We start from the raw sequence: 57,671 nt of genomic DNA, 5'->3' as shown, positions 1-57,671 counted from the left end.
CGATGTAGTCACCGGCCTTCGGGTCCATAAGAATCTTCATGGTAGCTTCCGGTGTCAGGTTAAGGCGGAAATTGATGCGCATGTCCGATTCCGGTTCCGGGAGAGAGGGAAAACCAGGGGAATGGGAATGTCCTTCTATACTGTCCTCATGCGTCTTGTAGGTGATAAACTGGTTGTCTGTCAAAGTCGTTGGAGAGGACAGGTTGTAGACGAACATGGTGTTTTCTTCGGGGCGGGCATCGATGTTGATGTTCAGGTTGCCCGGCTGTCCGTTGAACCCGATTTTTCCGGTGGCGTATGCTGTCCCGCAGAACACTTCGTCCCCGAAATCCTTGACGTCATAACCCAGAATGTTATAAGCATCGATGTCGAAATCGAAACGCATGTGGGAGAGGTTGGAATGTTGGAGCACACCGTTGACTACGGCATAGTGTTCGTCTTTGCCGGGAGAGCCTTGCCGGTCGTAAACCATGGCATTACGGAAATAAATGTTGTCCGGGCGCAGGATGACGGAATCGTTGACGAGGCGGTAGTCCACTTCGGTTGCGTTGACTTTCATTCCTCCTTCGCTGACTAGCATGTCGCCTTCCAGATTGATACCTTTGAACGGGCCGAATACGCGGGTCCATCCCGAAGCTCGTCCGTGCAAGCCGGTGAATATGCCGTCTGTGTAGTGGTTCAGAAAAGCCAGGTCTATGTTTTCGGTACGAATCATCAGGTCGAGGCCTCCCTTGGGGGCAGCGCCTATTCGGATGTCTCCGTCTACACTGGTCATGCTTCTGTGGGCCGGGTCTGCCATGCGTGCGTGCAGGAAAATTGCATTTTTCTCCTTCTCCCAACCGCCGTGCAGGTTCATTTCGCCCAAATAAGCTTGGTTGAAAGTGAAGTTCCGGACATGGAGATGGGCATCCACTTCGGGGCTTTTCATCAAGTTGGTTGCGTAGATCCGTCCGGTGGCTTGTCCGGCAAAATCTACGGCGTGGAAATTGATGATGTTGAAAATGTATTCCAGATTGATGTCTTTCAGGTCAACCGTCAATGAATCGCCCGGGTTGCCCGATACGTTACCGTTGAGAATCAGGTGGCGGTCACTTTGTTCGATGGTGAATCCATTGATGTTGACTAAGCCCGGCGCGGCATGTACGCTGGATGCGTGTACGTTCCAAGCCGAGTCGTTGACGATGATTTGTGAGGGATGGAATTTGATGTCAGTCAGCATCTTTTTTTCTTCGTTTCGGGTAAACCGGGTGTCTGCCGATATGGAACCTTGATAGATTTTTTCGGCATGGTTGGTCCAATTCAGTCCTGTGTAGACATTGTCATGGGCGGCGCGGGCCAACAACCTGAAATCTACGGGAGCTTTGCCGATTTGCTTTTTGAAATCGAGAGTGCAGGTGAGGGAATCGTTGACACGGCCGGCCAGAATCCGTATGTCGTCCAATTGCTGCCCGTTGTAGTTGAACGCCGGGATGGAGGCATTGAAGTCCAGTTCCTCGGTACGGCTGTTGAAATAACCGTTGATGTGTCCGGCTTTCGGGATTTGCAAAGGGATGTCGAAAATCTTTTCAATAGGTTCCGTGTGGTCGATGTGCACGTACAAGGCTACTTCGTCCGGAGTGTCTTTTTTAAGTTGGGGTGTTTTGACGAAAGACGGGATATAGGCATGGAGCAGTTTCCGGCTGTGGGCGATTAACGTGCCGAGCCTGAAATCTCCCTCCATTTCTGCATGTAGGAAGTCGCTGTGCAGCGAGAGGTTGCGTTTGCCGGGTTCATTGGTGGCTTTAAAACATATCGGTCCGAGGGTATAGTTTTCTTCCGATGTAGACATGCAAAAATCGTTCAGGCTGATAAGTCCTTCCATGTTTTCAATGTTGTGCCCTTGGAAATCAGCTTGCAGGTTACCTTGGAACACTGTTCCGGCATACTTGGATGTTAGGGCGAGGGCATGTGGTGCGAAATGTCGGACAGAAGCTTCCGCCTTAATGTAAGGCGTGGATGAATGTAAGTTGAACTCTCCTTTCGTAGTAAGAGCGAGGTGAGGGTCATTGATGCTTACGTTGCCGGCGAATCCTCCTTTTCGGTAATCTACGTCGACTGTGATGTCGTGGTAGTCGTAATGGTTATAAGAAAAACGGCCGATGGTTCCTTGCAATAAAAGGGCAGGATAGGCACCGGAGCGCAGAAGTCCTTTGCCCGATAAGTCGAAGGCCGTCTCGCCGAATTGCTCTTCCCGTCCTGCTAGCTTGCCGAGCTGGAATCCGGGAGTATGCACTTCCGCCTCGATTTCGTTTCCTTTGGCGAAAGAGCCGGACAAGGCCAGGGTACCTAAATCGGTATGTAAATTAAGATGGCTTTTGAGATATTGGGGACGATAGGACAGGGAGCCTGTGACTTCTAATCTACCGATAGCCTGTAAATAAGGTGAAATGGAAATCTTGTCGTTTGAAGTCCATTCAGACAGTTGCTTGAGACCGGATGGGGTGATTTGCAGGTTCCGGATGTCGGCTTTTATCGTTCGTTGGGCCGGATTTTCGAGGTGTCGGATGATCAATGGGGCTTCGAGCACCATGCTCCGGTCGGGAGTGTAAAGTGCGAATTGGTCTATCAGGACTTGTTTGAGGTTTCCGCTGAACCGCGCTTCGGCAGCTAACGGTGGAAGCTCTTCAAGTACATGGTTTTGAGTTGATTTGGGGTAAAAGGGAATGAAGTCGGCGAAAGAGAATGTTCCCTGCTCGATGCTGCCTTGAAACGTGAAATCCTGATACCGTCCTTTTCCGTTCCCTTCTTGTATATGGCGGTAGCCCATAGTGAGCGGACGGAGGGCTAACCGGGAATGGGGCAGCTCGATGGTAAAATGGTCGAGCTGTGCTTTTTCCCGGTTGGCCGTAATCTTGAAAGACAGTTGTTTAAGCTGTAGGCCGGAGTGTTCTTCAAAGGAAAATTTCTTGACGTTCAGGTTCAAGGAATCTGCCGTATAACTTTTCAATGAAAGCGTGGCACTGATTTTGTCCAACACGATGTGGTTCGGATTAAAACGGCCGGGAGTAGGAGGCTTGTCATAACGGTGCCACGACAGTTTGCCCCGCCGGACAAGCACGGAATTGATGCGGAGGTTCGGGTTGGAAGGCAGACTGTCTTTTTTCGCGAAAGTGTCTATGAGAAACTGGAAGTTCGGCTTTTCCTTCTGTGTACGTTGGTAGAGGTGGATGTCGAATCCGTAGAACTGGACATTTGAAATGGATATTTTGCCGTGTAGCAATGAAGCCCATTCTATTTTGGCCGACAGGCGGGCTGCCTTTAGCAAATCCTTGTTCTTTTGGTCTTTAATGACCACGTCATCGAGAATGATACGGTTGAAATATCCCAAATCCACCCGGCTGATGGAAAGCTCTGTGTGTAAAATATCTTTCAAGGCTCCAGAGATGAGCAACGTGACACCTCTTTGCACGGCCGGAACGTGGAGTAGCGCAACCGACAACAGGTAGAAGCCCACGGCTATACCTGCGAGTACTCTGAATATTTTTCTTAATCTTTTAATATGACCCTTATTTATACGACAAAATTACTATTTTCTTTTTAGAATCCTTCACTTTGTCATATTTTTAATGTAATTTTGCGACGTTTTAATTAAAACCAGTTTATTTAATCCTATAATAATGGCAAATGTAATTAAATTACGTAAGGGCCTTGACGTGAATCTCAAGGGCAAAGCTGCCAAGGAGGATTTTCAGGTGAAGAAACCGGCTGTCTATGCATTGATGCCGGATGACTTTACGGGAATGAAGCCCAAGGTAGTAGTCAAAGAGAACGACGTGGTGAAGGTCGGGGATGCTTTGTTTGTGGACAAGAACCATCCTGAAATCAAGTTTGTCTCTCCCGTGAGCGGACGGGTAACCATGGTGGAGCGCGGCGATCGTCGCAAAGTATTGAGCGTTCGCGTGGAAGCCGATGCAGAGTTGCAGTATGTGGATTTCGGCAAGAAGAGTGCGGGGCAGATGACGGCTCAGGAAGTGAAAGCTCTCCTTTTGGAATCGGGTCTGTTCGCTTTCTTTAAGCAACGTCCCTACGACGTGACGGCAAATCCGACGGATACTCCGAAGGCTATCTTTGTTTCCGCCTTCAATTCCATGCCGCTTGCAGCCGATTTTGAATATGTGTTGCGGGGGCGTGAGGCTGATTTCCAGGCAGGACTCGATGCTTTGGCCAAAATGGCGAAAACTTACTTGGGCGTAAGCTCGAAGCAGACGGCTACGGCGTTGACTGCAGCCAAGAACGTGGAAATAAACTTTTTCGACGGGCCGGCACCGGCGGGAAACGTAGGCGTGCAAATCAATCACATTTCTCCTATAAACAAAGGTGAAGTCGTTTGGACGCTCGGTGCGGAAGAGGTGATTTTCATCGGGCACTTGCTGAATACGGGACGTTTGGACTTTACCCGCGTAATTGCATTTGCCGGTTCGGAAGTGAAGAAGCCGGCCTATTGCAAAATGACGGTAGGACAGCAACTGGGCACTTTAATCGAAGGCAATGTGGCGACGGGCAAGAGCTTGCGTGTGATAAACGGCAATGTGATGACCGGTGTGAAAACTTCGGCAGACGGCTTCTTGGGTGCTCACGTGACGGAGGTGAACGTGATTCCGGAAGGAGACGACGTACACGAAATTTTCGGTTGGATTATGCCTCGACTGAACGACTATTCTTCCAGTCGCGCTTACATGAGTTGGTTGATGGGCAAGAAAGAGTATGCGCTTGATGCTCGTGTAAAAGGCGGCGAACGCCACATGATCATGTCGGGCGAATACGACCGCGTGTTCCCGATGGACATCTTCCCCGAACAGTTGGTAAAAGCCATTATCACCGGCGACATAGACCGCATGGAAGCTTTGGGCATCTATGAGGTGGCCCCGGAGGACTTTGCCTTGTGTGAGTTCGTGGATTCTTCCAAACTGGAGGTGCAACGCATCGTCCGTGAAGGGTTGGATATGCTTCGCAAGGAGATGGCTTAATTAATTTCATCACAGGTTTAAATGATTTAGATAATGAACGCGTTAAGAAAATATCTTGATAAGATAAAGCCGAACTTTGAAGAGGGCGGCAAGCTTCACGCATTTCGTTCTGTGTTTGACGGTTTCGAGACTTTTCTCTTCGTGCCGAATACCACGTCGAAGTCGGGAGTGAACGTACATGATGCGATAGACAGCAAGCGTATCATGATTTTTGTGGTTATAGCGTTGTTACCGGCTTTGTTGTTCGGTATGTACAACATTGGGTATCAGAACTATGCGGCCGCCGGAGTGGACGGGACATTCTGGGAAATGTTCGGTTTCGGCCTGTTGGCCGTGTTGCCTAAGATCATCGTGTCCTACGTGGTGGGTTTGGGTATCGAGTTCATCGTGGCCCAATGGAAGCATGAGGAGATTCAGGAAGGTTATTTGGTAACGGGTATCTTGGTTCCGATGATCGTACCGGTTGATTGTCCGTTGTGGATTATTGCGATAGCTTGTGCTTTTGCCGTCATTTTCGCCAAGGAAATTTTCGGAGGTACGGGTATGAACATTTTCAATGTGGCTTTGATTACCCGTGCATTCTTGTTCTTTGCCTATCCTACGGCAATGAGTGGCGATGCTTGTTGGGTGGCCAAGGAAAGCATTTGCGGTTTGGGAAACGACCTGCCTGATACGTTTACGATGGCCACTCCTTTAGGAGAAGCGGCAGTAGGGACTGTGCCCGCTTTTTCATGGGACCAGGTTTTCGGTTTCATTCCCGGTTCTATCGGTGAGACTAGCGTGATAGCTATTGCTATCGGTGCTGTGATTCTTCTGTGGACAGGTATTGCCAGTTGGAAGACGATGTTCAGCGTGTTTGCCGGAGGTGCGCTTCTGGCATGGGTCTTCAATGTATGGGGACCGGAAGGAAATGCCGGTGCAGCCATGCCTTGGTACCAGCATCTGGTATTGGGCGGCTTCTGTTTCGGTGCCGTGTTCATGGCTACCGACCCCGTGACTTCGGCACGCACTGAGACCGGTAAATACATTTACGGTTTCCTCATCGGTGCCATGGCTGTTATTATTCGTGTGTTGAATCCGGGTTATCCCGAAGGTATGATGCTTGCCATCTTGTTGATGAACTTGTTTGCTCCGCTGATCGACTATTATGTCATCCAGAGTAATATCGACAAGCGGGCTAAACGTGCAATTAAAAAATAATAAAGGAACTATGGCAACAAAGAAATTCAAATGTAAAGTGTGCGGTTACGTCCATGAGGGTGACGCTGCGCCTGAAAAATGCCCGGTGTGTCAGGCTCCCGCTTCTGAGTTCGAAGAAATCGTGGAGGCCGGAGAAACGGATAAACCAGCGAAGAAAGGGCTGAACACCGACGGTAATACTTATACCATTATATACTCATGTGTTGTGGTCGTTATCGTGGCTTTCTTGTTGGCTTTCGTTTCCAAGGCTTTGGAACCGCAGTCAATGGCTAACGTACGTATCGACAAGAAAAGTCAGATTCTGGCCGCTTTGAATCTTCGTGATGTGGAGAAAACCGAAGTGGAAAAAACATACGATGAAGTCGTAGTGGCCGATGAAATCATCGACAAGGACGGCAACGTGGTGAAAGACGGTACCTCCAAAGATGCAGACGGTTTTGCCGTAGAAGACAAAAACATCTCGGACAGCAACCTCCCGTTGTATGTATGTAAGGTGAACGGAGAAACCAAATATGTCATTCCCGTGACGGGTAAAGGTTTGTGGGATGCGATTTGGGGATATGTGGCTTTAAATGCCGACAAGAACACCATTTACGGCGTATATTTTACCCATAAGGGCGAAACGGCCGGTTTGGGTGCCATTATTACGGAATACGATAAGTTCCAGAAGCAGTTCGAGGGCAAGAAGCTGATGAATGACGACAAGTCCGCCGTAGCTATCAGCGTGGTGAAGAAAGGTAAAGTCGTGAACGGACTTTCTGATGACAGCCGTTGCGATGCCATCACCGGTGCTACCTTGACTTCGGACGGTGTGAACAACATGCTTCATGACTGTATTTCACGTTATATGACTTTTTTAAATACTAATGAATAAAGGAGGTAAGATATGAGTAAGTTATTTTCTAAAGAGAATGGAGAAGTATTCTCGTCTCCCCTTAACCTCAACAACCCGATTGCGGTTCAGGTGCTCGGTATCTGTTCCGCCTTGGCTGTCACTTCGCAAATGGAGCCGGCCATTGTCATGGGGCTTTCGGTAACAGTGATTACGGCTTTTTCCAATCTGATTATATCTTTGATACGTAAGACGATTCCCAACCGTATCCGCATTATCGTCCAGTTGGTCGTCGTGGCTGCATTGGTAACCATCGTAAGTATGGTGCTGAAGGCTTTTGCTTATGATGTGAGCGTACAGTTGTCCGTGTATGTCGGCCTGATTATCACTAACTGTATCCTGATGGGACGTTTGGAGGCTTTTGCCATGATGAACGGTCCGTGGGAAAGTTTCCTCGACGGTATCGGTAACGGTTTGGGCTATGCATACGTGTTGGTTTTGGTCGGTGCCGTCCGTGAGTTCTTCGGAAACGGTTCCCTGATGGGCTTTCAGATTATTCCACAGAGCTTCTACGACATGGGCTATATGAACAATGGTATGATGACCATGCCGGCCATGGCATTGATTCTTTTGGGATGTTTCATTTGGGCTCACCGGGCTTACAATGAAAGGAAAGAGAAAAAGTAATCGGAATCATAACCAGAAACAGAAAGAAAAAAGAATATGGAACATATGTTAAGTTTGTTTGTCCGTTCTATTTTTGTGGACAACATGATTTTCGCTTTCTTCTTGGGTATGTGTTCTTACTTGGCCGTATCTAAGAATGTAAAGACTGCATTGGGGTTGGGCGTTGCCGTGACCTTCGTGCTTTGTGTGACGGTGCCGGTGGACTATCTGTTGCAGACCAAAGTATTGGCTGAAGACGGCGTCCTCGGCATGGATTTGACTTATTTGGCGTTTATCCTTTTCATAGCCGTGATTGCCGGTATCGTGCAGTTGGTAGAGATGGTGGTGGAACGTTTTTCTCCTTCGCTTTATGCCGCGTTGGGTATATTCCTCCCTTTGATTGCCGTGAACTGCGCCATCATGGGTGCCTCACTGTTCATGCAGCAGAGAATCTCCATGGATCCGGCCACGAGCACGCAGGCTATCTCTAGCGTATGGGATTCTTTGGCATACGCTTTGGGTTCAGGTATCGGTTGGCTGTTGGCCATTGTGTCCTTGGCCGCCATCCGCGAGAAGATGGCTTATACTGACGTGCCCAAGCCCTTGCAGGGATTGGGTATCACCTTCATCACGGTGGGGCTGATGGCCATGGCCTTTATGTGTTTCTCAGGTTTAAGTATTTAAAAGGAAAGGAATAGAACAATGGATATGAATTTTATTTTAGCGAGCATTGGCGTATTCCTCGTTACAATACTCCTGTTGGTGATTATTTTGTTGGTGGCTAAGAAATATCTGTCTCCGAGCGGAAACGTGAACCTTACTATCAATGGCGACAAGACTATCTCCGTAGCGCAGGGAGGAAGCTTGCTTTCTACCTTAGCTTCCGAAGGGATTTACCTGTCTTCGGCTTGCGGTGGTAAAGGTTCTTGCGGGCAGTGCAAATGCCAGGTGGTAGAAGGGGGCGGTGAAATACTGGACTCTGAAAAGGGACAGTTTACCCGCAAGCAAATCAAAGACCATTGGCGCTTGGGTTGCCAGTGCAAGGTGAAAGGCGATTTGAAGATTAAGGTGCCCGAGTCTGTAATGGGTGTGAAGGAGTACGAATGTACGGTGATCAGCAACAAGAATGTGGCTACCTTCATTAAAGAGTTCAAGGTGCAGCTTCCGGCAGGAGCGCACATGGACTTTATCCCCGGTTCATACGCCCAAATCAAGATACCTGCATTTACGATGGATTACGATAAGGATATCGACAAGAGCCTCATCGGTGATGAGTACCTGCCGGCATGGCAGAAGTTCGGTCTCTTCCCGTTGAAGTGCGTCAATCCGGAACCGACCGTGCGTGCCTACTCTATGGCCAACTATCCGGCAGAAGGCGACGTGTTCATGTTGACTGTACGTATCGCCACACCTCCTTTCAAGGCTGACCGCAGCGGTTTCATGGATGTGAACCCGGGTATCGCTTCATCTTACATCTTCACGCTGAAACCGGGTGACAAGGTGATTATGAGTGGTCCTTACGGTGACTTCCATCCGCATTTCGACAGCAAGAAAGAAATGATTTGGGTCGGTGGTGGTGCCGGCATGGCTCCGTTGCGTGCGCAAATCATGCACATGACAAAGACGTTGCATACGACCGACCGCGAGATGCACTATTTCTATGGTGCGCGCGCATTGAACGAAGTGTTCTATCTGGAGGATTTCTTAGGATTGGAAAAGGATTTCCCGAATTTCCATTTCCATTTGGCTTTGGACCGTCCGGATCCTGCCGCAGACGCAGCAGGCGTGAAGTACACTCCGGGCTTTGTGCATAACGTGATGTATGAGACTTATCTGAAAGACCACGATGCGCCTGAGGATATCGAATATTACATGTGCGGTCCCGGCCCGATGTCGAAGGCTGTGGTCGGCATGCTCGACGGTCTCGGTGTAGATCCGGAATCTATCATGTACGATAACTTCGGCGGATAGTAAGGTAAAGGATATATTCTTTTTCATAGTGGTTTGCGGCAGATTCCATTGGCATACGATGGGTTTGCCGCAAATTTTTGTATCCAACCGGAAGGGGTTCCGATTGGATTTCTACGTAGATATTTTGTTTGCGAAATCCGGTATTCCGCTTTCAAAATGACAGGAAAACAGGATTTGATGAGGCAAGCAAATCTTCTTTTCCCCTCCGTTTAGGCGGCTCAAAGGGAAGTTTTGAATACATTTTTTTACAAATCAGGCTTGATTTTCATGTTTGTTCAGTAAAATGGGGCATCAATCTCAGTCAAACGAAAAATCGTTCGACTGAAAAAACACTTTTTTTGTCCGCATGTTATGTGAAAGGATTCCTCATGTCGGCCGAAAACAGACCTGAAAGCGTGGAAAAGAGATGCTGATATGGCCTCTTTTTTCTCTATTTTCTTACCTTTGCCTTACGGGATTCTACTGTCAACTCGTTATATAAATAGGGGAGTGGCTTGCTCCGCGTTGAAGCGCAAGCGCAAGCCGTGGCTTCCCGTTTGGCTTTTTGAAAGAACAGGCCCTAAATGGGTGACAAACCGTTTTTTCCCCATGTGGCGAGAATCGTATATTTCCGAATGGTTCCGTTTCGGGGTGCAAATGGAAGATTCTTGCCGGGATTAGATTGTCATTTTGACAGTATCGCATAGTGGTACGGCCACAACTGTGTACGGCATCGGACGGATGGGAGAAGCTGATGTCGCTCTTCTTAAAATTGGAAATAGATGAACGGTTGCATTTCTGCTGTGACGAATTGGTAGACGATGAAAACGGCCAACACGACGGCAACAGCCATCAACGGCAACGGCATGCGTGCAAACCAAATGCGATAACGGCGTTTCCAGTTGTCGGGCAACCAATGTATGACCATGCCTAAGGCGAAGAGGGCAAACACCTTGTCGTAGGCCAGGATGATGTCGCCCACATTGGCGTTCCATGCCGTCCCCATTTGGTTTACCATTTCCGTGGCGATGCGCCATGCCGTCTCGTTGGCAATGGCCGGGTCGAGATTGGAACCCGAACGGAAGAACAGGCGCGTGAAGGTGATGAATACGAAGGTGACACCCACGGCCCATGCGTGCCCCAACCATGCAAAGCGCCATCGCAAGCCGCTCAGTGAATACAACCATTTGATAATCGCACTGGCTGTGATGAACAGCATGAAGACGAGCAGCAGGTTCCATATAGGCGCAGGGGCAAAGACATATAAGGCTCCCGTTACGGACAAGATGAGCAACGACCAGAGCGTGCGGACTACCGGCCGGAAGTCCCTCCAGAACTTGTAGACAATCATGCCTACTCCGTTTAGTCCGCCCCAAATCATGAAGTTGCAGCTCGCGCCATGCCATAATCCGCCGAGCAGCATGGTGATCATCGAGTTCAGGTTGGCCCATATCTTTTTGCGGCGGTCCGGACAGCGCAGGCCCACAGTCACCACGATGGCTGCCAATACCAGTACGGCGGCAGCTACGTAAAGATTCCCCGAGAGGACAAGGGCTACGAACGTGATGGTCAGAATCCAGAAATACGTGCCGAAGGTGGCGTTGCGGTTTCCGCCTAAGGGAATGTACAGGTAGTTCTGCAACCAACGCGACAACGAGATGTGCCAACGTTTCCAGAAATTGCTGCAATTCGGTGCCTTATACGGTGAGTTGAAATTACGTGGCAGATAGAATCCCATGAGCAGCGAGAGGCCGATGGCAATGTCCGTATAGCCCGAAAAATCGGCATACACTTGCAGGCTGTAGGCAAAGAGGGCCATGAGATTCTCGAAACCGGAGAAAAGCATGGGGTTGTCGAACACACGGTCGATGAAGTTCACCGCGAGGTAGTCGCTCAGGATGATTTTCTTGAGCAGGCCGTTGAGTATCCAGAACACGGCCATGCCGAATTGCAGGCGGCTCAGGCAGTACTTGCGGTAGAGCTGCGGGATGAAGTCGCTGGCTTTCACGATAGGGCCGGCCACTAATTGGGGGAAGAACGCGACGTAAAAACCGAAATCGAACAGGTTGCGTACCGGTTTTACCAACCCACGGTACACGTCGGCCGTATAGCTGATGATTTGGAAAGTGTAGAAGGAGATTCCCACAGGCAGGATGATGCGGTCTACGCTGAAGAACGGTTGGCCAAGCAACCGGTTGCCCTCGGCAGCCAACAGGTTGGTCACTTGGAAGGAGGTGCCGCATACGGTGTTCACCAAGTCCGCGAAGAAGTAAGCATACTTGAAGTAGCACAAGATGGACAGGTCGATGGCGACACTCAGGATGAGAAAGGCCCGCTTTTGCCAACGCCTCTGCACGCGGTATATGAGTTGGGCGATGATGAAGTCGCTGCACGTCACGAACAGGAGCAGGCCGAAAAACAGCCCGCTCGTTTTGTAGTAGAACAAAACGCTGACGAAGAACAGGTAAGTGTTACGCAGCAGCCGCTTGTTGCGGAAAAGCGCAAAAACGGCGAAGACAATGGCAAAAAAGGCCCAAAATTGGAATTGCGTGAACAACAGCGGACTGTTCGGGTCGAACGAGAACACACTTTCTATGTAATGCCACAGCACGAGCAGGTTTTCTTTAATTTCCATCAGCTTGTAAATAGTCGGTTATGATTGCATTGTAGAGCATATCGCCTATGAGGTGGTATCCTTCGGCGGTGAAGTGTATACGGTCGGGGCGCATCAACCTCTTGCCGCGCCACAAGGCGGAAGAGCGCGAACCGCCCATGATATGGTATTGGTCCCATACGGCACCGCCAGTCTCGGCTGCCAGTTCTTTGAATGCCTTGGCCACGCGTGCCGTGTTGGGATTGGTGCGCTTGCCGTGCCTTCTTCCGAGGTTGAGCAGGCAGTCGTTGTTGGTCACGAAAAGCAAGGCGCAATGCGGATTTGCAGATTTGAACAGGGCGATAAGTTCGCGATAACGCGCTTTGAACTGTTCCGGATCGAATTTTTGTGGAGGGACATTGGCGTCGTTGATACCGATGCCGAAAACAGCAAGGTCCGGCCGGATAAGTTTCAGGTCTCCGGGCAGGTGGTGGCAACGCAGCCAGGCCGGTACGTCTGCACCGTTAATGCCCACGGCATGATAAGTCATTCCGTCCCGGTCGTTTTCCGGCAAGATGCCCGTCAGCGTGAAACGTCCTCCCTCTCCGGTGTGGATGCGTATGTGTGCCGTGTCACAGGCTTCGGGGTAGTGTATCAGGTAGCTGTGCGTGGCAGCGTCATGCTGTGGGAGCAAGGTGTCTCCGCGATGTATGGCGTAGGGATATGCCGTTGTGTCGTTGGCATAGCCCAGTATGCGCAGTCGTGTGAAATGCCAGACGGACGTACCGCTCGGATTGAGCCGGAGCGTCAGGCTGGCGGAAGGGGCACCAGTGCTGACTGCGGCTCCGGTCAGTCCGAGGGTATCTGTACCGTTGGGTTTGGTGCACCGGCAACTTTCCCATGTTCCGGTGAAACCGATACGGTAGTTTTGGGGGGCGTTCGTTCGCAGGATACGGAAAGGGAATATCACGCCTCGGGCGGTCATTACCGAATCGCCTAAGGTGGAAAAATTCATCCGCAACCGGTGGCTCAGGTATCCGGCCTGCACGTGGCTGCCCCCGATGTGGAGGATGTTTATTTTGCCTTTTCCGGTGGACAGCAAGCTATCCATTTTGTGATAGAGTGTGTCGAAGTCGGCTCGTCCGGATGGGAATTGCAACGTGTTGTCTTCGTATCGGATGAACGGGTAATCGGGAAGAGGGCGTAATGCGGCTTCCCGGCGTACGGAGTCCTTCCTCTCATGGGCGCGGCAGCCTGCCAACAGGGCAAAGACTGCTAAAAGTCCGGATAATATCCTGTATTTCTTCATGTCTTTCGGAGGAATATTGAAGATAAAATTAAGGGTTCAGTGAATCGTGGGGAACCGTGTCGGTGCCGGTTGCCTGCGGGGACGGGGCCAGTGTGGTATCTACCACCAGTTCCGTACTGTCTGCACTGAGTTTCAGTTTGTCTTTTCCTGTGCGGAAACGATAAAACTTATGGTAAAATTCGAGCGTTTCATAGAGGATGTTGCCTACATGGCGTGCACCTTTGGGAGTGAAATGCACGTAGTCCGGTCCGGCCAGATAGGCATCCACCCACTTCATCATGGAGCCGCGTCCGCCCATGGCGGCATAAAGGTCCCAATATGCTATGCCGCAGCTGTCTGCCATGGCTTTCATGGCTTCCACCAAACGGGGCAGCACGGGGTAAGTCTGCATTTCGCCGTCAATCGAAGTGGACATGTCCGACGGGCCGATGAAGAGGAAACAAGCGTCGGGTGCCAGTTTCCGGAGGTATTCGATTTGTCGTTTCAGCCCGGACATGTAGCCTGCGATGCCCTCTTTTCCTTTCAGGTAAGGGACGGAGTTTCCACCATATTGCAGGATGATGAGCCGGACGTTTTCGCGTCCGAAGAACGGGGAGAGCGTAGATGAATGGATGCCAGTGAATATCGTACCGGAACAGCCGCGCATGGGGATGTTGTCGAGCGAAACGCCAGTTTGCCCGTCGAGCATCACTCCGTACACGTCCGCTTGTCCGTCGACCGTGAGGCTGACCGTAGTGCGGGGAGTGTTGAAATTACGTGAGTAGCAGTAAAATTGGTCGTTGAGCCGTGTCTCGTTCAGGGTGAGGGTATCGGTTCCGGCCACTACCGCCGCTTCTACCGGCGCACTGGTCAGGAGTGTGATTTGGCTGAAACGGGAAGCGTGCGGAAAATGCTGGCGGTCGCGCGTGGAAAACCGGAATGTGGCCGGCCTGTCAAGTGTGGCCGTTTGTCCCATGACACCGTATGCCTTGCTTTCGAGCCGCATATCCTTGGGCCCATAGACGATGTGTCGGGATAGCCCTTCCGGCGATACGGATTGTGACAACGTGTAGGTCGGGACGGTTTGTACGGCCGGTGCCAATCCCACGCCGCTTCCACCAAACCGTTCTTGGAACGCTTCGCGCAAGACGGATGAGATGCGGTCGCCTTCCAACTGCGAATCACCGTAGTGCATGATGCGGACGGGGCGTTCGCGTGCAGCTTCGAGTGCGTCGAAAAACGGGTCCAAATAATCGATATTGTCTCCCGGCATATAAATACGTGCGGCATTCGTCTCGCAATAGGTCATGAACTCGCTTTCTTTTTCCGCTTTGAGTGCGTCCATGCGCATTTGCAGCAGTTCTTCTGTGCTGAGTGTATCGGTTGCTACAGTGTCGGTCGGGAGTGTTTCCTTTTCCTCTTCCGTTTGAAGGACTTCTGCCAGGGAGGGAAACTGCATCCGCACACTGCCTACGGCAATGCCATCCTCCGGGAAAAAGTACGCAACGAGTGCCAACAATCCTAAGATAGAAAAGATAAAACAAATAATAATCCTGATTTTCATCCTGTTTGCGGTGTTTGTGAAAAACCTTGCAAAGTTACGGAATATCGTTGGAATAACCGAATAAAATCGTCAGATTGAGACAGGGGCATGGTTGTTTTCTATATTTTGGGCTTAGCTGATTTTAAAAGCATGATGTAGGGTGCCTTTTCTGAATATTTTAGCATAACATGTTAATGTAGGTTAATAAATGGGGGGGGTAAATAATTTGTCAACGATTTGTTATATTTGTATGTAAGTTTAAATCGTCAAATAAATTAAGAGTATGGATAAACATATTATTGGAGAAAACGCCCTCAAGGTATTGCATTTGCTAAACAGTAACGAGCAACGCAGGTGGGAATATTCCGAGATAAAGCAAATGATGGGATTCGATGATGCGGAATTGGGCAGTGTCATTGGTTGGTTGGCGTGCGAAGATAAAATACAGTTTGAATTGGAACACCATGATAGTAAAGATGAGATAGCTTATTTGTATCTCACACCGAATGTATATTTTTGACTATTTGGAAAACTTTCCGGATGTTTTTAACCGTTTTCGGATTAAGTATGGTGTGAACTATACTTAAAAAGTATAAGGCCATGCTTCGTCAAAAACATGGCCTTATATGGGTAGGAGGAAAGAAGGATAAGTTTATGGTTGGGTTTCTTCGGCTAAAATGGCTTGTGCGGATTCGTCGCCCAATTCGATTGCTTTTTTCAAATTGGACAGGCCTTTTTCACGTTGGTTTAATCTGAGTTGGCAAATTCCCGCTAAACGATAGGCGTCTCCGAACTTGGGATTTAGTTCTGCACTCTTTTGAGCCGACTTGAGTGCTTCCTCGAATTCCCCGAGCCTGTAGTAGACAACTGCGCGTTCTGCATGGTAGAGCGGTTCCTTGGGTTCCATGCGGATGGCCCGGTCGATGTCATCTACTGCTTGTTGGAACATGCGGCACTGCATTTCCGCCTGTTCGCGTCTATAATAGAAATAAGCTGTCAGCTCATTACTCATTAAGTGCTCATATTCATTCAGGTCGGCAATGGCTTCACGGTAACGTCCCAATTCAAGCAAGGTATTAGAGCGTTCCAATAGGGACGGAGCGGCATCTTTGGGATAAGGCTTCTTGAAGCAAGCCACAGCACTGTCTTGAAGGGCCAGTATTTGCAGCGTGTCTGTTTTTGCCATTCTTTTGCACTGTGCGGCATAGAGAAAGATTTGGGCCGAACGCATGTTTGTTTCCCGTAAGGAAAGGTATTTTTCGCAGGCTTTCTCATATTCTTTCAAAGCGTAGAGTGTGTTACCTTCCTGAAGGATATAAAGGGGTAAAGGATTGGCCTTATAAGCTTCTTCTGCAAGAGTGAGCGAATGGTTTAAATTCCAGTCCTTATAAACCTGATAGCCTGGTTTCAGGTTCAATTCGTAAAGCAGTTTGCTGAACGCATAGTAGGTTTCATCCTTTTTTTCCGTTACTTCAAGGGCACTTTTCATGTCTTCTTCGGCGGCTGCATAGTTGCCGTGTGCCATGTAGAAATCAGCCCGTTGCGTGTAAGCCTCGCTGCTTTTAGGAAATTGCAGTATATAATCGTTCAGGTATTGGCTATAGGTGGCAGAGTCCGAACGGGAGGCCGTCATGAACAGGAACGTGCGTATGTCCGCCTCATCGGCCGGTAATGCCTTACGGATGCGGATGGCATTTAAGTCGTTGTCGGCCGAAGACATGCCATCGGTGCAAAGAGTGTTACCGTATGCGACACTGACAGCGTAGGAAGTTGTGGCAGAGGCGTCGGCTTTCCTTTGTATCATTCCCAAAACTTCGCCTTCTTCATCCATGACCGGACTGTTCAAGTACTTTTCGTCCAATGGCCGGCCTAAGGTGTAATAACCGTATTTCTCGTTGAATTTCTGAATGTCGTGCAAAGTGTCGTTCACACACATTTTGTTTTCTTTTGTCGGGTAGGGAAGGACGTAGACGTGTTCATGTTTCACGCCCATACGGTCTGAAATGGTCAGTGCCGGAGTATCCTTGTCGGTTTTTACCCGGAATTTCACCAAATCGTATAATGAGCTAGCCCCGATGATGGCTTCCACCTCGTATTCCTTTCCTTCTCCACTGACGACTTTGGCCTTACTGGCTTGTTTGAACAGTTGGTAATCGGCTAAGGCAGTTCCATCCTTGCCGATGAAAAAGCCGCTGCCGGATTGCAGCATGTCTCCTTTTTCATTCATGGTCACGATGCTGATTTGTGCTTTTGCCGCCTTTTTGAACCATTTGGGATTTTGGGCAACCAGATGGCTACCCAAGGTAGACAGGCAGGTCAATATAAATATGATCTTTTTCATTTTCTATAGGATTGGTTAAGCAATTCTTTAGCGTTATTGATGGCCGCATCGGTCAGTGTGGTACCGCTCAACATGTGGGCGATTTCTTCCACGCGTCCTTTTTCGTCCAGTTGGACGATATGGCTGCTGGTACCTTCCGCGTGGTCTTCCTTGTAAACTTTGTAATGCGTGCTGCCGAGAGCCGCGATTTGGGGCAGATGGGTGATGCTGATGACTTGCCGGTTGAGTGCCCCCATTTCCTGCATGATATGTGCCATCTTCTCGGCGATGCTGCCGGAGACGCCGGTATCTATTTCGTCGAAAATGATGGTAGGCAGTTTGACCGCCCCGGAAATCATGGCTTTCAGCGAAAGCATGACGCGTGCGATTTCACCCCCCGATGCCACTTGGGAGATAGGTTGCAACTGGCCGTTTTTGTTGGCACTGAAAAGGAAGTTTATTTTGTCGGTTCCTGTCTCGTCCGGTACTTCTTTGGAAGTGAGTTCCACTTTGAATTGGACGTTCGGGATGCCCAACGGGATGAGTTTTTCTTTCATCTGCCTTTCCACGACCAAAGCTGCCTTTTGCCGTAGCGAGGTCAGTCTGCCTGCTTGTTTCTTCATCGCCTCAAGGGCTTGGTCGCATTGTTGTTGCAAGGCCTGTATATGTTCGTCGCTATGTGTAATGGCGTTGAGCTTTTCGCGGTATTCCTCCTCTATTCGCAGAAGGTCGTCCAACGTGTCCACACGATGTTTCTGTTGCAAGTCATAGATGGTGTTGAGCCGTTCGTTGACGTATTCCAGACGTTCCGGATTGAACTCGACCTGTTCCGTGCGTCCGGCAATCTCGCCGGCAAGGTCTTTCAGTTCGATGTAACAGGACTCCATGCGTGATGCCAATTCATTGCCATCGGGATAAACTTTTCCTATATTATCCAAAAGATGGGTCGTTTCCTTCAAAACGTTGACGATACCGTTTTGTTCATTGTCCAAAAGGTTTTCCGCTTGATATAAGGCTTGTTTGATTTCTTCAGCATGTGCCAACGTTTCGGCCTCTTGTTCCAGTTCCTCTTGTTCTCCGGTTTTCAATGCGGCGTTCTCTAATTGTTCCAGTTGGAATGTGATATAGTCTTTTTCCGTACGGGCTTGTTCTGCGGCTTGCCGAGCCTGCTGCAACGACTTTTCCGTCTGCTTGTAAGCCGTGTACAGTCTTTTGTATTGTTGCAGTTCATCTTTGTCTCCGGCCAGGATGTCGATGACATTCAGTTGGAAGTTCTCTTTGTTCAGCAACAAGTTTTGATGTTGGGAATGCACGTCGATGAGCATTTCTCCCAATTCCTTGAGTTGGCTCACGGGAGCGGGTGTATCGTTGATGAACGCCCGGCTCTTGCCGGATGCCGTGATTTCACGGCGGACGATACATTCTTTTCCGTCGAACTCCAAATCATTGCGTTCGAAGAACCCCTGCATGCCGTAGGCACTCAGGTCGAAAACGGCTTCGATGATACATTTCGACATGCCGTTTTTAATGGATTTACTGTCTGCGCGCTGACCGAGCAGCAGGCCGATGGCACCGAGGATAATGGACTTTCCGGCACCGGTTTCCCCGGTAATGACGGAAAATCCCGGCTCGAACCGGATGTCTAATGTGTCTATTAATGCGTAATTCTGAATGAATAAAGATTTCAGCATATCCTTATTTTCTGAGTTTTTCCCAATAATTGCTTTGTGAAGCGTTGATGGCGAACACGATATTATATACTTTCTCACGTTCTTCCGCAGTGCCCTTTCCGCTGTAGATGCTGACCAACTCATCCCGTTTGATGTCGGTGAATATGACGGGGAGCGCGCTCATGCTTTTTTGGTCGCGGGCTTGTTTGAGCATTTCCATGGATTCCGTGATGGCCATGCGTGCCGTATCGGTATTTTCCGTCATGCGGTCCAACCCCAGGCGGTGGTATTTGTATTCCAGTTGCCGGAGCGGTTCCATGGCTCCGTCCAGATAGTCATTGATAATGGCAAAGCGGTTGCGGTCGTTTTCAAAAGCTTTCCATCCGGCATAGCCCAAGTTTTGCGAATTGTTGGCTACGTCCATGGCCATTTGCAGGATGTCGGAACCGCCGAGCGGAGCCATCGTATCCATGTCCAATCCGATGATGAGGTAGGCGTAGTAGGCGATGACAGCCGTAAGGTTGTTGTCCACTTGTTCCGGCCGGAATTCCAATTGGTCGAACTGTTGAAAAGTAAAGTTGAAATTCTCATCCTGAAAATTAAACACCGTCGTCGAATAGTTGGAGTCGTACACCGGACGTGTACTCTGCACCTGTATCGAACCCGTGAATGAATTGTCTGTTTCACTGTAAGTTTTCAGCGTGATGCTGAAAGTGCAGTTGATACGTTCTTTTTCTTCGTATGTCATCCCGGTCCATTGCCTTTCGTTGATGAAAGCCGTCAGGGAGTTCTGCAACGCCTCGAATACGGCTTCCGTCGTGTTGGAGATTTGGGAACGGTTGATGGTCACTTTGGCATTGAGTTCCTGTGCCGCAGTAGGGGCTGCAATGTGGAAACATGCCGTCAGGGCCATGATTTTAAGACTGGAGGCTATGTGTCTGCGTACGTCATGCATATTCATCCGAAGTTAGAAAGAGGACACGAGCCGGTCGACAATGTCGGCCGCCACTTCTTTTTTGCTTTTCAGAGGATAGACCACGGAATCAGTCCGGCTGATGATGGTTATTTTATTCGTGTCATGACGGAAGCCCGCTCCTGGGTCATTCAACGAATTGAGCACGATGAAGTCAAGGTTCTTCCGTTCCAGTTTTTCGTGCGCGTGTGCCGTCTCGTCATGGGTTTCGAGGGCAAAGCCTATGAGTCTCTGCTCTTTACGTTTCATCTGGCCGAGCGCTTGGGCTATGTCGCGTGTCGGCTTCAGATGCAGGACGAGGTCTTCTGACTCACGTTTGATTTTGCGGTCGGAAGTTTGTGCAGGCGTGAAGTCGGCCACGGCTGCACATAAGATAGCTGCATCCGATTCCGGGAAGTGCGCCGTGGCTTCGCGGAACATGTCTTCGGCCGACTCTACGTCGATTCGCCGGATGCCCGCCTGCGTGGTGCCGAGGGGTGTCGGGCCGCAAACCAACGTGACTTCTGCGCCGCGTCGGGCACAAGCCTCGGCTAAGGCGATTCCCATCTTGCCCGATGAATAGTTGCCGATAAACCTTACGGGGTCTATTTTTTCATACGTGGGGCCTGCTGTAATCAGGATTCTTTTCCCCTGCAAGTCTTGTCTGTCAGAAAAGTAGCCTTCCAGGACCTTGATAATATTTTCAGGTTCCTCCATGCGTCCTTTGCCTTCCAAGTGGCTGGCCAATTCCCCGCAGGCAGGCTCAATGATGTGGTTGCCGTAACTACGGAGGCGTTCGAGGCTCTGCTGCGTGGAAGGATGGGCGAACATGTCCAAATCCATTGCCGGAGCCACGAAAACGGGAGCTTTCATGGACAAGTAGGTCGTGATGAGCATATTGTCGGCTATGCCGTGAGCCATCTTGCCGATAGACGAGGCCGTAGCCGGTGCAATCACCATGGCATCGGCCCAAAGCCCGAGTGCTACATGGCTGTGCCAACTCCCGTCGCGTCCGGAAAAGAATTCGCTGACCACGGGTTTGCTAGTCAGTGCGGAGAGGGTGACGGGCGTGATGAATTCCTTGCCTGCCGGAGTGATAACCACTTGTACTTCGGCTCCTCTTTTAATCAATCCCCGGATGAGGTAGCAGGCTTTGTAGGCCGCGATGCTTCCCGTGATTCCCAATACGATTTTCTTACCTCTTAATGTTTCCATGCCGGTTTATGCCTTGTTCATGTCCAGACGAATCTGGGTTAAGATCTGCTTGGTGTTACGTGCGAAGTCACCTTGCAGAATCCAACTGTAATATCCGGGATCCGTACGTAATACGTCGGCGACTTTTTTTCCTTTGTATTTGCCGAAGTTGAACACGATATCATGATTCTCGTCATAAACCATTCGTCCGGCAAAATCCACATTATCCGTCATCTTGGAAAAGTCGGACAGGAATGCCACGTCATTTTTCAAGTCTTCAGGATAATGGTCCAGTTGTGCCATCAGGACTTCGTATGTTGCTCGTGTGTCGGCCAACGCAGAATGGGCGTTTTCCAAATCCTTTCCGCAATAGAATTTGTATGCGGCGCTCAACGTCCGGCGTTCGAGCTTATGGTAAATGTTTTGTACGTCGATGAACTTACGCTTGCGGATGTCTATGTCTATGCCCGCCCGAAGAAATTCTTCGACCAACATCGGTACGTCGAAACGGTTGGAATTGAACCCGGCGAAATCGCAACCTTTGATGGTGTTGGCCAAGTCTTTGGCTACCTGTTTGAAGGTGGGGCAATCTGCCACGTCTTCATCATAGATACCGTGTATGGCCGAAGAACTTTCCGGAATGTGCATCTCCGGATTAATTCGCATGCTTTTGGATTCTTCATTGCCATTAGGGTATACTTTGATGTAGCACAATTCTACGATACGGTCGTTTGTGATATTGATGCCCGTCGTTTCCAAGTCGAAGAAAACGACGGGGTTGTTCAGATTTAATTTCATTTTTATTCTTTTAGTCGTTCAGCATCATAGGCATCAGCAGCATCAACAGATCTTCATTTTCTTCCTGTTCAGCCGGCACGATGACTCCCGCCCGGCTCGGGTCGGCCAGTTCGATGATGACGTTTTCTCCCCCCATATTGTTCAGTATGTCGATGAGGAACGTGCCCTTGAAACCGATATTCATCGGAGAATCTCCGTATTCGCAGGGCACGCGTTCCTCGGCTGAGGTGGAGTAGTCGATGTCTTGTCCGGAAACTACCAACTGGTTACTTTCCAAATGCAACTTGATCAAAGCACTGCTCTGGTTGGAGAATATCAATACGCGTTTCAGTGCGCTCAACAGAGTAAGGCGGTCCACTGTGACCCGATAGGGGTTGTTTTGCGGAATGACGGAGTTATAGTTCGGATAACGTCCTTCGATAAGGCGGCAGATGATCCGGGAAGATTCCATGGTAATGTAAGCATTACGCTCATTGAACCTTAACGTGACATCGTCCGACTCTTTCGGGAGGAGGTTCTTCAGAATCGTAGCCGGTTTCTTGGGAAGGATGAAGGCGGCGGGTTGGTCGCCTTTGATGGTGTAGTTTCTGTTGCGCACCAATTTGTGACCGTCGGTAGAGACAAATGTCAGGTTGTCTGCCTGGATGTCGAAATATACCCCGTTCATCACCGGGCGCAATTCGTCATCGGCTGTGGCAAACAGGCAACGGTTTATGCCGTTGAGCATCGTTTCGGCCGGTATGACGAGGCCCTTCATATCTTCCTGCGGGAGATTCATTTCCGGATATTCGTCGGCACTTTGTCCCACGATATTGAAACGTCCGTTCTGGTAGTTGGCCGTGATTTCCATGTTGTCTGGGTTGATGTCGAAAGAAAGGGGTTGTTCCGCAATTTCTTTCATGGAGTCCTGGATGGTTTTGGCGTTGATGCAGAAACGGGTATTGGCATCGCTTTCCACGAGTTCCAAACTGGTAATCAGCGTCGTTTCGCTGTCTGATGCCGTAATGGTGAGTATATTATCTTGGATTTCAAATAAGAAGCAATCCAAGATGGGGAGCGTATTCTTTGAATTTATGACACGTCCAATAGTCTGCAAACGGTTGAAAAGGGCAGAACTTGATACGATAAATTTCATGATGTGGTATTTTTAGAATTATATTCAGCAAATTTACGGATTTAAGTAGAACGGAACAAAAAAAATAAATTAAAATTCGAGAAAGTAGAAAATAAGTTGTAATTTCGCATCACTAAACAGTTAATGTAGAAATATGGAAATTACAGGAAAAATTATTGCCGTGTTGCCTGAGCGGGGCGGTGTTTCCCAACGTACCGGTTCGGAGTGGAAAGTGCAGGAGTATGTGTTGGAAACCCAAGAACAATATCCCAGAAAGATGTGTTTTGACGTTTTCGGAGCAGACAAGATAGCGCAGTTTGCCATTAAGATTGGCGACCAGCTTACCGTATCGTTTGATATTGATGCGCGAGAGTATCAAGGGCGTTGGTACAACAGTATCCGTGCATGGAAGGTAGAGCGTGCGGCAACTGCGGCAGACGCTCCCGTTGGACAGGTTCCTTTTCCGCCGGTTCCGGATGCGGCACCTGTCGATTTCTCGGCAGGAGATTCCAAGGATGACCTGCCTTTCTGATAGGAGCGTCGGAATGCATATGGTGAATCCCGGTAGCGAGTGGCTATCGGGATTTTTTGTGCGTTAGTTGTGTCGGATCGGAGATATGGATTCTGCCGTATGTCTTGGATGGGGTGGGATGCATGTAGAAACGAAGACGGCTTCCGGATTCATTGGCCGGAAGCCGTCTTCGCTTGATTTATAAAAAGAGGTAGTTGCTTTATTCGTCGTAACCTCCGCCCAAAGCCTGATACAATTCGATGGCTGCCTGTATCTGGCTGAACTTGTTGCTGATTTGCGACATCTGGGCCGTCAGCAAGGTCTGTTGGGCAGTCAACACCTGCAGGTAGTTGGTCGATGAGTTCATCATTAACGCCTGCGTGCTTTTTACGGCCGTTTCCAAAGAGGCTATTTGTTTGGTGTACAAACCGTCTTTCTCTCCGGTAGCCTGTATTTTGGTAAGAGCTGCGTTCACTTCAGTTCCCGCATCTAATAAGGTCTGTTGGAATGAGAGTTTGGCTTGTTCCTGCTGTGCTTTTGAGATTTTATATTGCGCACGCAACTTTCCGTTCTGGAAAATAGGTTGTGTCAACGAAGCCATGGCATTCCATATCCATTTGCCCGGATTGACCGGTATGGTACCGAGGTCGTTCGTCCAACCGATTGCGCCGCTCAGGTTCAAACCAGGATAGAAAGCCGCACGCGACTCATTGGTGGCGTAGTAGGCTACGGCCAACTGGGTTTCGGCCAGTTTCACATCCGGACGGTTGGCCAATGCGGCAGCCGGGATACCGGCAGACATGCGGGTCGGGACTTTCCAGTTGTCCATGGAGCCGATGGCATATTTTTGCGGAGCCTCGCCTAACAGGGCAGAAAATTCATCTTCCAAATCGCTGATTTGTTGTTTTAAGTCTGTGATTTGGGTGCAGATGCTGTAGTAGTTGGCTTCCGTTTGCGACACGGCTGCCATGTTGCTTTGGCCGGCATTCATCAAAGCGCGGGTGGTTTCGACGTTCTCCTTCCACAGCTTTTCCGTTTCCTGGCTGATGGCCAACTGGTCTTTCAGCATGGCCAACGAGTAGTAATAGTTGGCGATTGCCGCAATCAGTTGCGACTGTACGGCCTGCTTGTAGGCATGGCTGTTTTCAAGTTGGGCTTTTGCACGCTTTTTGGCATTGTGCAGGCTTCCGAAGATGTCTATTTGCCAAGAAGCCGACACAGGAATCGTGTATGTCTGTGTGGCTTTTCCCCAATCCACACCGGCCAATGACCCTTGCGGAGCGAAAGCGAGGCTAGGGATATAAGCCCATTTGGCAGCCTTCAGCGAGGCTTCGGACTGTTCGATTTGCAGTTGGGCGCTACGTAAGTTCGTGTTTTGTGCCAACCCTCTTTCAATCAGGGTCTGCAGTTGGGGATCCGTGAAGATTTCTCTCCATGCGAATGAGGCTAAGCCCAATGAGTCGCCGCTTTGAGTGTTGTCGCTGCGGTACAAGCCGTCCGTCTGGATGTCGGCCGGGCGTTCGTAGCTCTTGTATAGACCGCAACTGCTCAACAGAGCAGCTGTGGTCATGGTCATAATTATCTTTTTCATTTTTTATCTTTTTCGCTATTAAATGCACTACGTTCTTCCAAACTCTTTTGGCGTTCTGCCATGATTTGGATGTTACCTTCCTTATGCATAGGCGGACGAACCTTTTCCTGCAAATACTGGAATACGATGAAGAATACCGGGGTGATGAAAAGCAACGCGAGCGTACCAATCAACATACCGCCGACAACACCCGTACCCAGAGAACTGTTACCGTTGGCTCCGGCACCCGAAGCGAACATCAGGGGCAACATACCGAATATCATGGTCAATACCGTCATCAAAATCGGGCGGAGGCGTTCTTGTGCCGCAGCGTAAGCGGCTTCTACGATACCCATGCCTTGGCGGCGGCGTTCCGATGCAAATTCCGTGATAAGGATGGCGGTCTTAGCCAAAAGTCCAATCAACATGATCACACCTGTTTGCAGGTAGATGTTGTTTTCCAAGCCGAAGAGCCATGCAAAGAGGAACGAGCCCATCAAACCGCACGGCACGGAAAGGATAACGGCCAAAGGAACCAAGAAGCTTTCATAAAGACATGACAGAATCAAGAAGATGAGCACGACGCAGAGCACATAGATGAATACCGTGTCGTTTGAGCCTGCGGTTTGCTTTTCCTCACGCGATATACCACCGTATTCATAGTGGTAGCGGTTTGGCATAGTCTCTTCAAACACTTTTTCTATGGCTTTCATGGCTTCACCGGAAGAGTATCCCGGTGCCGGGTTGATGTTACAAGTGATGGCATCAAACAAGTTGAAACGGTTTGTGATTTCCGGCCCCATCATTTTCTTGACGCTCAGGAACTGGCTGATGGGGGCCATCTCGCCGTTGATTCGTACAAAGATGTTGTTTAGCGACTGCTCGTCCAAGCGGTATTTGGGGTCGGCTTGGATCATGATACGGTATACTTTAGAGAACAAGTTGAAGTTGGATGCGTAAATACCACCGCAATAACCTCCCAATACGCTCAATACTTCGGACGGGGAAATGCCTGCACGTTTACATTTGGCTGCATCTACATTGACTTCATATTGTGGGAACTTCGGGTTGAAAGTCGTGTAAGCCATGGCCACTTCCGGACATTGGTTGGCAGCTGCAATAAACTTCATTGTGTTTTGGTAGAAAGCATCGAGGTCGCCACCCACGCGGTCTTGCAAGTGCATTTCTATACTGTTACCCATACCGTAACCCGGAATCATACCCGGTTGGAAAGTAAAGGATTGGGCTTCCTTAATGCTTTGCAGCATGAAGTTCAGTTTGTTCATGACCGAATTAGCGTCTTGTCCTTCTCCTGTACGTTCGTTCCAATCTTTCAGACGGATGATGAATGAACCATAAGACGTTCCTTGTCCGGCAATGAAACCGTAACCGGAAATTTTTGAATAATGGTCTATCTCTGGGATTTGCTTGATGATATTTTCAATCTTCTCCATGGTTTTGTTGGTAGTGGCCAAGCTGCTTCCCGGAGACATGCTGACGTTTACCATCATGGTTCCCTGGTCTTCTTGCGGAACCAAGGCTGTCTTTGTGGTTTTCATGAAGTAGACCAACAGCACGCAAGACACTACCAACGTGCTCCACGAGAGCCAACGTTGGTGGATGAAGAACATGACTCCCTTTTTATATTTAGCCATCATGGCATTGAAAGAGGCATTATAAGCAGCTTTCACGATGCCATTGATGCTCATTTTCCCTTTTTTGCCGCTAGCGGGACGCATCCACATGGCGCAAAGTGCAGGACACAGGGTCAAGGCGTTCAAACAGGAAATACCTACGGCTACAGCCATGGTCACACCGAACTGAGTGTAAAAGATACCTGAGGTCCCACCCATGAAAGTCACAGGGATAAATACGGCCATAAACACGAGGGTACAGGTGATAACGGCCATCGTCACGTCGGCAAGGGCGTCTTTGGTGGCCAAATAGGGGGACGTGTAGCCCACGTCAAATTTAGCTTGCACAGCCTCGACCACCACAATGGAGTCGTCCACTACCGTACCGATGACCAACACCAAGGCAAACAAGGTCAGGATGTTGATACTGAATCCGGCCATTTGCATGGCTGCGAACGTACCCACGAGAGATACGATAATGGAGATGGAGGGAATCAACGTACTCTTGAAATCCTGTAGGAAGAAGTAAACCACGAGGATTACAAGGATGATGGCCACAACCAAGGTTTCTACCACTTCATGGATAGAAGCGAAAAGGAAGTCGTTAGAACTCATCATCGTCATGAATTCCAAACCTTCGGGAAGGTCTTTTTCGATGTCTTCCAACAGTTTAGCGATGTTTTCGTTTACTTCCGTGGCGTTAGAGCCGGCTACTTGGAATACCATGAACGTACAACTCGGATGGCCGTCTACATTACTGTCGAAAGCATAGGATTGTGTACCCAATTCCACACGGGCTACGTCCTTAAGACGCAATACATTACCATCGGGCATGGAGCGTACAACTATGTTTTGGAATTCTTCGATGCTTTTCAGACGACCTTTGTATTTCATGGTGAACTGGAATGTGTTTTGGGAATTTTCACCCAACGAGCCGGTAGGGGCTTCCAGGTTCTGTTCACCCAACACGGCTGTCACATCGGATGGAACTAAGCCATATTGAGCCATGACATCCGGTTTCAACCAAATACGCATACTGTATGTGTCACCCAAGGCCATCACGTCTCCTACTCCTTCGATACGTTTAATCTGTGGCACGACGTTGATGTCGAGGTAGTTGGCAATAAAAGTCTTGTCGTAGCGCCCGCTCGGGCTGTACAAGGCACCAATTTGCAAGAAACTTGTTTGGCGTTTTGTGGTAGTCACACCGATACGGGTCACTTCCGCCGGCAGTAAGCCTTGCGCCTTGCTCACGCGGTTCTGCACATTGACGGCAGCCATGTCGGGGTCAGTGCCTTGTTTAAAATATATGGAGATATCGGCCGAGCCTGAGTTGGTGGCGGTCGATTCCATGTAGGTCATGTTTTCCACACCGTTGATGGCTTCTTCCAACGGTTGGATGACGCTTTTCATCACGGCATCGGCACTGGCACCCGTATAGGAGGCTGATACTCGTACTGTCGGGGGAGCAATATCGGGATACTGCTCAACCGGCAGGGTGCCCAGTGAAATAAATCCTACGATAAGGATAAGAATGGAGATGGAGAATGCCATCACCGGGCGTTTAATAAATATGTTACCTTTCATTGTTTTGCTTAATTAGTAATACTCTCTTATTTATCTTGTTTCTGTGTTTCACCTTGTGTTGCATTTGCTTGAGTGGCTGTGCCGACCGGTGTACCTTCGCGTACTAATCCTGCACCTTCAGCAATGATGACATCACCTACACTCAGTCCGTTGGTCACGATATATTCCGTGCCGTTGTTGTTGGGAGCCACTTCGATGTTGGCACTTTGTGCCTTTCCGTCCACGACTTTGTAAACCAAAACTTTGTCTTGCAACTCAAATGTGGCAGCCTGAGGGATGACAATTACATCCTTGTAGAATACCGGAACTTCTACGTTACCGTTGGCTCCGCTGTGCAGCATGTTGGAAGTGTTGGGGAATGCTGCGCGCACCTGTGCCGTACCCGTACTGGTGTTGATGACTCCACTGATGGACTCTACGTGCCCACTGTCGGGCAATACACTGCCGTCATTGAGAATCAGTTTCACGGGCGGCATCTTTTTGGCTGCTTCTTCGAGTGAACCGTATTGGCGTGTCATGTTGAGTAAGTCATTCTCATTGACAGAAAAGTACACATATAACTCGCTATTGTCAGACACTGTGGTGAGCGGTTGTGGCATTGAGCTGCCCACTAATGTACCTTGACGGTAGGGAAGTTGGCCTACAACTCCGTCAGCGGGACTCTTTACTACGGTATATGACAAGTTGTTTCTTGCGTTCACAACTTGGGCTTTGGCTTGGGCCACGGCTGCTTTGGCACTCAGTAGGCTGTTTTCTGATTTCTGCAAGTCAAAATCCGATACGACTTTTTGCTCGAATAGCTTTTGCGTGCTCTTAAAAGTCAAATTGGCTGTAGCCTCAGCTGCTTCCGCTGCTTTCAGGTTGGCTTCGGCCGTATTCAAGGCTGCCTGATATGGTACTTGGTCGATGATGAACAACGTCTGCCCTTTTTTTACACGGTCGCCTTCCTGTACACAAAGTTTTTGGAGCGTACCACCGACTTGGGGGTAAATTTCCACGTCTTGGCGTCCTTGGATAGTGGCACTGTAAAGCGATTTTAAAACTCTGGAATCTGTTTTTACGGTCATGGTCTTGTAAGATGATCCCATGTCCATTGTTTGTTGTTGCTTGTTGCAACCCGTTAATGCAACCAAGCAGCAAAATGCTGTCGTTGCAACAGTCTTAATACCTCTATTCATAACTAATTAATAAAATAATAATCTCAAAAACGGTGCAAAAGTACATAAACTGAACGAGTTTATGTGTATTAAAAATACGTTTGTTTTGTTCATTTTGGGAAGTAACCTTGCATTTTAGGAATATTCTACTTAATTTTGGTTTCTATTAACGAAAGATTTCTGTTTATGGGAGATAAAGTACGTACATTGTTGCTTCAGGAGTGTTTCTATTATAGAACTTCGTTGGGTTGGACTGTAGAGAATGGATTGGTTGTAGACAAGTGTGTGCTCATGATGGTGGAGAAGGGAAAAGCCAACGTGGTTATAGGTGAAAATGAATATGTCTTGGATCGGCATCAGATGCTTTTCATGCGTCCAGAATTACCGTTGAAAAAGTTGCGTTCTACATCCGATTTTTCCGTTTCTTTGATGGTCTTTCCTCCTTCCATGATTCGTGAAAGTACAGAACGGATGGAGCCTCGTTTTTTATTGCTTTTATTTACACAGGTAGTTTGGACCCTGAATGCGGAGAATCGTAAATTAGTGGAACACTTCCGGGAGTTATTTCGTTTTGCGGTAAGGGACTATGGTCGGGGGTATACCCGTGAATTAGTCCTGAGTTTGGTGAACGGATTGGTGTACGGGGCATACGAGATGTGTGGGGCGGTGCGTCTGGCAAAGTTGTCGTTGGATTCTTCTCGTTCCCGGGAGCTGTTTCGGAATTTTATGGAATTGCTTCATAAGCATCTGATGCGTGAGCATGAAGTACAGTTTTATGCCGGTAAACTTTGCATCTCTTCTAAATACCTAACTCAAATATCGAAGGGGATGATAGGGCGCACGCCTAAACAGATTATCGACGAGACCCTTATGTACGAAGCCATGAAATTGTTGGATAAAAATAATTCAAGTATACAGGAGATTAGTGTGAGCCTTGGGTTTCCAGACCAGTCTTATTTTGGACGTTTTTTCAAACGTTTGAAGCACATGTCTCCCCAACAATACCGCTTGAGGTCGAAACGTTGACAGCCCCTTTCAAAATCTCAGAACATGCAGGTTGGGATTCTATAAGAAGCGTTCCATCGTTTTCAGAAAGGAAGGAAACGATGGAACGCTTGTATCTGTGTAAGCCAGTATAGACCTCGTGCGGAGGGCTTTATGAATTCATGCTCATCAGGAACTCTTCATTGTTCTTGGTTGGCTCAATCCGGTCTTTCAAGAACGTCATGGCTTCTATCGGATTCATGTCGGCCAAAATCTTACGCAATACCCACATGCGATCCAGAGTCTGTTTGTCATGCAGCAGGTCATCGCGACGTGTACTCGAAGCCACGATGTTGACAGCAGGGAAGATACGCTTGTTGCTCAGTGAGCGGTCGAGTTGGAGTTCCATGTTCCCTGTACCCTTGAATTCCTCAAAGATGACTTCGTCCATTTTGCTGCCAGTGTCTATCAGTGCAGTGGCTATAATGGTCAGTGAACCGCCGTTCTCAATGTTACGGGCAGCTCCGAAGAAACGTTTCGGTTTGTGCAGTGCATTGGCGTCCACACCTCCGGAGAGAACTTTTCCACTGGCGGGAGAAACCGTATTGTAGGCGCGTGCCAGTCGCGTGATGGAGTCGAGGAATATGACCACGTCGTGTCCGCACTCTACCATCCTCTTGGCCTTTTCCAGTACGATGCCGGCTATTTTCACGTGGCGTTCTGCCGGCTCGTCGAACGTGGAAGCAATGACTTCGGCGTTGACCGTGCGTGCCATGTCTGTTACTTCTTCCGGACGTTCGTCAATCAATAGCATGATGAGGTAAGCTTCCGGATGGTTGGCGGCGATAGCGTTGGCAATATCCTTCATCAGGATGGTCTTACCCGTTTTGGGCTGTGCCACCAACAAGGCACGCTGTCCTTTGCCGATGGGGGCAAACAGGTCTACGATGCGTGTAGAAAGGTTGTCGTTATGGCCTTTACAAAGTTTGAACTTTTCATCGGGGAAAAGCGGAGTGAGATGTTCAAAAGGCACTCGGTCTCTCACGTCGCTAGGAGCACAACCGTTGATTTTCGTCACTCGGATGAGCGGGAAATACTTTTCACCGGGCTTCGGAGGGCGTACGGGCCCCTCTACGACATCACCGGTTTTAAGGCCGAACAATTTGATTTGTGAGGTACTTACGTAGATGTCGTCAGGAGAAGACAGATAATTATAGTCGCTGGAACGCAAGAAGCCATAACCGTCCTGCATGATTTCCAAAACCCCTTCGCCCGTCAGGATGTCTCCGAAATCGTATGTTGGTTCGGAAATTTTAGGGAATGCGATTTCCTTTTCAGGGGTACTTTCTGACGCTTCGTACGAATATGTATCGGCAAGCCCGTGCGACGTAATGTCCGGTTGTTGGCTTGGGTAGGTCATATACGTCTCGTCCATGGTTGGTTCTGTCGGGATAACGGGTATGTCTTCTACCACGACGAAATCGTTTTCGTCTGTTGCGAAGAAGTTTTCTGTAGAAGGTGCTTCAGTTTCTGTTTTTTCTGTGATTTCCGGAACTTCAGTTTCTGTCGCATCGTCAATTGTTTCCACAGGCTGCTCCGGAATATCCTGCAAGATTTCCAACGGGACTTCGGTGATAGGTTCATCCATAACCGGAAGCTGATTTGTATCGTCCGACAAAACAGAGGCTTGTTCCTCTGCTAATTTTGCAGCAGCTTCCAGTGCCGCTTTTTCTGCTTTTGATTTCCGTCCTCTCTTTTTGGGGAGAGGGGCAGCAAGAACTTCTGCATTTTGTTCTATCGTGTTGTCAGACATTTCTTTTTCCACAATGGCTTCCACCGGCAGGTCTGCCAATTCGGGACTGATTACAGGAGTCGTTTTTTCATTTTTCAGTTCCGTTGCCTCTTCTTTGTTGTCGCGGGCAGCTTCCTTTTTCTTCATATCGAAGTTCTCGCCGTTGCCTTGCGAGGCACTATATACGCGGTCGGTTTCTTTCTTGCTCACTCTGACGCGTTTGCGCGGTGTTTTCGTTGTAGTGGCTTTTTGTGAGGCGGACAATATGGACTCTTCGTCTATGATTTGATAAATCAGCCCCATACGGTCGTCTTCATTGGGTGAGGGGATTCCCAAATTCTTTGCTATGTCTATCAGTTCTTCCTGAGACATGGCTTCTAATTCACTTTTCTTATGCATATGTAAGTATGTGTTGTACTTTTCTTGTATTGTACAGAGTTCATCTGTAGAATAAAAGTAGGATTCTTTTGATTGGATTTTCTTTGTTGTAATTAAAGAAAGAAAACTGTGTGGTTACAGTCATCTTGCATTTTGTTGGTGCAAAAGTAATGAATAATTTCTAAAAAACACGCATCTTCCCCGTTTTTTTTCACTGAAAACAGAAAGTTTTCCACTTTAAAGTTTCTTTTTGTGGGTTTCATAATTAATCGTTATATTCGCGGGCAATTTATATGGATGGAATATGGCTTTAGTGAATCCTTATTTACAGGTGGACGGTTTGACCAAGCGTATTGGCGACCGTGTGTTGTTCGAACATATTTCTTTCGGCATTGCCGAAGGGCAACGGGTAGGCTTGATTGCTAAGAACGGAACTGGTAAGTCGACTTTATTAAATATAATAGGAGGAAAAGACGGATATGACGAAGGAAGTGTGGTGTTTCGCCGCGACTTGAATGTGGGCTATCTAGAACAAGGTCCTTCTTATCCGCCCGATTTGACGGTCATCGAGGCTTGTTTTAGCCATGGCAATGCCGTGACCAATTTGATACGGGAATATGAAAATTGTATGAACACGCCTGGGAACCCTCGCTTGGAAGAGATTCTCGACCGAATGGAGAAGGAAAAAGCCTGGGATTACGAGAACCGGGCGAAGCAAATCCTGTCGCAGTTGAAAATCCATTCTTTCAATCAAAAGATTTCCACACTGTCGGGCGGGCAACTTAAACGGGTGGCCTTGGCTAATGTATTGATTACCGAACCGGATTTGCTGATTCTGGATGAGCCGACCAATCATCTCGATTTGGAAATGATAGAATGGCTTGAAGGTTATCTGAAACGTTCTAAGTTGAGCCTGCTGATGGTGACGCACGACCGTTATTTCCTGGATCGGGTCTGCTCCGTCATATTGGAACTGGACGACCATACCATGTATACTTACAAAGGGAACTATAGCTATTATTTGCAGAAACAGCAGGAACGTATCGACGCATCGAATGCCGAGGTGGCGCGTGCCAACAACCTTTATCGTACGGAATTGGACTGGATGCGCCGCATGCCTTGTGCCCGAGGGCATAAGGCGCGTTATCGCAAGGAAACGTTTTACGAACTGGAGAAAGTGGCTAAACGTAAAACGACGGAACAGAGTGTGGCATTGGAGGTGAAATCGTCTTATATCGGCAGTAAAATCTTCGAAGCCGACTATATCAGCAAAAGTTACGGAGCGGACAAAGTCATCCTGAAAGATTTCTTTTATACTTTCTCGCGGTATGAGAAAATGGGCATCGTGGGGAATAACGGTACCGGCAAGTCTACCTTTATCAAGATTCTGTTAGGTTTGGTGAAGCCGGACTGCGGACGGGTCGTCGTGGGCGAGACGGTGAAGTTCGGGTATTATTCACAAGACGGGATAGCTTTCGACGAACAAATGAAAGTCATCGATGCGGTGAGGAGCATTGCCGAATATATCGACCTTGGGGGAGGACGACATCTGTCGGCCATGCAATTTTTGCAGCATTTCATGTTTTCGCCCAAAGACCAACAAAACTATGTGTATAAGTTGAGCGGAGGAGAACGTCGTCGCCTGTATCTTTGCACCGTATTGATGCGGAATCCGAATTTTCTGGTGTTGGACGAGCCTACCAACGATTTGGACATTGTCACGTTGCAGGTATTGGAGGAATATTTGCGGAATTTCAAAGGTTGTGTGATTGTGGTGAGCCACGACCGTTATTTTATGGACAAGGTGGTGGACCATCTTTTGGTATTTCAGGGGCAGGGAGATGTGCGTGACTTCCCTGGCAATTACACGCAATATCGGGAATGGCAAGGAGAAAAACAAAAGTTTGAACGCGAACAACAAAAAGACCTGCTTTCAAAAACAAAAGAGCCGCCGGTGCAAAAAGCTTCCCGAACAGGACAGAGGGAACAAAGGCGTAAAATGACGTTTAAAGAACGTCGGGAGATGGAGATGTTGGAGCAAGATATCGCGGCACTCGAATCGGAGAAGAAAAATATAGAGGAAGCCTTGTGTAGCGGGATGCTGTCTGTGGAAGAATTGACGGATAAATCCAAACGACTGCCTCTTCTCAACGACGAATTGGACGAGAAGTCCATGCGTTGGTGGGAATTAAGTGAGATTGAAGGGTAAGAATAAGGTGCGAAACAAGTGTCCGCTTTAGTTGCGGGACACTTGTTTCACGCCTTTTATGGTTTTCAATTTCTTTTCTAAAAGTTGTAGTTTGCTTGTATCGTCAAGCATGACGGTCAGTGTGCCGGAGAACAAGCCGTCATGGGAGTCGATGCTGATACTCCGTAATGAAATCTTTTCCTCTTTGCTGATGATGGACGTGATGTTGTTCACGATGCCTAAATCATCGTTCCCGATGACTTTGAGCGTGATAGGGTATTGGCTGCCTCGCTTGCCGGCCCATCGTGCCTTGACGATACGGTAGCCGAACCGCTTGCGGAGTTCTTGTGCGTTAGGGCAATCTTGGCGGTGTATTTTAATGCCGCCGTTCACTGTGACGAAGCCGAACACATCGTCCCCGTATATCGGTTGGCAACATTTGGCCAAAGAGAAATCCAGTCCCTTTAAGTTTTGGTCTATGACCAAAACATCGTCGTTTGTTTTAGCTTTGAGTTCGGCTTCCGACGGGATATTATAGCTTTCTGCACTGGGAGCCGGAGTGTGTTCTGCCAGTCCGGCTTCTATTTTTTGTTGTTCAGTGTATAAGTCGAGCACTTCGTTGATGTCCGTCGTTTCATTGGCCAGGCTTTTATAAAAGTCCGTTACGACTTTAAACCCGAGTTTTTTGATGACGTGCATCATGGTTGGCTCATCGTATTCTATTTTTCGGTTTTTGAATTTGCGTTCCAGTAATTCTTTGGCAAAGGCTCCTTGCTTGGCTTGCATTTCTTTGAGGGCCTGACGGATTTTGGCCCGTGCCTTTCCGGTTACGACGAAATTCAGCCAGTCTTGTTTGGGCGACTGGTTGTTGGCGGTCAGGATTTCCACTTGGTCGCCGCTGTTTAGCTTTTGACGGAGTGGGGCATTTTTTTCGTTGATTTTGGCACCGATACAATGGTCGCCCACATTGGTGTGGATGGCGTAGGCGAAATCCAGAACAGTGGCACCTTTGGGAAACTTGAACAGGTCCCCCTTCGGGGTGAACACGAAGACTTCGTCTTCATAGAGGTCCATTTTGAACTGGTCCATGAGTTGGAGGTCGTCGTTATTCTCCAATGCGCTGCGTATGTTGTTGAGCCATTCGTCAACTCCGCTTTCTCCGCTTTTAATGCCTTTGTATCTCCAATGTGCGGCCAATCCTCGTTCTGCTATTTCGTCCATCCGTTCGGTTCGGATTTGCACTTCCACCCATTTGTTTTCCGGTCCGAGGACTGTGATATGCAAACTTTCGTAGCCATTGCTTTTGGGAATGGACAACCAATCCCTCAACCGTTTAGGATTGGGCTGATACATGTCCGTTATGATGGAATAGACCTGCCAACATTCCATTTTTTCTTTTTCGAGGGCAGAATCCAGAATGATGCGGATGGCAAACAAGTCGTATATGCCTTCCACTCCGCAATGCTGCTTCTTCATCTTCTGCCAGATGGAATGTATGCTTTTGGTGCGCCCTTTCATGTGGAATCTTAGACCGGCCTTTTTCAGCTTTTCGTCGATTGGCCGGATGAACTTCTCTATATATTCGTCACGTGATTTTTTTGTGGCGTTCAGCTTTTCTTTTATTAAATAATAGGCATCGTGTTCTAAGTATTTCAGTGACAAATCTTCCAGTTCGCTTTTCAGGCGGTATAACCCCAATTTGTGAGCCAGAGGAGCGTACAGGTAAGCTGCCTCTTCCGACACCTTGCGTTGGGCTTCCTTGTTCTCCGTGTCTTTGATTTTGCGCATGATATTCACACGATTGGCTATCATGATGAGGACCACACGCATGTCTTCGGCAAAAGACAGCAATAAGCTTCTGAAGTTTTCGCTTTCTACGCTTGGATTTTTATCGTATAATTCCAAAATACGGTTCAGGCCCTTGATGATACCGGCCACATCTACCCCAAATTCTCTTTCCACGTCTTCCGTCGTGCAATAGCCGCAACGTACGCAGGTGTGCACCATGATGCCGAGGATGGCTCCGCGCGTCAGTCCGATTTCAGAGGCCACAATCAAGGCTGTTTCCATGTCGTTGAGGATGGGGTTCATGCCGAACACGTTCCTTTGGATAAGGTTACGGCGTACCGCTTCAAGCAAATAAGTCTTCAGCTTTTTGCAATCATCAGGATAAAGTATATTGCCGGAAAGTTTGAGAAGTTCCCTGTATAACTGTGCAAGTCGCACTTTTTCTTGTGCGGAGAAAAAAGCATTCTGTTCCATAATCCGCTATTTTTCTTCAAAGGTAGTACTTTTTTGCTGAAACGTTTACCTGTTTGCTTAAAAAAGCCTATATTTGAATGTTTTTTAGGGAAGGTTTAAAACGATTATATAATATGTTGACAGCAGAAGACAAGGCCTTATTGGCCGGAAAGGGGATTACCGAAGAGCAAATAGAGGCTCAATTGCAGATTTTTAAGAAAGGATTTCCATTTTTGAAGTTGAAAGCGGCCGCTTCGTTGGCTCATGGTATTTTGGCTCCTTCGACAGAAGAGTGCAAGCATTATGAGGAGGTGTGGAAGGCTTATAAAGAAGAAGGAAAAGCAATAAGCAAGTTTGTTCCGGCTTCAGGTGCGGCCAGTCGTATGTTTAAGAATATGTTCGAATTTCTGGATGCGGAATATGATGTGCCGACCACAGATTTCGAAAAAAACTTTTTTGCGGCGATTCGTGATTTTGCATTCTATGATGAATTGGATGCAGCCTGCATGAAAAATGAAGGTTGCGGGATTGACGGTTTGGTGGCATCCGGCCAATATAAAAAGGTTGTGGCTAACATGCTTCGTCCGGAAGGATTGAATTACGGTCAGTTGCCTAAAGGATTGCTTAAGTTCCACCGGTATGAGAACGGTTCGCGTACTCCGTTGGAAGAACATCTGGTAGAAGCGGCTTTGTATGCTGCCAGCAAGGGAAAAGCTGAAGTTCATTTTACGGTGAGTGCAGAGCACAAAGTTTTGTTCAAGGCATTGGTGGAGGAGAAGCTCCCGATATATGAAAAAACATACGGGGTGACGTTTCATGTCACATTTTCCGAACAGAAGCCGGCGACGGATACTTTAGCTGCCACGATGGACAATGAACCGTTCCGTGTGGACGGCACACTTTTGTTCCGTCCAGGCGGACATGGGGCGCTTATCGAGAATTTGAATGATTTGCAGGCCGATGTCGTTTTCGTGAAGAATATAGATAATGTGGTGCCGGATCGTTTGAAAGGGGATACGGTTACTTACAAGCAGGTGTTGGCCGGTATTCTGGTAGAATTGCAACAGAAAGCTTTTGCTTATTTGCGTAAGTTGGACAGTGGGGACTATAGCCATGCGGATATAGAGGAAATCATCCGGTTCGTTCAGCAGACGCTCTTCTGCCGTCGTGAGGATGTGAAAGAACTGGAAGATGCGGAGCTTGTGATTTATTTGCGTAAAAAAATGAACCGTCCGATGCGCGTTTGTGGCGTGGTGAAAAATGTGGGAGAGCCTGGCGGCGGTCCTTTCTTGGCTTACAATAGCGACGGGACGGTTTCGTTGCAAATTCTCGAAAGCAGTCAGATTGATACCCGGAATCCAGAATATGTGGCCATGTTCAAGAACGGGACGCATTTCAATCCCGTAGATTTGGTTTGTGCAGTAAAGGATTATAAAGGAAACAAGTTTAACTTGCCTGATTATGTGGACCGCAATACAGGATTCATCTCTTATAAAAGCAAAAACGGGAAAGAACTCAAGGCTTTGGAGTTGCCTGGTTTGTGGAACGGTGCTATGAGTGATTGGAATACGGTGTTTGTGGAAGTGCCGCTGAGTACGTTCAATCCGGTGAAAACGGTGAACGACCTTCTGCGTGAGCAACACCAGTAACGGGGATATGATTGTCTGTGCATAAATTAAGATATTCTTATGACGAAAAAAATTTTATTATTAGGCTCTGGAGAATTAGGAAAAGAGTTTGTCATTGCGTGCCAACGCAAGGGGCAGTATGTGATTGCTTGCGATTCGTATGCACATGCACCGGCTATGCAGGTGGCCGACGAGTGCGAGGTCTTCCACATGCTCGATGGGGATGCGTTGATGGCCGTAGTGGAAAAGCATAAACCGGACATTATCGTCCCCGAAATAGAAGCCATCCGTACGGAGAAGTTGTATGATTGCGAAAAGATGGGTATTCAGGTCGTACCGAGTGCCCGTGCTGTGAATTTCACCATGAACCGAAAGGAAATCCGAGAACTGGCTCATACGGAACTTGGATTGAAAACGGCGGATTATCGTTATGCCAAAACTTATGATGAGTTGAAGGCTGCGGCCGATGTGATAGGATTCCCCTGTATCATCAAGCCTTTGATGAGTTCTTCCGGACACGGGCAGAGCAAGGTGGACAGTCCCGCGGATTTGGCACACGCCTGGGAGTATGCATGCGCGGGGGCACGTGGTGATGTGAAAGAAGTCATCGTAGAGCAGTTTATTCCTTTCGACAGTGAGATTACGCTGTTGACGGTGACCCAGCAGAACGGGCCTACTTTGTTCTGTCAGCCTATCGGTCACGTACAGAAAGGAGGAGATTACCGTGAAAGTTTCCAACCGGCTGCTATTTCTCCCGAAATGCTGAAAGATGCGCAGGATATGGCGGAGAAAATCACGCGTGCCCTGACCGGAGCCGGGATTTGGGGAGTAGAATTCTTCCTGAGCCATAAAGAAGGTGTGATATTCTCCGAGTTGAGTCCTCGTCCGCACGATACGGGGATGGTGACTTTGGCGGGCACACAAAATCTTTCGGAATTCGAATTGCATTGCCGTGCGGTTTTAGGCTTGCCGATACCGGAAATCACACAGGAACGCATGGGAGCCAGTGCGGTCATCCTCTCGGAAGTGGAAAGCCATGGAGCACCGAAGTATTCCGGCGAGGAGGAGGTCTGTGCGGCAACGAACACTTATCTGCGTATTTTCGGGAAGCCCGAAGCGCATGTAGGGCGCCGTATGGGAGTGGTGGTTTGTTGGGATAAGTTGGATGCCGATCAGGAATCATTAAGGAATAAATGCAAAGCCTTGGCGAGAAAAGTTAAAGTATATTAATGTATAAATAAGAAATCCGGATACGGAGTGTTTTTTTCAAGAAAAGATATACCTTTGTATCCGATTTGCGACAATAGCTCAGTTGGTAGAGCATTGGCTTCCCAAGCCGAGGGTCGCGGGTTCGAGTCCCGTTTGTCGCTCTCTTTTATCAGTTATCTTCCATGACCGTAATAATTGCCATTGTTTTGCTCTTGGGATATTGTGCTATTGCAACTGAGCATATCACCAATATCAATAAAGCCGCTGTGGCAATGTTTCTCGGAGTTATTGTTTGGACACTCTACATGGTGGCGGGTAAACAGTATGTAGAAATGATGTACGCTGAGGAATATGCTGATTTCTTAGGTGGAAATGCTTCTAATGTCACTTCTCTTAAGAATTTTATTGCCAATTATATTTTTATCGGCCACGTAGCGGATATTTGTCAGATTGTGCTTTATCTTTTGGCTACGATGTCCATTGTCGATTTGTTGAATACGAACGGTTGTTTCGATTTCATCAGCGAGTGGATTACGACCCGTAATAGCAAGCGTCTTTTGTGGATGGTCGCTTTCATAACCTATGTCTTGTCGGCCAACCTCGACAATCTGACCACGGCTTTGATGATGTTTGCCATCGTGCGTCAGTTGTTGCCGGGGAGTCGTTTCCGCATGTATTATGGGGCGGTCATTGTAATTGCGGCCAATGCCGGAGGTTGTCTTACGGTAATCGGCGATGTGTCTACTTTGATGCTGTGGGTCAAGGGAGCGGTCACACCGTCCAGTTTTTCGGGTGCCATGTTCTTGCCGTCCATTGTAGCCGTGGCTATTCCCACTTATTTGATTTCCCGCAAGTTGCCGGAACAGATGGATATTAATACGCCTCGTATCCGCTATCGCGGGGATGATACGACCTTGACGCGTTGGCAGCGTATTCTGATGCTGTTCGTGGGGATTGGAGGGCTGTGGTTTATTCCAACGTTTCACAATCTGACCAAGTTGCCTCCTTTTGTCGGAGCGTTGTGTGTATTGGCACTTTTCAGTGTCGTAAACGAGTTGTGCAATCGGAGGTTGATCAAATCCGACCAACCTTTTTTCCGTCCTACGCCACGCTTCATGCAGGCAGAGAGTATCCAGACTATTTTATTTTTTATAGGCGTAAGCATGGCTATTTCCGCCATTCAAGAGACGGGGGCGCTCTATACGGTTGCCGTATGGTGCGACCAATATATTCATAATATCTACGTATACAGTTTGATATTAGGAGGAATTTCCGCCTTTTTGGATAACGTGGCACTTGTGCTGACTAGCATATCCATGTATGATGTGGTAGGGATGACGGAAAGCATTCCCGGTATGGATCCGGAATACTTTCGTTCGTTTGCGCTGAATGGTCAGTATTGGCAATTAGTCGCTTATAGCGGAGGAATCGGCGGCTGTTTGCTTTCCATCGGTTCTACTGCCGGATATGCGTTGATGAAAAGTGAGAACGTTTCCATTTGGTGGTATTTCCGCCACATATCCGGCAAGGTTATGGTGGGATGGCTTGCCGGCCTTGGGGTTTACTTCTTTATAGATTCGTTTATCAGATAAGAGATAGGACAAAATAATATGCAGATAAACAATACGTTATTTAAGAGGAAAATACTGTCTTTTACGTTGATACAAGTCGCTCTGTTAAGCTTTTTGCTGATTCTTTCCGTGGCGATGCGTCTTGTGCTTTATCCTCTCAGCTATCTTGAATCCTTGCCCCTTTATTTTATTGTGGGGTTCTTCTTTTTGTGGGAAATGCTGCAATTTTTTTTAGTTTCAAAGGAAGCTTTGGAAGATAGCCGGAATATATTACGGTATTATCGCCATGGAATCCTGTGGCGTGTCGGCATATCATTGCTTGCCGGAGGGGGTATTAGTTTTTTCTTGTCTGCACAACCCCTGTTTACAGCTTTGCTCTTTTTGATGTTTTTGATAGCAGAGTGTATTTTCGATATGATATTTTATCGCCGTTTTCTGAAAGAATAGAAAGAAAGAGCCGCCCGGATGATGGATAAGAAGCGTATTGTTCAGTTGTTGGAAGTTTTAGGGAAGGGGATTTTTGAGAAAGAACATGTACTTTCCCTGTCCCTTTTGGCGGCAGTTGCCGGCGAGAGTATTTTCCTGCTCGGTCCTCCCGGAACAGCAAAGAGCATGGTAGCCAGAAGACTGAAATCGGCTTTCCGGGAAGGCCGTTCTTTTGAATATCTGATGTCTCGTTTCAGTACGCCGGATGAGATATTCGGGCCGGTGTCCATTTCTGCCCTGAAGGACGAAGACAGGTATGTGAGAATGACCGAAGGGTATTTGCCCACGGCAGATGTGGTTTTCTTGGATGAGATATGGAAAGCCGGACCTAGCATTCAGAATGCTCTGCTTACGGTGTTGAATGAAAAAGTGTATCTGAATGGCAAAGAAGAAATGAGGCTTCCGCTGAAGTTGGTGGTCGCTGCCTCCAATGAACTTCCTGCCGAGGGGGAAAATCTGGATGCGTTATGGGACCGTTTCCTTGTCCGTTGTGTGGTGGGAGGCATTGCCGATAAAGAACTTTTTAATTTGATGATTTCTTCTACGGTCCAGTCAGAGGTAGAAGTGCCGGATGCCATACGCTTGTCTGCTGATGAGCTACACATGTGGGCTGAAGGGATAGATGCGGTGGAGATACCGGTTTTTGTATTTTCATTTGTCCATATATTCCGCAGGCTTCTGACGACTTACAATGTATCGGCAGAAGAAAAAGGAGAGTCCCTGTTTTATGTGTCCGACCGCCGTTGGAAGAAGATGGTACATCTGTGGCGGACTTCTGCCTTTTTGAACGGTTGTTCCGTCGTCCATTTGGCAGATTTGCTTCTGTTGCAGGCCTGTGTATGGGATACTCCGGCCCAGGAGACTGTTTTGGAGTGGCTCTTGACCGACGCTCTTGTGGCAGCCACTGAAGAACATGTCGGTGTCCCCCTGTTGTCAGATCGTTTGGCTGCCTTGAAAGAAGAGGGGCTAGATGTTTCGGAAATGCATGTGTCTTTTAAGGTGGTCAAGGCTTTTTTCTATCAAATACAATCCATGTATCCCGGGCGTACAGTGCTGATTTATACGAATGAATACGAAGCGTTAAGTCCGGAGCGGCCGATACCTTTTGTGTTGGTTGCCGACCGTCGCAAAACCGGAGCGCAAATACTGCGCAAGTATGAGAAAAGCCGCCATCCGGATGTTTTTCCAAAGGATCTGCTTCAAGTGGTTCGTACTACTACTGGTTTGCAGGTGAATGGACGGAAATATGAATTGCTTCGTGAGGTAGGGGAGGGTGGTGAAAACGCAGTGCCCCAGACTGAAGTTTCTTCCCGGAAGACTTTTTCATCAGCGATGGCTGAACGTATCGTGGCCGAATTGGGCGAGGTGTCAGCCCGTCTGGAACAATGGCAAAAGGAAGAAGCAGAATATGTACAGACACATTTGTTTTTACAAGACAGGCAAAGGGATATATTGAAAAACGCTTTACGTCGTGTACGTTCCGACATAACCTCTTTGGAAATCGAAAGTCAGGAATTGAGTCATGCAACCGGCAGGAAATTATCATGAGGGGCATGAGCGCGTGCGCCAGTTGTCCGCTCTTTTTTTGAGGCGTTTGCATGAAATAGCTAGTGAGGTTTATGCAGAGGTCTTGTCATCTGGTGTCATCCGTCCCGAAGAGATGGAGGAAGAAATACAGCGTTATTTTGCAAAAAAAAAATCAGGTTTGCAAGACGTATATTCCTATTATGGGGAACAGTGGGATTATTATTATCAGGTCGTTGTGGCTTCGGATGCCGACTTTTTGCCCATGTTGCAACAGGCTCGTTCCGTTTTTGCCCGTTTATATGTTCCGGCCGAATTGGATGTACTATATTATATGGAACAGTTGGTGCGTTATCCTCGTACAGATAGCCGTTGGCTGACTCTCCGCCAACATTTCATGAAGAAATGGAGGAACCTGTTGGAAGGGCGGGAGCGTACGTATCAGAAGCAGCACATAGAACGGCTCTGTGAAGATTATTACCGTATGGTATCGGCCAATGTCGGTATGTTGCAGAATGTGGGAGGAAAGGGGGAAGGTCCTTCGCCACGATTGGCCTGGCTTCAGTTGACGCAGTCTCCGGAACTTCGTGTGAAGCTCAAACAACTTTCGCAAATAATCCGTAAAAGCCAGTTGATTAAGGAACTGAATCATGTTTTAGGGCGTAAGAAAGCAGATGAACAGCGTCTGTATCAGGCCATGATCGGAAGGACTCCGGTTACTTTATTACGTTCTGCTACGCATTCCGACATTGTGGGCATTACGGAAGGGAACAATCTGAATGCCCTGCTCCCGATGGAATATTGTTTCTTGTCGGATGCCGCTTTGGAACTGGTTTTCTACCGCCGTTATACCGAAAAGAAACTGGCGGTTTTCGATGCCATGTCCCGACAAATGGAATATGCCGAGGCTTCTTCACACAGCGGACGTGACTTGCAGAAACGGGCCAAACATGGCCCTTTTGTGGTTTGTGTGGATACGTCCGCTTCGATGAAAGGGGAACGTGAGTTGTTGTCCAAAGCGGTCGTGTTGAGTTTGGCCTTGATAGCTGACAAATTGCGGCGCCCCTGTCGCGTGATACTCTTTTCCGACCAAACGGAAGCCATTGAGTTGAATAACCTTTATTCCGACTTGGCTTTATTGGAGACCTTTCTGTGCAACTCCTTTCATGGAGGTTCCGATATGACTTGTGCGATGAAAGAATCCGTAGAAGTTTTGATGCGTGAAGACTTTTACTATGCCGATTTGCTTTGGCTTTCGGATTTTGAGATGGATCCGCTTACTTCGGTGTGGGTGCAATATGTAGAGGAACTGAAGCAACGGGGCATGCGCCTCTATGCCGTGTCTTTCGGTCATCGGTCAGAGGCATCTTACCTCAGGTTGGCCGACCGTATTTGGGCCGCCGATTGACTAACACCTTTTGTGAGTATTTCTAAATACTGCGAGATTTTCATATTTGCGGGCAATCCCACGAATGGATGTTTTTGAACGATTCTCGTGGCGTTTTGATTTTTCATAATGAAAGTATTAACTTGATTCTGTATGACAAATATAAAAGAAAAGCATGTGGGGCTTAGTCTTGTTGAAACTAAAATCACATGCTTTTCACTTCTAATGTCATTTTCTAAATATTCAGGTTTGATGCTGAAATAGAAGAAAACAGGTTTCGAGGATCAGAATTTGTTTAATTCAGTGGCATCTATTTTGTTTACTCCGTCCGAGTTTATTTCTGTTTGGTCTGCTGTTCCAGATAGGATAAGTTTGCCCACTCCGCTGTTGCGGGCTTTCAACGAAGTACATTCCATAGTAATATGAATGGTTCCTACCCCGGAGTTCTGAATATCAACCTTTTTACCTTTAAAATCCACTGTTTGATTGCTTACGCCGCTGCTTTGCAGATGCAAGTTGTCCGCATAGATACGGAGTGTGGATTTGTCTACTCCGCTGCAATCGAAGCGTGCCGTTTGTGCATGGATCGTGGCATGGCTTTTGTTCACTCCCGGGGTGGAAGAAACGAAAGATTTACAAGTCAGGTTTTCGCATTCAAAACGTGATACTCCCTTGACGTTCAGGCTAAAGTCTTCCACATCCATTTCTTTGGCATGGAAATCTGCCACACCGGGTATTTGCAAATCATTGATTTCTGGTGCTGTGACGTAGAGTTGCAGTCTTTCTTTGCCTTTGATTTTTTCCTTGTTACCTTTCTTTTGGGTAATGACGAGGGTATTGCCTCTTTTATTGATACTTACCATGTTCATGATTTTTTCCGAAGCTTGGGCTTCTACGGAGTAGGATTTGCCTTGCGTGTAGTAAATATCCGCAACGAATTCACAGCGGATGGCGTTGAAGCCCTCTATCCGGAATGTCTTTTTCACCGTTTGATTCCGTGCGCTTGCGGTGAGAACTGTGGCGATAACGAGCAAAATAGTCATTAACTTTTTCATCTTTAATGTGTCTTATGTTATTTGTTAGGTTTTACGATAATGGTTACTTCTATGCCGATTTTGCTTTTTGGGTCATATTTAAGCATATAAATCCTGACGTTGTCCTTGCTTTCCGTCGTGAGTACAAGGGTGGTCTTATCCTTTGAATGGGTCAGTTTGCTGTTTGCGTGTCGGGATTCATTTTCAAAGGCAGCTATGAATGGCGAGGCATTCATGTGTTTGGATTTCAACATCTTCACCACTTTGATGACCTTTTGAGATGCAGGTTCCCGTTCTATGGCCGAAGTAAAGACAGATTCCCCCGTGGTAGAATGTTTCTCTACCAGGCGGTCGATACTGTTTTGGGACTGTCCTGCCAAGCTGAATCCTGTCATGAACAGTAATGTGAACAATAGTTTCTTCATCTCTTTTCCTTTCAATTTGTTTTATTCCATTAATTTGCGGATGCGTTCGCGTTCCGCTTCATCGTCTATGCCGTCCAGTACGTCCTGTTCTGCCTTTTGTATGACGGTTTTGGTTGATAGCATATCTTTCATTTCGTCAGCTTCCGAGAGGACTTGTTCGATGTCTGTATGTATTCGCGTCAATTTATTGATTTTTGTTCCATTTACAATCATGTAGCTTCCGCCATATAACTTTGCCAACCGGACTTCCTCTTGTCTGTTGAGACTCAGGCTTATGCCGATGGTGGCAATTAAGACGGCTGCTGCTCCGCTAATGAATGGCCATAAAACTCTATTCCTTGTTTTTCCTTTTACCGTAGTGGGGCGGTGAGTGTTCGTTTGCAAGGTCACTTGTACCGGATGGACGGTGTACGGACACAGGCTTTTCTCTTCTTCGGTCATTATGATGGCCGAAAAGTCCCGGAACATCTCCCTATGTTCTTCCATTTCTTCGGGAATGTCCTCCTTGAGATAGAGTACATAGAGTTCGCGCTCTTCTTCCACGGTGGTCTCTCCTTCGAAGAAACGGTCGGTAAGTTCCTTGATTCTGTTGTTTTCGCTTTCAGTCATCGTTTTTCCTCCTTGAATATTGTTTCTTTACGGCCAATCGTGCCCGGCTTAAGGCTTTCCGTACGGCCGTTTCCGTGCTTCCCGTTAGTTGGGCGATTTCAGCCATTTCCCTCCCCTCTATATGGCGAAGCCGGAGTACGGTTTGCTGCATGTCGGGTAACGTATGGACGATATTCATCATTCTTTCAATACGCTCTTCGTCACAGTCTTTTATGTCCGAGATGCCTGTTATCTGATTCTCGGGCAAGGATGTCAGGTGCTGTTGGCGTAAATGGTCGATACAGAGATTCCGGGTGATGGTCACAGCCAGAGCATCAAGCGGAATCGATAAATCTTCCCTCATCATCCAAATTTTCAAAAGGCAGTCTTGTACAATGTCCTCTCCCTCCTCATCGCTTCCGGTATACCTGCGAGCGATGAGGAGGAGCCGGGGACGTAGCCGTGCGGCCTCCTGTTTGTATGTATCTATATTCATCCTTTGTGACTTTCTATATATAATACGTGGGGAAAGGCGTTTTGTGACAGGTAAAAAGAATGTTTTTTGGAGAAGATTAAAATAAAAATGCAACCATCCGGTAGATGATTGCATTTTCCTGTGATTCCGTTGGGACTCGAACCCAAGACCCACGCCTTAGAAGGGCGTTGCTCTAATCCAACTGAGCTACGGAACCGACCTTAAATCAGGTGCAAAGATAGAGGTTTATTTTCATTTCTGCAAGCCGGATGCGTGATTTTTTTAACTTTTCTATCGTCCGCAAAGCAGCTTATAGTCGCAGTAGGCACAAATTTTAGGTACGGAAGTCTGCCGAAAGGGAATTTCCGGATTGAACAGTTCCTCCAACACGCCTTGTAACATCTTTTGGAACTCCTCTTTGAAGCGGCTGAAATCCGTCACCCGTTCGCGGTTGAACACGATGGTAGGATCATAATCTTCAGCATTGGATTTGTGTACGAAGAACAGGGCCGGGGATACGGGACACTTTTGTTCGCCTGTCATGACCCAGGCATACAGGAATATCTGGAAGATGTATGAGGGACGGTGCTCGGCGGGCTGTATCAGTTGTTCCATCGAAATGGCTTTTTCCGGTGTGCCGCCCGTTTTATAGTCTACGATACGTAGGGTTTCCACTTTCTGGCCCGTGGTTTCGTCCGGCATCCTGACCGTGTCCATGCGGTCTATTTTTCCTCCGATGTCGATGGACAGAGGGTGTCCGTCCGATATGATGTCCACGCTTCGGTGGTGTTCCTGTTCCATTTCCTCCAATACGAATTGTTCCATGCGGCTGTCGTGGAAGAGCAACTGGCGCAGATAGCTGGCCATGACCTTGCGTGCTACGAGTAGTTGCCCGTTGTAGAACACCGTATCTTCACGTCCTTCAAAGAAGTTTTTCAGGAACGAAGCCTCTATATAAGGAAGTAAGGCTGTTTCCCCACCCTCCAACAGTCGCTCGATGTCCTGGCGACGAATGACGGGGTTGCGTTCGGCCAGTTTCTGGTAGACGAGTTCCGCCGCTTCGTGGAAGATGGTGCCGAACAGCGCGTTGTCCAAACCGTTTTGCGGGTCTTTGGGTGTTCTTATGCGTGCCACCTGTTGGTAATAAAATTTGAGCGGACAGTCGATGTAAGCGTTGAGTGCCGAAGGGGATAGGGGGCGCGAACCGGGTTGTCCGCTACCATAGTTGCGGCGCAGGATGTCCATGACTTCCGGTGTCTTGGCTGCTTCCATGCCGTTGTCGGCCGGTACGGCCTGGCCGGATTGCAAGATCTTCAGCTCTACGGGAAAATCCGTTTCGGCCAACAGTTGGCGCAAGAAGCGCGACATTTCGTTTTTGTTCAGTCCGTCGGTAGCGATGTTGTACATGAATGTGATACGTTCCGTATGCTGCACAAGACGGTAAAAATAGAACGCGTACACGGCTATTTTATGTTGTATGGTGGTCAGTCCGAACACCTCCCGCAGGTGATAGGGGATGAACGAAGTGTCGTTCACGGCTTTGGGCAACATCCCTTCGTTGACGGAGAGCATCAGGATATGCCTGAAATTCAGGTTACGCGTCTCCAATACGCCCATGACTTGTAAGCCTACGGCCGGTTCGCCGTGGAAGGGAATGGTGGTCGTGCCCAACACGGTGCGCAGCAAGCGGCGCAGAGTGGAGGGCTGTACGTCGAGCGTACGGTCTTCCGTCAGACGGATGAAGCGGCTGACGACCTGATGGGCGCGATAGAGCGCTTCGTGGTACAACTGGTTGTACACGTCGTCCTTCCTGTCTTTTTGTCGTCCGAACGCTGCGGCCAAGCCTTCGAGCAAGGAACGGATATAGACCAACAAGGCATGGTTTTCCGCATGCGGACAGAAGATTTCCTGTTCCTCCAATAAGGGGGCATAAGGATGGCTGTGCACGATTTTTTCCTGTTCCGCCCGGAAACAGCGGCGGTCGCGGTCGTAACCATCAGTCTGCAAGGAGAGCAACGCGTTGATGAAACTGTACACCGGTGTGTCGGTCATGGGGAATCCCATGGTGATGTTGGTGCGTTTCACAGGATGCGGCGATGTGGCATCGGGCAACGAATGGAGCACCGGTTGGAGCAAGGATTCGTTGCAAAGTACGATGGCCGTGTCCTGTTCCGGTTTCGTGAGGGCCGAGTCAAGCCATTGGGGGATATAGCGTGCCTGCGCATTCTCCGAAGTCGTGGCAATGAACTCGATGCGCGGCGGGTTCTTGAAGTTGTCGAAGCATGTTTCTTCCAAGGCGTTGGGGAACTCTTTCAGGTTCTGGCGGATGAAGGTTCCGGCCTCGAAACGGCTTTTCTCGCCGACGTACATCACGTCATAGTCCCAGTAAAAAAGGGCTTGTCCGCGTTCCTGCAAGTAACTGAACAGCCGTTTTTCCACATCGTTGAGCACGTTGAAGCCCACAAAGACATACGTCATGTCCGCAGGGATGCGGTCTGCCCGTTCGGCAAGATGCTCCGCCACGTCTTTATACAACGCCCCTTCGTACAGCATCCCTTTTTCTTTCAACCGTGCGTTGAACGTGGCATAGATGTCGTCCATCCGGTTCCATAGGGCGAGGAACTTCTCTTTCAGCCGGCTGTTGCCTTCGATGGAAAAGTCCTCGAAAAAATGCTTCAGGGCCTCTTCTTGGCGGGGTGTCAGGAAGTCGCTGTGGTCCAGTTCCTTGATGGATTGTATGTTGCTGAACAGTTTATGAGGGTCGGCCAGATGCTTGTCGATGTCGTCGAAGTCGGACAACATGATTTCGCCCCAACCGTAAAAACGGTCGAGCGATTCCGGGTTGGGTACGAGCGCGGCATAGACACGGTGGAGCTCGCACACCGAGAGAATGTCGTCACAACGGGTGAAGTCCGACAAAGTATCGAACAGTTCGCTGATGGTACGGTAACGCGGTGCCCACACCGGCCGTCCGGATACGGCGGCCAGTTGTTGGTTCATGAAAAGTCCGGCGCGTTTGTTGGGGAATACCACCGTAACGTCGCGCAGGTTGGTGCCGAAACGGTGTATGAGGTCTTGGGCGATAAGTCGGATGAATGTTTCCATAAAAACAGGCGGATTAGGCTTGAACTTCTTCAAGCCGGTTGTTAAGAATGTACCACAGGTAACCTTTCACGCGGCGGTCCGGTTCCATCAGGCGGATCTGCTTCATATAGCCTCCCACCTGATTGCGGTATTCGTCGTGTGGACGGCCGAATTTGAAGTCTACCACAGTAATTTCATCTTTGCCGAACATGACCCGGTCGGGGCGGTAAGTGCCGTATTTTCCTGTATCTTCGTAATATTCCTGTGTCAGGATAGGGCACTCATTGTAAAGCTGCATCGTGCCGTCGAACCAACGGGCCACTTCGGGCAAGGCAAATGCTTTTTCCACCTGCTGCTTGAGTGACTCCATTTCGAGTTGTGTACCGATCAGGCCTTCGGTTTCCAAGGTGCGGAGTGCCTTTTCCACGTCATCACGGGTATAGATTGTAGAGAATATTTTGTGCATGAGGATACCCATGCGCCTTTTGTCGTTGCGGGAATGCCGGGGGGGGGCCGTATCCGAAAAAGCCTCTAAGAATTCTTCTGCGCGGTTAGACTGGCAGAAGTCGATACGGGCTTCGTAGGAGTGCATGGCGACCGGTACCGGACGGTAATCGGTTTCCATGCGGTTGTCGGAGGTTTTGCGGCCGGAAGAATAGGACGTGACCGGTTCGCCATATGTAAAGAGCGACGTTTCTCCGTTTTCCCCGTCTGTCTCTTCAATGCCGTCCAACGCACGCGGCAAGGCATGGTAAATCAGGTCGCCCGTCGTGCTGCGTTCATCCATGGTGTAGCGCGTACGGCACCAGGCCAACAGGTTCTTCTCCGCACGGGTGAAGGTCACGTAGAGCGTGTTAAGCGCGTCTACCCGGCGTTGTAGGTGCTCCTCTTCATATTCTTTGCTGAAAACGGAGTCGCGCATGGCGGCTTCGATGGTGATGGGGATGACTGGCAGGCTGTCGTAGGGCGGTTCGTGCGTTTCGCACCACAGCAGGTCGTTGCGGCGGTTGAAGCCCCGTGTGTCTTGTTCGATGTTCCAGTCGCAATAAGGGACGAATACCGTGTGGAACTGCAATCCCTTGGACTGGTGTACGGTGAAAATCCGGATGCCGTCCACTTCTCCGGACGGGATAGATGCGCCGGAGAGCGTCTCGTCCCAATAGGTCAGGAAAGAACGGAGGTCGGAAGGGTTGTCTTGCAGGTAGGCGGTCACCTGGTCGAAATAAGCGAACAGATAGGCGTCTTCATCAGGAATACGTCCCAAGCTGAATATTTTGTAAAGCTCTTCCTGAAGTTCATAGAGCGGCAGGGTTTTCAGTTCCTCCATGCGGCTCAAATACGTTTCGGGCAGGAACGTTTCGAGGGAGCGGGAAGCCAACAGGTTGGTCTCGGCTTCTGTCGGCTTTCCGTTGTGCAGGGCCAAAAAGGCCAATGACACGCGGTCTTCCGTGTCTGCCATGTAACGCATGGCAGCGATGAGCAGGTTCACGCTCAATGAACTGGACAAGAGGAAAGCCTCGTCCGATACCAGTTTGACCCGGTCGCCGAAGCGTTCGGCAAAATGACGGATGATGGGGTCGGCATGCCGACGGTAACGCAGCAGGATGGCCATCTCCCCGTAGGGCAGTCCGGCTTCGTGCAGGGTACGGACCTGTTCGCAAAGTTCATCCAACATCCGGGTTTCCCAGTCGTCTTCTTTGTCTTTTTCATTGAAGAAGCGGATTTGCACGTATCCGTCGTTTCCTTTGTCCGGGCGGCATTGTTGGGCCACGTCGCCGTAAGCTTCCGCCATCTTGATGGGAGCATCCGGCGTGAGCCGGTCCAGTCCTTCGGCAGCAGCCGTGAACAGGGTGTTGTTGAAGGCGATGATGCGGCGTTCGCTCCGGTAGTTGATGGCAAGGTTCCTTATGTCGGGGCGGTGCACGGCCATTTCTTTCTCTATATTTTTCAGGATGGTCCAGTCGCCGTTCCGCCAACGGTAAATACTTTGTTTCACGTCGCCCACGATCAGGTTGCCGAAACCAGAGGCCATGCTCTCCAACAGCAGGATTTTAAAGTTCTTCCACTGCATGGTAGAAGTGTCTTGGAACTCGTCTATCATCACATGATGGAAAAACGCGCCCATTTTTTCGAAAATGAACGGGGCATCGTTTTCTTCTATCAGTTCGTGGAGCAGGATAGGGGTCTTGGCCAGCAGGAAACGGTTGTTCTCGTGGTTTAAGGCCGTGACCTCCTCGTCGATGACGCCCAACAGCCGCAAAGGGTTGAGGTGTTTCAGTGCTAGCGACGCGCTGGTGTGGCGTACGAGTTGTTCGGTCTGGAAGCCGCGCAGTTCTGCCAACTGTTTGCTGAAGTGGGCGGCGGCTTCAACCAAGTCCGCTACGGAGCGGTCGGCCTTGCGGAGCATTTTTTCCGCATCCTCAGTGTAGCCTTGGAGCGTGCTGCCGAACTCGGCCCTCATGTTGCCGTCTTCGATGCGCCTGAGGTAGGTGTCTATCGTGCTGCCCCGGCTGAATTGGCCGAAGCCGAGTCCCCACGCCTCCATTTCGGCACGGAAGTTGGCTGCCGCGCTCTGCACGATGTCCAAAGAGGCGTGCAACTCGTAGTTGAGCGCGGTGCGGAGTTCGCCGATGCGTTTGTTCTCGCGCAGCACTTCGCGCATTTCGTGTTCCCGGGCCAAATAAGCTTCTTTGAAAATCCATGCGGCGAAGCTTTTCACCTCTCGGGCGATGTCCCACCGCTCGTTGTTCGAGATACGGTCGTTCACATATTCCAGAATCCAGTTCAGGACGGTGGGGGTAAGGTGAAGGCGTTCCATGATGCGGTCTACGGCCGCATGGAGCACTTCCTTGTCGTTGAGGTCCACTTTGAGGTTGGCCGTGAGGCTCAATTCGTGTGCCAGGTTTTTCAGGACCGACTGGAAGAAAGAGTCGATGGTTTCCACACGGAAACGGTTATAATCGTGCAGGATATGGCAGAGGGCCGCGCCGGCACGGCTGCGGATTTCTTCCTCAGGCAACTCGATACTGTCCGCCCGGAGTTCTTTTTGGAGAGATTCCAGATAATTGGTGGAGGATGGAAGTCCTTTCCAAATGCCATAAAGTTGTTGGAGGATACGGTCTTTCATTTCGGTCGTAGCCTTATTGGTGAAAGTGACGGCTAAGATGTGGCTATAGGCATGGCGGCTTTCCTGTTCAATCAGCGTCTTGATGTACTGTATGGCCAGGGTGAACGTCTTGCCCGAGCCTGCCGATGCCTTGTAAACAGTCAGGCTGGATTTCATGTCGTTCAGGGATTCATGTTTTGGTAAAGATAACGTTTGATGCTCTTTTTGGCGGTCTTTTCAAATTCTTCGTTTTGTAACACCACTTTGGTGATTTGCGAATAGGGAGGCAGCTCCTTGTTCAGTTCCTGTCGTGAGATGTCAATTTGCCGCCACAAGGCATGGTCGTCCAACCCGTCTTTCAAGCTTTCGCCCAAATCGGGGTAAACGAGAGCCACTAATTTTTCATTGCACATGATAACCAATGATTCGTTGACGTAAGGAAGATTGTTCAACCGCGATTCTATTTCTTCCGGATAAATGTTTTGTCCGCTTGCGCTGAGCAGCATGTTCTTGCAGCGTCCTTTGATGTACACATCGCCTTCCGGGTTGATGACGGCCATGTCGCCCGTGTGCAGCCAACCGTCGGCATCGAATATTTGTTCCGTGGCTTCTTGGTTTTTATAGTAACCTAACATGGTGTTGCGTCCTCGGCATACCAATTCACCGGGAATCCGTTCGGGGTCGGAACTCAGCACTTTCAGTTCCATACCGTCGGCCGCCCTTCCGCACGACATATAAGCTGTTTCGTACCACGGGCTGTGGCAGATAATGGGGCCGCATTCCGTCATGCCGTAGGCGATGGAATAGGGGAAATTGATAGAGCGTACGAACGCCTCCACCTCGGCGTTGAACGGTGCGCCGCCGATGATGACTTCCTTGATGTTCCCCCCGAAAAGGCGCAGGCTTTCCGTGCGTGCCCTTTCCTTGATTTTCTCGTTGATGATGGGGATGTGCAGGAGCAGTTTGCCCAATTTGCTGTCGATTTTCGGGAGGACCTCCTTTTTGAAAATCTTTTCGATAACTAATGGCACGCAAGAAAGGATACGGGGATGGATGGCCGCTACGGTGGTCATGATGACCTTGGGCGACGGCATGCGTGTGAGGAAATACAGGTGGGCACCGAAACATACGCCATAGAGGAAGTCGTAGACCAAACCGAACACATGTCCCATGGGAAGCATGGATACGATATTGTCTCCCGGTGCGATGCCGATGGTACGGTTGCAGAACAACACGTTGGACATTAAGCTACGGTAGGGAAGCATGACTCCTTTGGAAAATCCTGTGGTGCCCGAAGTATAATTGATGACGGCGAGCTGTTCGGGTGAGCTTTCGGGCACGAAATGTATGTGTTCGCGAAGGAACATCATGGGAAAACGCTGTCCGAATAGGGCGTTGAGATGTTCGCGGGCGAAAGAAAGTTTTTCAGAGCGGCTGTTCACGAGTGTGAAGTCCTTCACACAAATGATGCCTTGCAAGGCTGGCATGCGGTTTTCGTTCAAGTTCTCCCACACCTGATCGCCCACGAACAACAAACGTGCTTCGCTGTGGTTGACGATGTGGTGTACATTATCTGGTTTGAACTCGTGCAGGATGGGCACGATGACGGCACCGTAGGTAATGGTGGCCAGGAACGCCACGCACCAGTTTCCGCTGTTACGTCCGCACAAAGCGATTTTGTCGCCAGGACGGATATCGGCCGCTTCGAAGAGCAGGTGCATCTTGGCTATTTTACGAGCCACGTCCTTGTATTGCAAGCTCTCTCCATTGAAATCCGTGAACGCTTTCCGGTCCCAATTCTTTTTCATGCTGTTTTCGATAAGTTCTATCAATTTGTCTTCCATATCGCTTGGACATATATCTTGGTATTGAAGACAAAAGTACAAAAAACAAGGCATATTCCAACTAAAATCCGTAATTTTGCTTCCTGAATGATAAAGACGGCGAAAGAAAATGATGGAATTAAGTAAAGGCCAAGAGGTGGCGGCTTTGTTTGATTTGGACGGAGTGGTCTTCGATACCGAGTCTCAGTATTCAATCTTTTGGGGCATGAAAGGAAAGATGTACCATCCCGAAGTGGAGCATTTTGAGAACGTGATAAAGGGACAGACGCTTGTGCAGATTTTCGACCGGTGGTTTGCCGGGTGCGGTGACGTGCAGCGCAAGATAGCCGACGAGTTGGAGGATTTTGAACGGGGCATGGCTTACGACTACGTGCCCGGAGCGGAAGATTTCCTTCGTGACCTGCGACGGGCCGGTATCCGTACGGCTGTCGTAACCAGTTCGAGCGAAGATAAGATGCAAAACGTGTACCGGGCGCATCCGGAATTCAAGTCATATTTCGACCGTATCCTGACGGCGGAATTTTTCTCCCGTTCCAAACCGGAACCGGACTGTTATCTGTTGGGAGCCGAAGTCTTCGGTCTTCCGGTAACGCGTTGCGTCGTGTTTGAAGATTCTTTCAACGGACTGAAGGCCGGGCGGGCGGCAGGAATGAAGGTGGTTGGGCTTTCCACGACGAATGCACCGGACCAGATTCAGGCTTTGTGCGACAGTGTGATTCCGGATTTCCGGGATTTCTATGTGGAAAAATTGTTTGAAATGCTCGCCTGGACGGATAATAATGATTAATTTTGCGACCGATTTTATTAAAAAAAACAGGATTATGGCAGGATATTTAGTGGAGGATACGCGCAAAGTGACGACGCATCGTCTGATTGAAATGAAACAGCAGGGAAAGAAAATAGCCATGCTGACTTCATACGACTATACGATGGCCCGTATCGTAGACGGTGCCGGAGTGGATGTGATTTTGGTTGGCGATTCCGCGTCGAACGTGATGGCGGGCAATACGACCACGCTTCCGATTACGTTGAATCAAATGATATACCATGCGACTTCGGTGATGCACGGTGTGGAACGAGCCTTGGTCGTTTGCGACATGCCTTTTGGTTCTTATCAGGTTAATCCCACGGAAGGAGTGACCAATGCCATCCGTATCATGAAGGAAAGTGGTTGCGACGCTCTGAAACTGGAAGGCGGGGCGGATATTATCGATACGGTGAAGGCTATATTGGCAGCCGGTATTCCCGTTATGGGACATTTAGGGCTGACACCGCAGAGTATCAATAAGTTCGGCACATACGCCGTGCGTGCTAAAGATGAGGCCGAGGCGGAGAAACTGGTGGCCGATGCGCATTTACTGGAAGAAGCCGGCTGTTTTGCCATCGTATTGGAAAAGATACCGGCATTGTTGGCTAGTCGTGTGGCTTCTGAATTACATATCCCCATCATCGGTATCGGGGCGGGACCGCAAGTAGACGGGCAGGTATTGGTGGTCAACGACATGTTGGGTATGAATAAGGGTTTTTCTCCGAAATTCCTCCGACGTTATGCCGATTTGCATACGGTAATGACGGATGCCATCGGGCAATATGTGAGCGACGTAAAAGCCCGGACGTTTCCGGATGAAAACGAGCAGTATTAAGGCGTGGCACAAATCTCTGTCGGGCATAAGGCTTTATGGCATGCTGATTTCCTGAAAATCATCTTAGCCAACTTTTGTGTATGTACCTCTTTATATATGTTTTTGCCTGTCGTTCCCGTGTGTATGGGACGGATATTGGGGGGAGAAATGGGAGGTATATGCGCTTCCGTGTTGCTCTTTTGGGTGGGCATATGTTTACCTGCACCTTTCTGTAATTACTGGTTGGATGCTTATCGGCGGAAAAATGTGGCCTTGTGGGCGTTAGTCGGCATTGTATGCGCTACGATGGCGTTTCTTTTCGATGGTCCACAGTGGGTGAGAGGGGTGGCGAGGATGATGCAGGGAGCTTCGTATTGTGTGTTCCAAATAGCATTGGGGAGTACTTTGTTGTTGGATTTGTCCGATACGAAAAAGCGGACGGAGGCCGCACATGTTTACTATTGGTTCACCCGTTTAGCTTTGGTCTTCGGTCCCTTGTCGGGTATAGTCTTGCCAGTGC

Annotated in this window: 40 protein-coding genes, 2 tRNA genes and 2 pseudogenes (2 of these 44 cut by a window edge); 21 read left to right on the top strand and 23 right to left on the bottom strand. The window is 48.8% G+C overall.

All coding sequences use genetic code 11. The annotated features are described in order from the left end of the window. A protein-coding gene (locus HMPREF9442_RS02975) for a translocation/assembly module TamB domain-containing protein (RefSeq protein ID WP_253270999.1) crosses the window boundary here: on the bottom strand, positions 1-3,412 show its 5' portion. Its footprint begins 917 nt before the window's first position; the window shows 3,412 of its 4,329 coding nt (coding positions 1-3,412); it begins with the start codon at positions 3,410-3,412; its stop codon lies off the left edge, out of view. 244 nt (positions 3,413-3,656) lie between these two features. Between HMPREF9442_RS02975 and HMPREF9442_RS02970 the strand changes: the two genes are divergently transcribed. The 6 genes from HMPREF9442_RS02970 to nqrF are packed head-to-tail and all read left to right on the top strand — an operon-like array spanning position 3,657 to position 9,675. Next, positions 3,657-5,006 (top strand): Na(+)-translocating NADH-quinone reductase subunit A, encoded by a 1,350-nt coding sequence (locus tag HMPREF9442_RS02970; protein WP_008625190.1) that lies wholly within the window; start codon positions 3,657-3,659, stop codon positions 5,004-5,006. Positions 5,007-5,039: 33 nt separating this feature from the next. Then, positions 5,040-6,206: an NADH:ubiquinone reductase (Na(+)-transporting) subunit B gene (locus tag HMPREF9442_RS02965; RefSeq protein WP_008625188.1), complete on the top strand. Its 1,167-nt coding sequence runs from the start codon at positions 5,040-5,042 to the stop codon at positions 6,204-6,206. Further along, positions 6,190-7,080: an NADH:ubiquinone reductase (Na(+)-transporting) subunit C gene (nqrC, locus tag HMPREF9442_RS02960; protein ID WP_008625186.1), complete on the top strand. Its 891-nt coding sequence runs from the start codon at positions 6,190-6,192 to the stop codon at positions 7,078-7,080. The genes HMPREF9442_RS02965 and nqrC overlap by 17 nt, the downstream gene beginning before the upstream one ends. Positions 7,081-7,092: 12 nt before the next feature. Then, complete coding sequence (locus HMPREF9442_RS02955; RefSeq protein ID WP_008625185.1) at positions 7,093-7,725, top strand: NADH:ubiquinone reductase (Na(+)-transporting) subunit D; 633 nt, start codon at positions 7,093-7,095, stop codon at positions 7,723-7,725. 36 nt (positions 7,726-7,761) lie between these two features. Next, positions 7,762-8,388, top strand: a complete 627-nt coding sequence (nqrE, locus tag HMPREF9442_RS02950; RefSeq protein WP_008625183.1) for an NADH:ubiquinone reductase (Na(+)-transporting) subunit E — start codon at positions 7,762-7,764, stop codon at positions 8,386-8,388. An 18-nt stretch (positions 8,389-8,406) separates the two neighbouring features. Further along, positions 8,407-9,675 (top strand): NADH:ubiquinone reductase (Na(+)-transporting) subunit F, encoded by a 1,269-nt coding sequence (gene nqrF, locus HMPREF9442_RS02945; RefSeq protein WP_008625179.1) that lies wholly within the window; start codon positions 8,407-8,409, stop codon positions 9,673-9,675. A gap of 745 nt (positions 9,676-10,420) precedes the next feature. Here the strand turns inward: nqrF and HMPREF9442_RS02935 are convergent. The 3 genes from HMPREF9442_RS02935 to HMPREF9442_RS02925 are packed head-to-tail and all read right to left on the bottom strand — an operon-like array spanning position 10,421 to position 15,099. Continuing rightward, on the bottom strand, positions 10,421-12,289 hold the full coding sequence (locus HMPREF9442_RS02935) for an MBOAT family O-acyltransferase (RefSeq protein ID WP_008625176.1): 1,869 nt from the start codon (positions 12,287-12,289) through the stop codon (positions 10,421-10,423). Continuing rightward, positions 12,279-13,556 carry a GDSL-type esterase/lipase family protein gene (locus HMPREF9442_RS02930; RefSeq protein WP_008625175.1) on the bottom strand — a complete coding sequence of 426 codons (1,278 nt, stop codon included), beginning with the start codon at positions 13,554-13,556 and terminating at the stop codon, positions 12,279-12,281. Before HMPREF9442_RS02930 ends, HMPREF9442_RS02935 begins: the two co-directional genes overlap by 11 nt. A gap of 28 nt (positions 13,557-13,584) precedes the next feature. Continuing rightward, entirely contained in the window at positions 13,585-15,099 is a 1,515-nt protein-coding gene (locus HMPREF9442_RS02925) for a GDSL-type esterase/lipase family protein (protein WP_008625174.1), read from the bottom strand. Between the two features lie 262 nt (positions 15,100-15,361). On the opposite strand from HMPREF9442_RS02925, the gene HMPREF9442_RS02920 reads away from it, so the two are divergent. Then, on the top strand, positions 15,362-15,598 hold the full coding sequence (locus HMPREF9442_RS02920) for a winged helix-turn-helix domain-containing protein (RefSeq protein ID WP_008625173.1): 237 nt from the start codon (positions 15,362-15,364) through the stop codon (positions 15,596-15,598). A gap of 132 nt (positions 15,599-15,730) precedes the next feature. On the opposite strand, the gene HMPREF9442_RS02915 is transcribed toward HMPREF9442_RS02920, so the two are convergent. From HMPREF9442_RS02915 to dnaN, 6 genes are read right to left on the bottom strand one after another with little or no spacing between them, the layout of a single operon-like run. Further along, on the bottom strand, positions 15,731-17,419 hold the full coding sequence (locus HMPREF9442_RS02915) for a serine protease (RefSeq protein ID WP_008625172.1): 1,689 nt from the start codon (positions 17,417-17,419) through the stop codon (positions 15,731-15,733). Further along, positions 17,416-19,089 carry a DNA repair protein RecN gene (gene recN / locus HMPREF9442_RS02910; RefSeq protein WP_008625171.1) on the bottom strand — a complete coding sequence of 558 codons (1,674 nt, stop codon included), beginning with the start codon at positions 19,087-19,089 and terminating at the stop codon, positions 17,416-17,418. Before recN ends, HMPREF9442_RS02915 begins: the two co-directional genes overlap by 4 nt. A gap of 4 nt (positions 19,090-19,093) precedes the next feature. After that, entirely contained in the window at positions 19,094-19,981 is an 888-nt protein-coding gene (porD, locus tag HMPREF9442_RS02905) for a type IX secretion system protein PorD (RefSeq protein WP_040602536.1), read from the bottom strand. Between the two features lie 54 nt (positions 19,982-20,035). After that, positions 20,036-21,235, bottom strand: a complete 1,200-nt coding sequence (coaBC, locus tag HMPREF9442_RS02900; RefSeq protein WP_008625169.1) for a bifunctional phosphopantothenoylcysteine decarboxylase/phosphopantothenate--cysteine ligase CoaBC — start codon at positions 21,233-21,235, stop codon at positions 20,036-20,038. Positions 21,236-21,241: 6 nt separating this feature from the next. Then, positions 21,242-22,012 carry a 3'-5' exonuclease gene (locus HMPREF9442_RS02895; protein WP_008625168.1) on the bottom strand — a complete coding sequence of 257 codons (771 nt, stop codon included), beginning with the start codon at positions 22,010-22,012 and terminating at the stop codon, positions 21,242-21,244. 10 nt (positions 22,013-22,022) lie between these two features. Next, on the bottom strand, positions 22,023-23,147 hold the full coding sequence (gene dnaN / locus HMPREF9442_RS02890) for a DNA polymerase III subunit beta (RefSeq protein ID WP_008625167.1): 1,125 nt from the start codon (positions 23,145-23,147) through the stop codon (positions 22,023-22,025). Between the two features lie 133 nt (positions 23,148-23,280). On the opposite strand from dnaN, the gene HMPREF9442_RS02885 reads away from it, so the two are divergent. Continuing rightward, positions 23,281-23,658: a DUF3127 domain-containing protein gene (locus HMPREF9442_RS02885; RefSeq protein ID WP_008625166.1), complete on the top strand. Its 378-nt coding sequence runs from the start codon at positions 23,281-23,283 to the stop codon at positions 23,656-23,658. A 199-nt stretch (positions 23,659-23,857) separates the two neighbouring features. Here HMPREF9442_RS02885 and HMPREF9442_RS02880 read toward each other — a convergent pair whose 3' ends face one another. From HMPREF9442_RS02880 to HMPREF9442_RS02870, 3 genes are read right to left on the bottom strand one after another with little or no spacing between them, the layout of a single operon-like run. Beyond that, positions 23,858-25,228: a TolC family protein gene (locus HMPREF9442_RS02880; RefSeq protein ID WP_008625165.1), complete on the bottom strand. Its 1,371-nt coding sequence runs from the start codon at positions 25,226-25,228 to the stop codon at positions 23,858-23,860. Continuing rightward, positions 25,225-28,428 (bottom strand): efflux RND transporter permease subunit, encoded by a 3,204-nt coding sequence (locus tag HMPREF9442_RS02875; RefSeq protein WP_008625163.1) that lies wholly within the window; start codon positions 28,426-28,428, stop codon positions 25,225-25,227. The genes HMPREF9442_RS02880 and HMPREF9442_RS02875 overlap by 4 nt, the downstream gene beginning before the upstream one ends. A 26-nt stretch (positions 28,429-28,454) precedes the next feature. Then, positions 28,455-29,606 carry an efflux RND transporter periplasmic adaptor subunit gene (locus tag HMPREF9442_RS02870; RefSeq protein ID WP_008625162.1) on the bottom strand — a complete coding sequence of 384 codons (1,152 nt, stop codon included), beginning with the start codon at positions 29,604-29,606 and terminating at the stop codon, positions 28,455-28,457. Between the two features lie 165 nt (positions 29,607-29,771). Here HMPREF9442_RS02870 and HMPREF9442_RS02865 point away from each other — a divergent pair, with 165 nt between their 5' ends. Next, positions 29,772-30,611, top strand: a complete 840-nt coding sequence (locus HMPREF9442_RS02865; RefSeq protein WP_008625161.1) for a helix-turn-helix domain-containing protein — start codon at positions 29,772-29,774, stop codon at positions 30,609-30,611. Between the two features lie 130 nt (positions 30,612-30,741). On the opposite strand, the gene rho is transcribed toward HMPREF9442_RS02865, so the two are convergent. After that, positions 30,742-32,760, bottom strand: coding sequence for a transcription termination factor Rho (gene rho / locus HMPREF9442_RS02860; protein WP_008625160.1), 2,019 nt, complete (start codon positions 32,758-32,760; stop codon positions 30,742-30,744). A 283-nt stretch (positions 32,761-33,043) separates the two neighbouring features. On the opposite strand from rho, the pseudogene abc-f reads away from it, so the two are divergent. Beyond that, positions 33,044-34,628: pseudogene (gene abc-f / locus HMPREF9442_RS02855) on the top strand (ribosomal protection-like ABC-F family protein); the annotation flags it as partial. A 101-nt stretch (positions 34,629-34,729) separates the two neighbouring features. After that, a pseudogene (locus HMPREF9442_RS16965) lies at positions 34,730-34,948 on the top strand (ABC transporter C-terminal domain-containing protein); the annotation flags it as partial. Between the two features lie 27 nt (positions 34,949-34,975). On the opposite strand, the gene HMPREF9442_RS02850 reads toward HMPREF9442_RS16965, so the two are convergent. Next, positions 34,976-37,189 carry a RelA/SpoT family protein gene (locus tag HMPREF9442_RS02850; protein ID WP_008625157.1) on the bottom strand — a complete coding sequence of 738 codons (2,214 nt, stop codon included), beginning with the start codon at positions 37,187-37,189 and terminating at the stop codon, positions 34,976-34,978. Positions 37,190-37,302: 113 nt separating this feature from the next. Here HMPREF9442_RS02850 and HMPREF9442_RS02845 point away from each other — a divergent pair, with 113 nt between their 5' ends. The 7 genes from HMPREF9442_RS02845 to HMPREF9442_RS02815 all read left to right on the top strand — a co-directional run bounded on the left by HMPREF9442_RS02845 (position 37,303) and on the right by HMPREF9442_RS02815 (position 44,994). After that, complete coding sequence (locus tag HMPREF9442_RS02845; protein WP_040602535.1) at positions 37,303-38,817, top strand: DUF4301 family protein; 1,515 nt, start codon at positions 37,303-37,305, stop codon at positions 38,815-38,817. A gap of 39 nt (positions 38,818-38,856) precedes the next feature. Further along, positions 38,857-40,026 (top strand): formate-dependent phosphoribosylglycinamide formyltransferase, encoded by a 1,170-nt coding sequence (gene purT / locus HMPREF9442_RS02840; protein WP_008625155.1) that lies wholly within the window; start codon positions 38,857-38,859, stop codon positions 40,024-40,026. A gap of 67 nt (positions 40,027-40,093) precedes the next feature. After that, positions 40,094-40,166, top strand: a tRNA-Gly gene (locus HMPREF9442_RS02835). A 21-nt stretch (positions 40,167-40,187) separates the two neighbouring features. Then, positions 40,188-41,597, top strand: coding sequence for a sodium:proton antiporter NhaD (gene nhaD / locus HMPREF9442_RS02830; RefSeq protein WP_008625153.1), 1,410 nt, complete (start codon positions 40,188-40,190; stop codon positions 41,595-41,597). Positions 41,598-41,615: 18 nt separating this feature from the next. After that, positions 41,616-42,023 (top strand): hypothetical protein, encoded by a 408-nt coding sequence (locus HMPREF9442_RS02825; RefSeq protein ID WP_008625152.1) that lies wholly within the window; start codon positions 41,616-41,618, stop codon positions 42,021-42,023. A gap of 18 nt (positions 42,024-42,041) precedes the next feature. Continuing rightward, positions 42,042-43,610: an AAA family ATPase gene (locus HMPREF9442_RS02820; protein ID WP_008625144.1), complete on the top strand. Its 1,569-nt coding sequence runs from the start codon at positions 42,042-42,044 to the stop codon at positions 43,608-43,610. Then, positions 43,585-44,994 carry a VWA domain-containing protein gene (locus HMPREF9442_RS02815; RefSeq protein WP_008625142.1) on the top strand — a complete coding sequence of 470 codons (1,410 nt, stop codon included), beginning with the start codon at positions 43,585-43,587 and terminating at the stop codon, positions 44,992-44,994. Before HMPREF9442_RS02820 ends, HMPREF9442_RS02815 begins: the two co-directional genes overlap by 26 nt. 263 nt (positions 44,995-45,257) lie before the next feature. Here the strand turns inward: HMPREF9442_RS02815 and HMPREF9442_RS15560 are convergent, their stop codons facing one another. From HMPREF9442_RS15560 to HMPREF9442_RS02775, 8 genes are all read right to left on the bottom strand, one after another. Then, a complete protein-coding gene (locus HMPREF9442_RS15560; protein WP_008625134.1) occupies positions 45,258-46,028 on the bottom strand; it encodes a GIN domain-containing protein in 771 nt (256 codons plus the stop codon). Positions 46,029-46,045: 17 nt separating this feature from the next. Beyond that, positions 46,046-46,432 (bottom strand): DUF5024 domain-containing protein, encoded by a 387-nt coding sequence (locus tag HMPREF9442_RS02805; protein WP_008625131.1) that lies wholly within the window; start codon positions 46,430-46,432, stop codon positions 46,046-46,048. Between the two features lie 21 nt (positions 46,433-46,453). Then, entirely contained in the window at positions 46,454-47,041 is a 588-nt protein-coding gene (locus HMPREF9442_RS15285; protein WP_008625129.1) for a PG0215 family putative anti-sigma factor, read from the bottom strand. Next, positions 47,034-47,516, bottom strand: coding sequence for a GFO_1088 family ECF-type sigma factor (locus tag HMPREF9442_RS02795; protein WP_008625127.1), 483 nt, complete (start codon positions 47,514-47,516; stop codon positions 47,034-47,036). Before HMPREF9442_RS02795 ends, HMPREF9442_RS15285 begins: the two co-directional genes overlap by 8 nt. Before the next feature lie 121 nt (positions 47,517-47,637). Beyond that, positions 47,638-47,712: transfer RNA gene (locus tag HMPREF9442_RS02790), tRNA-Arg, on the bottom strand. Between the two features lie 74 nt (positions 47,713-47,786). Beyond that, positions 47,787-50,600 carry a PD-(D/E)XK nuclease family protein gene (locus HMPREF9442_RS02785; protein WP_008625125.1) on the bottom strand — a complete coding sequence of 938 codons (2,814 nt, stop codon included), beginning with the start codon at positions 50,598-50,600 and terminating at the stop codon, positions 47,787-47,789. Positions 50,601-50,613: 13 nt separating this feature from the next. Next, the gene (locus tag HMPREF9442_RS02780) at positions 50,614-53,862 is read right to left on the bottom strand and encodes a UvrD-helicase domain-containing protein (RefSeq protein WP_008625124.1); all 3,249 of its coding nucleotides are present in this window, start codon (positions 53,860-53,862) and stop codon (positions 50,614-50,616) included. Between the two features lie 5 nt (positions 53,863-53,867). Further along, the gene (locus tag HMPREF9442_RS02775; protein WP_008625123.1) at positions 53,868-55,529 is read right to left on the bottom strand and encodes an AMP-binding protein; all 1,662 of its coding nucleotides are present in this window, start codon (positions 55,527-55,529) and stop codon (positions 53,868-53,870) included. A 109-nt stretch (positions 55,530-55,638) separates the two neighbouring features. Between HMPREF9442_RS02775 and HMPREF9442_RS02770 the strand changes: the two genes are divergently transcribed. The 3 genes in view from HMPREF9442_RS02770 to HMPREF9442_RS02760 are tightly spaced (at most 34 nt apart) and all read left to right on the top strand, a layout consistent with a single transcriptional unit that may run on beyond the window. After that, on the top strand, positions 55,639-56,316 hold the full coding sequence (locus HMPREF9442_RS02770) for an HAD family hydrolase (protein ID WP_008625119.1): 678 nt from the start codon (positions 55,639-55,641) through the stop codon (positions 56,314-56,316). A 34-nt stretch (positions 56,317-56,350) separates the two neighbouring features. Then, positions 56,351-57,172, top strand: coding sequence for a 3-methyl-2-oxobutanoate hydroxymethyltransferase (gene panB, locus HMPREF9442_RS02765; protein WP_040602540.1), 822 nt, complete (start codon positions 56,351-56,353; stop codon positions 57,170-57,172). Between the two features lie 3 nt (positions 57,173-57,175). Continuing rightward, positions 57,176-57,671, top strand: the 5' end (the start) of a protein-coding gene (locus HMPREF9442_RS02760) for an MFS transporter (RefSeq protein WP_253270998.1). The gene runs 659 nt beyond the window's last position; only the first 496 of its 1,155 coding nucleotides appear in the window; it begins with the start codon at positions 57,176-57,178; its stop codon lies off the right edge, out of view.

It is taken from the genome of Paraprevotella xylaniphila YIT 11841, from assembly GCF_000205165.1.
Classification (GTDB): domain Bacteria; phylum Bacteroidota; class Bacteroidia; order Bacteroidales; family Bacteroidaceae; genus Paraprevotella; species Paraprevotella xylaniphila.
This window is presented reverse-complemented; position numbering and strand designations above follow the sequence as displayed.

What these genes read in the sequence shown, in the direction of transcription:
- HMPREF9442_RS02920 (WP_008625173.1), top strand. Translation starts at nt 15,362, where the DNA reads ATGGATAAACATATTATTGGAGAAAACGCCCTCAAGGTATTGCATTTG.
- HMPREF9442_RS15560 (WP_008625134.1), bottom strand. Translation starts at nt 46,028, where the DNA reads ATGAAAAAGTTAATGACTATTTTGCTCGTTATCGCCACAGTTCTCACC.
- HMPREF9442_RS02935 (WP_008625176.1), bottom strand. Translation starts at nt 12,289, where the DNA reads ATGGAAATTAAAGAAAACCTGCTCGTGCTGTGGCATTACATAGAAAGT.
- HMPREF9442_RS02915 (WP_008625172.1), bottom strand. Translation starts at nt 17,419, where the DNA reads ATGAAAAAGATCATATTTATATTGACCTGCCTGTCTACCTTGGGTAGC.
- panB (WP_040602540.1), top strand. Translation starts at nt 56,351, where the DNA reads ATGGCAGGATATTTAGTGGAGGATACGCGCAAAGTGACGACGCATCGT.
- HMPREF9442_RS02815 (WP_008625142.1), top strand. Translation starts at nt 43,585, where the DNA reads ATGCAACCGGCAGGAAATTATCATGAGGGGCATGAGCGCGTGCGCCAG.
- nqrF (WP_008625179.1), top strand. Translation starts at nt 8,407, where the DNA reads ATGGATATGAATTTTATTTTAGCGAGCATTGGCGTATTCCTCGTTACA.
- HMPREF9442_RS02845 (WP_040602535.1), top strand. Translation starts at nt 37,303, where the DNA reads ATGTTGACAGCAGAAGACAAGGCCTTATTGGCCGGAAAGGGGATTACC.
- HMPREF9442_RS02895 (WP_008625168.1), bottom strand. Translation starts at nt 22,012, where the DNA reads ATGAAATTAAATCTGAACAACCCCGTCGTTTTCTTCGACTTGGAAACG.
- HMPREF9442_RS02875 (WP_008625163.1), bottom strand. Translation starts at nt 28,428, where the DNA reads ATGAAAGGTAACATATTTATTAAACGCCCGGTGATGGCATTCTCCATC.
- recN (WP_008625171.1), bottom strand. Translation starts at nt 19,089, where the DNA reads ATGCTGAAATCTTTATTCATTCAGAATTACGCATTAATAGACACATTA.
- HMPREF9442_RS02785 (WP_008625125.1), bottom strand. Translation starts at nt 50,600, where the DNA reads ATGGAAACATTCATCCGACTTATCGCCCAAGACCTCATACACCGTTTC.
- dnaN (WP_008625167.1), bottom strand. Translation starts at nt 23,147, where the DNA reads ATGAAATTTATCGTATCAAGTTCTGCCCTTTTCAACCGTTTGCAGACT.
- coaBC (WP_008625169.1), bottom strand. Translation starts at nt 21,235, where the DNA reads ATGGAAACATTAAGAGGTAAGAAAATCGTATTGGGAATCACGGGAAGC.
- HMPREF9442_RS02865 (WP_008625161.1), top strand. Translation starts at nt 29,772, where the DNA reads ATGGGAGATAAAGTACGTACATTGTTGCTTCAGGAGTGTTTCTATTAT.
- nhaD (WP_008625153.1), top strand. Translation starts at nt 40,188, where the DNA reads ATGACCGTAATAATTGCCATTGTTTTGCTCTTGGGATATTGTGCTATT.
- HMPREF9442_RS02770 (WP_008625119.1), top strand. Translation starts at nt 55,639, where the DNA reads ATGATGGAATTAAGTAAAGGCCAAGAGGTGGCGGCTTTGTTTGATTTG.
- HMPREF9442_RS02795 (WP_008625127.1), bottom strand. Translation starts at nt 47,516, where the DNA reads ATGAATATAGATACATACAAACAGGAGGCCGCACGGCTACGTCCCCGG.
- HMPREF9442_RS15285 (WP_008625129.1), bottom strand. Translation starts at nt 47,041, where the DNA reads ATGACTGAAAGCGAAAACAACAGAATCAAGGAACTTACCGACCGTTTC.
- HMPREF9442_RS02850 (WP_008625157.1), bottom strand. Translation starts at nt 37,189, where the DNA reads ATGGAACAGAATGCTTTTTTCTCCGCACAAGAAAAAGTGCGACTTGCA.
- HMPREF9442_RS02925 (WP_008625174.1), bottom strand. Translation starts at nt 15,099, where the DNA reads ATGAAAATCAGGATTATTATTTGTTTTATCTTTTCTATCTTAGGATTG.
- HMPREF9442_RS02885 (WP_008625166.1), top strand. Translation starts at nt 23,281, where the DNA reads ATGGAAATTACAGGAAAAATTATTGCCGTGTTGCCTGAGCGGGGCGGT.
- HMPREF9442_RS02965 (WP_008625188.1), top strand. Translation starts at nt 5,040, where the DNA reads ATGAACGCGTTAAGAAAATATCTTGATAAGATAAAGCCGAACTTTGAA.
- porD (WP_040602536.1), bottom strand. Translation starts at nt 19,981, where the DNA reads ATGGCCCTGACGGCATGTTTCCACATTGCAGCCCCTACTGCGGCACAG.
- HMPREF9442_RS02805 (WP_008625131.1), bottom strand. Translation starts at nt 46,432, where the DNA reads ATGAAGAAACTATTGTTCACATTACTGTTCATGACAGGATTCAGCTTG.
- rho (WP_008625160.1), bottom strand. Translation starts at nt 32,760, where the DNA reads ATGCATAAGAAAAGTGAATTAGAAGCCATGTCTCAGGAAGAACTGATA.
- HMPREF9442_RS02880 (WP_008625165.1), bottom strand. Translation starts at nt 25,228, where the DNA reads ATGAAAAAGATAATTATGACCATGACCACAGCTGCTCTGTTGAGCAGT.
- HMPREF9442_RS02870 (WP_008625162.1), bottom strand. Translation starts at nt 29,606, where the DNA reads ATGAATAGAGGTATTAAGACTGTTGCAACGACAGCATTTTGCTGCTTG.
- nqrE (WP_008625183.1), top strand. Translation starts at nt 7,762, where the DNA reads ATGGAACATATGTTAAGTTTGTTTGTCCGTTCTATTTTTGTGGACAAC.
- HMPREF9442_RS02780 (WP_008625124.1), bottom strand. Translation starts at nt 53,862, where the DNA reads ATGAAATCCAGCCTGACTGTTTACAAGGCATCGGCAGGCTCGGGCAAG.
- HMPREF9442_RS02825 (WP_008625152.1), top strand. Translation starts at nt 41,616, where the DNA reads ATGCAGATAAACAATACGTTATTTAAGAGGAAAATACTGTCTTTTACG.
- HMPREF9442_RS02930 (WP_008625175.1), bottom strand. Translation starts at nt 13,556, where the DNA reads ATGAAGAAATACAGGATATTATCCGGACTTTTAGCAGTCTTTGCCCTG.
- purT (WP_008625155.1), top strand. Translation starts at nt 38,857, where the DNA reads ATGACGAAAAAAATTTTATTATTAGGCTCTGGAGAATTAGGAAAAGAG.
- HMPREF9442_RS02820 (WP_008625144.1), top strand. Translation starts at nt 42,042, where the DNA reads ATGATGGATAAGAAGCGTATTGTTCAGTTGTTGGAAGTTTTAGGGAAG.
- HMPREF9442_RS02955 (WP_008625185.1), top strand. Translation starts at nt 7,093, where the DNA reads ATGAGTAAGTTATTTTCTAAAGAGAATGGAGAAGTATTCTCGTCTCCC.
- HMPREF9442_RS02970 (WP_008625190.1), top strand. Translation starts at nt 3,657, where the DNA reads ATGGCAAATGTAATTAAATTACGTAAGGGCCTTGACGTGAATCTCAAG.
- HMPREF9442_RS02775 (WP_008625123.1), bottom strand. Translation starts at nt 55,529, where the DNA reads ATGGAAGACAAATTGATAGAACTTATCGAAAACAGCATGAAAAAGAAT.